Here is a 54,939-nt window from a genome sequence, read left to right as displayed (position 1 = left end):
CGCGCCGATGGCGCTGCCCTTGCCGCCGAACAATGAGACGCCGCCGAGCACCACGGCGGCGATCGAGAACAGCGTATAGGCATTGCCGCTGGCATAGGCCGCCTCGCCCGTATAGGTGAAGAAGGTCAGGAACAGCCCGCCGATCGCGGCCAGCAGGCCGGCCAGCGCATAGGCGGCGAATTTTCCCCGGCGGATCGGCACGCCGGACATGTAGGCTGCCATCTCCGACGATCCGGCCGCGTAAGCGGCGCGGCCGAGCACCGACCGGCTGAACGGCACCCAGACGACGAGCACGATGGCCAGCAGCGCCACCAGGCTCGCCGGCACCACGCCGAACAGCCGCCCGGTCAGCGCGTCGGCAAGATCCTCGTTGACCGAACCGCCCGGGAACGGTCGCAGCAGCAGCGCGATGCCGAAATAGACCGCGCCGGTGGCAATGGTGGTGACGATCGGCTGCAGCCGTCCGTAGATGACGATGGCGCCGTTGATCGCCCCGCACAGCAGTCCGGTGCCGAGCACCGCGACGACGCCGAAGGCGGTCTCGATGCCGGTGCCGATGACCAGCCATGAGGCCAGGCAATTGGTCAGCAGAAAGATCATGCCGACGGAAAGGTCGATGCCGGCGGTGATCACCACCAGCGTCTGCGCCATGGCGACGAAGGCAAGCAGCACGCCTTTGTTGGAAGCCGTCTGCACGACATTGGCGGTAAAGCCGGCCGGATGGTTCGAGGTGTAGATCGTGAACATCACGATGAAGATACCGAACGCCAGCAGCGTTCCGCGTTGTTCGGCAAGCCAGTAGCGCCAATCCTTCACGCGTCTGCTCCTTGGCTGACGGGCATCTCTTCGCCATGGATGTTGAGCGCGCTGGCGATCAGCGCCCGCTCGGTGATTTCGGCGCCGACCAGCTCGCGCTTGACCGCTCCGTCATAGAGCACCAGCACCCGGTCGCAGCAGCCGATCAGCTCGTCATAGTCGGTCGAGTAAAACAGGATCGCCGCGCCCTGGTCGGCAAGCTTGCGCATCAGCTGATACAGTTCCTGCTTGGTGCCGACGTCGATGCCGCGCGTCGGGTCGTTGAGCAGGATGATGCGCGGCTGCCGCATCAGCCATTTGGCGATGACCACCTTCTGCTGGTTGCCGCCGGACAGCGCGCCAACCGGGATGTCGAGGCCGGCCGTCTTGATCGCCAGCAGCGCGACCATGTCGTCGATCAGCCGCTGTTCGGCGGCACGGTCGATGATGCCGGCCCTGGATAACCGGTCGAGTGCGGCAAAGGAGAGGTTTTCGCGCACCGTCATCGGCAGCATCAGGCCTTCGGTCTTGCGGTCCTCCGGGATCAGCGCCATGCCGATCCGGTCACCGCGGGCCTTGGCCGGGCTGGCGATCGCCACCGGCTTGCCGTCGATCAGTATCTGGCCGCTGAGGCCGCGCAGCACGCCGAAGAAGGCGAGCAGCAATTCGCGCTGGCCCTGGCCGTCGAGACCGCCGAGGCCGACGACCTCGCCTGCCCCGACCGTGAGCGAGATATTGTCCAGCCGGTCGGTCCACGACAGTTTTCGCGCCTCAAGCACCGGAGCGGTTATAGCCGGGGGGCGCACCGGCTTCGGTGGAAAAATATGGCTGTATTCGCGGCCGATCATCAGCTCGACGACTTCATTGTCGCTCTTCGAGCCCGCAGCATAGCTGGCGACGTTGCGGCCGTTGCGGTACACCGTGCACTGGTCAGCTAGTTCGGCGATCTCGTTCATCCGATGCGAGATGTAGAGCAGCGCCAACCCTTCCGAGCGCAGCCGCTTCAAGACGCCAAAAATCTTGGCGACGTCGGCCGCGGTCAGCGCCGAGGTCGCCTCGTCGAGGATCAGGATGCGCGGCTTCCTGGCAAGTGCTTTGGCGATCTCGACCATCTGCCGTCTTGAAAGCGGAAGATCCTTGACCAGCGCCAGTGGGTGGATGTCGGCGGCGCCTGCACGCGCCAGGGCTTCCTCCGCGATGCGCCGCTGCGCCTTGCGGTCGATCATGCCGAACCGTTTCGGCGGATCGGAAATGACGATGTTGTCGGCGACGCTGAGTTCGGGGACGAGTGACAATTCCTGGAAGATGCAGACGATGCCGGCCTGGTTGGCCGCGGCCGGCGACGCGAAGCTCACCTCGCTTCCGTCCAGCATCATGCGGCCTTCGTCAGGCGCGACGACGCCGGCCATGACCTTGATCAGCGTCGATTTGCCGGCGCCGTTTTCGCCGAGGATAGCGTGGATGCTGCCTGGCGTGACCGAAAGCTCGGCCTTTTCCAGCGCCCGCACACCGCCATAGCGCTTGGATATGCCCTCCATGCGGAAGAGCGGAACCGCACCGTCCATCGGCCCCTCCCAAGGCGCTTGTTCTTCGGGACCGGCGCCACGGAATACCCGCGGCGCCGAGCGATCAGCCTACTGGTTCTCCTTGCTCTGGCCCATGATTTCCTGCGCGGTGAAATTGATGCCGCAGGTCGGGAAGGAATTGCCGACGAAGAAATTGTCGGACTGGTCGGGGAAATAGTCCTCGCCCTCCTTGAGGTTCGGATCCTCGACGATCGCCAGCGGCAGCTTCACCGCCTGCGGGACGACCTGGCCTTCGAGCGCAGCGATCGCCGTCTTGATGGCGACCGCCACCTGGGCGGGTCCGGTTCCGGCCGACGAGCATTTCAGCCCTTCTGAGGCAAACTTGGCGCAGAATTTGCGAAAGCCATTCTCCGTTTCGCCGCCGAACGGCACGAACGGATGCTTGGCGTCGATCATCGCCTGGACGATGCCGGTGTCGCCGCCCTGCCCGGTGACGCCGTCGAAGGGACCGTTGGTGGCGATCGCGTCGGCCGTAGCCTTTTGCGCGACGCCATCGTCCCATTTGCCGACGACTTCGGTGACCTCCCACTTCTTGCCCGAAGCGTCGAGGGCCTCATGGATGCCGTTGTGGCGGTCGGTGTCGACTGACGTGCCGGCAACGCCGCGCACCTCGAGGAGCTTGCCGCCATTGGGGATATGCTTGATCAGCCAGTTGGCCCACAACTCGCCAAGGCCTTTCTGGTCGACATTGACGTTGATGGCGTCCTTGGTGTCGAGGATGTTGTCGAAGGCGACCAGCACGACGCCGGCTTGCTTGGCACGCTTGATGACCGGACCGAATGCCGTCGGATTCTGCGCGTTGACGACGATCGCGTCATAGCCGGAATCGATGAAATTGTTGATCGCCGAAATCTGCGCCGGCACGTCTTCGCCGGTCGAGACGACCTTGAATTCCTTGAGCTTGGCCGCGACCTCCGGCTGCGCCGCATAGGCTTTTGCCGTCTGCACCATCTGGATGCGCCAGGTGTTGGCGATATAGCCATTGGCGAGCGCGATGCGGTACGGGCCTTCCTTCTTGGGAAACTTGAAGAACTGCGTGTCGGCGGCCCATGGCGCGAAGCATTCCGGCTCGGCGGATGGGCCTGCGACGATTTCGGGTTCGGCGAGCGCCGACGAACTCAGCATGACGAATGCAGTGGCGGCGACGACGCCACCTACGAGTGACTTGATCATCGATTTTCCTCCCAGTTGCAGTTTCTGATTGTTCTACGCGTCTCGCGTGCCTGGCTCGGCACCTCCTGCCTTGCCGTCGCGCTTTCAGGGTGGCCGAATGCCGACCCGATCTCCTCCCTCGTGGCCCAGTAAACCGGAATAAAAACTATCATATTATACATAATAAACAAGCATCATCTGTCGCTTATATATAATAAACAGACTTTCGCTGTTTTCGCGAGCTTTCGCCTGGATTTAACTGGTAGCGCTACCATGACGTAGAGTAAAGCGGCAATTCGCGATGCCTGCAAGCGCTTTCAGCGGCCAGTGCTTTCAGCGGGAAGTGCTCTCACGGCGCTTGAGTTCGAAGCCAAGGTCTACGACCGGTTGTTGCGGCCGCTTGCCTGCAATCCCCGCGAGCGCCATGGCGACCGACAGCCGGCCGATCTCGTAGCGAGGCGTCCGGACGCTGGTGACCGAGGGGAAAGCCACTTCCATCATGTCGAGATCGTTGAAGCCTGTGATGCCGATCGTCTTCGGCACGGCGATCGAGGCGCGGTGGCACTCGAACAGCGCGCCGAGCGCGATGTCGTCATTGTTGCAGAAAATCCCGTCCAGCGTCGGCATCTTGGCCAGCGCGTCGCGAAACAATTCGCGCCCGAGCGTCACGCTGGACGGCACCGGCGTGGTGGTGACAAGCCGCGCGTTGAACAGGCCGGCCGCCTCCATCGCCGCGCGATAGCCGGCCAGACGCCGCTGCGAGCGCGGGTCCATGCGCGCGCCGATGAAGCCGATGCAGCGATAGCCCATTTCGATCATGTGCTCAGTCGCCGCCCTGCCGCCATCGAAATGCGAGAAGCCGACCATCATGTCGACCGGATCGGGGCCGGTCTCCATGACCTGCACCACCGGGCAGCCGGCCGTCTCAAGCAGTCTTCGCGAAACTGGCGTCTGGTCGATGCCCGCCACGATCAGCGCCGCCGGGCGCTGCGGGCCGAACACCTGCAGCAGCCGTTCCTCCTCGAGGCCGGAATAATGGGTGTTGCCGAACTGGATGCGGTAGGAGCTGTCGGACAGGCTGTCATAGATGCCGCGCAGCACTTCGGCAAAGACGCTGTTGGTGAGCGACGGCACCAGCACGCCAAAGACCTCGGCGCGCGCCGAAGCCAATGCTCGCGCATTCGGATCGGGCAGATAGCCGAGCTCATCGACAGCAGCCTGGATCTGGCGGCGCAGATCCTCCGAAACGCGCTCCGGCTCGCGCAAGGCACGGGAGACGGTAATGGCGCCGACGCCGGCCTTGCGCGCGACATCGGCGATCGTCGGACGGCCGCCGCCACGGCGCGAGCGCGGTTTGGTCATAGCCTGGTCCCGAACGCGGCGCCCTCGCCGAAGCGCGACCGCGAAATGCTGTTCAGCGTCTTTGCCACTGTCGCCATGCCAATCCGACTTTGCCGCACCCGACTTGCCACACCCGTCTGGCGTCGCGCAGCCTTACCCCATTGTCAAGCGAACCGGGCAGGACGCTACCCGAACTCGGGTAGCGCCACTGTTTGAATTTCGGCTGTGTGTGGTGAGCGGGCGTCTTGTCGTCCACCGTGCTCAGTCTTCTACGCCGTGCGTCGTCCGCTGCGCCAGTTCGTGGCATAGGGCAACGCGAACAGATAGAGACCGCTGAGCATGAGCAAGCCGAGCGGGATCAGCGGCATGAGATATACCCAATAGGCCGGCTCGACACCTACGCCCAAGGTGATGAAGATGGCAGCGACGACCGCCGTAAAAATGATCGACAGCCAGCGGTGGAATTGCCGGATCCACGTGTTCCAGTTCATTTGGGACCTCCTCTGAAGACGAGCCGCACGACCCGCTTGGCGGCTTTTTTGCTACCTTGTTTCGTTGACAGACTTCTTGTTGGGCATTGCGTTTCGCCCTCAGATGCCTATGGCGCCGGCACGCCTATTCTATTCGCGCCAGGACCTGCTCCAGCTTCGCAAAGAACCGCTGCCATCCGTGTTGGGCGCCCTGATAGTACTGCTGCTGATCCGGCCGGAAGCCCAACTGCTCCATGCGCAGATGGGTCCCCGTGCTCGTAGGGGTGAGCGTCCATGTGACGACACTTCTGAGATCCTTGGTATCCCATGTGTAAGACAGCGTCTTGTTGGGCTCGAGTGCCTGGACCTGACAGTCGACCGTCCCCCAGTCCGCGCTCAGATTGAAACGGTGCCCCTCGTCTGGCTTGAAATCGTTCTTCATCAGCCACTCCTCGATCAAATCTGACTGGGTCAGCGCGCGCCAGATCTTTTCCGGCGGAAAAGCGACCTCCCGTTCGACAACGACGGCGCGCGTTTCGGTCTCGGTATTGGTCATTGGTCCATCCTTTTGAGCAGATCTTCGAGGTTGTCGAACCGGCTTTGCCAGAACCCAGCCATTTGGTTTGTCCAGTCGATCAGCGGCGCCAGGGCGCCGAGCTCCGCGCTATAGTGCGTGTTGCGGCCTTCGTGGCGATCGCGCACCAATCCGGCCTGCTTCAGCACCCCAAGATGCTTTGACACGGCCGGTTGCGAGACCCCGGCCCGAGCGGTCAGGGCCGCGACGGTCTGGTCTCCGTCGCGACACAGCCGCTCGAAGATGGCCCGTCGCGTCGGATCGGCAAGCGTTTTGAAGAGGATCTCGTGCGGCTGTGACATGGTGATCGATAACTCTCTGGCTATTGGAGACCAATAACCGCCGAGATATGTGTAAGTCAAGCACGAACCTGGCCGGGCTCCGCGTCACGGGGCCTACCCCATGTCGCTGCCATCGCTCTGGCCAGCGGGGAAGGTGCTCAGGCCATCGCCGCGGCGCTGCGCCGCGCCTTCCACAACAGCAGCACCATCGCTGCTATGTTCAGCAGGTTCCAGGCGATGCCGTTGAGGAACGCGGCGGCGTAGGAGCTGGTCAGATCGTAGATCCAGCCCGACATCCAGCCGCCGATTGCCATGCCGAAGATCGTTGCCATGATTACGATGCCGACGCGCTGGCCGGCCTCTTTGGCGGGCATGTATTCGCGCACGATGATGGCATAGCAAGGCACGATGCCGCCCTGCGACAGGCCGAAGACCAGCGAGACGACGTAAAGCGACGCGAGCCCGTCGAAGGGGATGTAGAACAACAGCGACAGGGCTTGCAGCACCGAGCCGATCAGCAGGGTTTTCACGCCGCCGATACGATCGGCAAGGAAGCCGGACGCCAGCCGGCTGACGACGCCCGCCGCCATCATGATCGACAGCATGTCGGCGCCTCGCGCCACGCCGTAGCCGAGATCCATGCAATAGGCGACGATATGGACCTGCGGCATCGACATCGCCACGCAGCAGCCAAGGCCGGCGACGACGAGCAACACCTGCAGCGCTGCCGGTGACAGCGTGATCGGCTGGACCGGCCGGCTGCCAGGTGAACCGGGAGCGGCGGCATGTGGTGCGCCGCGCCTGAGCAGCGTGATCAGCGGCAGCATGGTGGCGAGGCAGACGGCGCCGATCGCGGCATAGGTGAAGCGCCAGCCCTCGCTCTGTATCACGTAGGGCATTGCCAACGGCCAGATCACCCCGGCGAGATAGCTGCCGGCGGCGGCAGCCGTCACCGCGACGCCGCGGCGGCGGTTGAACCAGTGCGAGATGTCGGCGATCAGCGGCCCGAAAATCGCCGACGTGCCGACGCCGATCAAAAGTCCCTGGACAAGGGTGAACTGCAGGATCGAAGTGGTCAGCGACGCCAGCAGGAACCCGGTACCGAGCGTCACCGAGGCAATGAGCGCCGGTATCCAGTAGCCGATGCGGTCGATGGCGCGGCCGACCAGCACATTGCCGACGGCGAAACCGGCCATGGTCGCGGTATAGGGCATCGAAGCGGCGGCGCGATCGACGCCGAATTCGGCCTGCATGGCGGGCAGCACCACGACCACCGCCCACATGCCGACACCGCCGATCGTCGCCAGCAGCATCGAGATGCCGAGCCGCAGCCAGGCATAGGCGCTGTCTATGCCGGGGCTGCTCGGCCGGCTGGAGGCGGTTGTGGTCAAGGCGTTTCCTGTCCGCGGTTGTGCGCAAGTCGACGGGTTCGGCACCACTATCGGGACATTGGCGGCGCCGTGCAGCGCCACATCGCGCAATTTCGTGGCTCCAGGGATTTGAGCTGCAGTGGAACGGTGGCCGCCGTCCCGGAGTTTTTCATCAAACTTAGCAATGGAAGGAGCTTGTCATGACCGCGAAAAGGAAATGGTCGGCCGAGGTCACCGAGCACAGCGATGCGCTGGACCTCGAGGACCATATCTTCGAATCCCACGACCCCAAGAAGATCGCAGCCTCGTTGAAGCGATCGGCCGAGCACAGCGACCGGCGCAAGGCCGAGCCGTTCCAGTCCGCCATGTCGATGCTGAATTTTTACATCAACCGCGCCGGCACGAACCTGCCGGCCAAGCAGAAGAAAGTGCTGGAGGACGCCAAGGACGAACTGCGCGCCGCGTTTGGGCGCCCGAGAGAACACTGAGCAAGGAGCGAAGCGACGCGGCGCAGACCCTGGGAGCCATTCCGTGACAGCCGCCGAAGAATGCAACGGCTCAGAATAAAAGCGCTCTGTAGCGATCCTTCGCGCCCCCCTCTGTCATGCCCTCTTTGCCAAGACTCGACATCTCCCCCACTTGGGGGAGATCGGCAGCTTCGCGGACAGCGTCCGCAAGGTTGGTGATTGGCGAAATCAGTGATGAAGCCAATCTCCCTCCTTGTGGGGGAGATGTCCGGCAGGACAGAGGGGGCGCTGTCCCTCCCGCGATCAAAGGTCCTGCACCGCAGCAGTGCTCCAAGGTAACGGCATGGATCCTGGGGTCTGCGCGGCGTCGCTTCGCTCCTTGCTTCGCCCCAGGATGACGAAGGCATGGGACCCTGCGGCTAATCTCAAATCTTGGAGATTGGCGGCTGTGGCCCGGCGGCGATCGCGAACGGGGAGATTGCGAACGGCGAAATTGCGGGCGGTGGAGAAAGAAGATGAAGCGCTGCAGTGGTCCGCCGCGCTTTATCAGCGCGATTTGATGACGCCGTCGGTGTTGGCCAACAGCTTGCGCACCGCGTTGCGTGCCGCATCCGGCCGCTGCAGGCGGATGTTCCTTTCGATCGCCTCGTGCAGTTTCTGCGCGTGCTGCAGATCGTCCAGTTCCCGCGTCGTATAGGCAAACAGATGATCGAACGCCGATTCGATCAGCACGCCGAGCGGCACCAGGAGGTCGTTGCCGGAGGCGCGCAGGATCGCCAGGTGAAACCGCGTGTCGGCGCGAGTGCGCTCCTGCAGCGTCGCCGCCGCGCCCATCTCCCGGCAGGCCCGGCTGATCTCGGCCATCTGCTCGTCTGTGCGCCGCATCGCGGCAAAGGCGGTCGCTTCCGGCTCGATGATGTGGCGGAACTCCTGCACCGTCTTCAGGAACACCTCGCGGTCGGGCGAGGTCGCGTACCAGGCCAGCACGTCGCGGTCGAGCAGGTTCCAGCGCTCTTTCGGCTCGACCCAGCTGCCGATCTTTGGACGCGACGCCAAAAGGCTCTTGGCCATCAGCATTTTGATCGCTTCGCGCACCGCCGAGCGGCTGACGTCGAAAGTCTCGGACCATTTGGCCTCATTGGGCAGGATGGTTCCCGGCGGATAGTCGCCGCGCACGATCCTGAGACCGATTTCGTTGGCCAGCGACGCATGCACGCTCGCCCCAGGCATGCGCGCCGTATCGGCACGGCGAACGACAGCCGGGCGCTCGGCCGAAGCCGCCCTGGCCGGTGTTTTTCCCTTATTCGGCTTGCCGTCCCGCATGCGTTCACAAAGTCCGGATTGCGAAAGCTGTCAAGCACCGGAACAGCCTCGGGCGGCAAAGCCTGCTTCTGTGCACAGATCAGCCGGGATGCATCGGCCTCGTCATGCCGTCCTGACGTATTTCCGCCAGCTGTGTTCCGGGCGGAAGCCGAGCATATCCCGCGCCTTGCGGTTCGAGAGCAGCGTCTCGTATTCGCCGAGTTCAACGTTGACCGGCACGCCGGGATAGAACCGCTTCAAGAGTTCGGCCGTCGGCAGGTCGGAGGAGGTGTCGTCATTGGCGGCGTTGAACACCTGATAGCCGAGCCCGTCCTTCTCGATGGCGCGCAGCGTGATCTGGCCGAGGTCGCGCGCGTCGATATAGCTCCAGGCGATCCGCTTGCGGAAACCTGGATCGGCGAACCATTTCGGGAACAGCGAATATTCATGCGGCTCGATGACGTTACCGATGCGCAAGGCGTAGATGTCGATGCCGCTGCGCAGCGCGAAGGCGCGCGCCGTCTTCTCGTTGACGATCTTCGACAGCGCATAGCTGTCCATTGGATCGACGTCATAGTCCTCGTCGAGCGGGAAATGTGTCGGGTCGCGCGGCTCGTTGGCAAAAACCAGCCCATAGGTCGTCTCGCTGGAGGCGATCACCACCTTGCGGATGCCGAGTTTCACCGCCGCCTCGATGACATTGTAGGTGCCGAGCGCGTTGATGCGGAACACCTCGTTGTCGGGCGTGATCATGATGCGCGGGATCGCCGCGAAGTGCACCACGGCATCGACCGGCTGCGCGCGCAGCGACGGGTCGAATTCATGCAGGCCCATATAGCTCGACAGCGCATTGAACACCTGCCCGCTGTCGGTGATATCGGTGATCAGGGTGCGCACCTTGGGATTGTCGAGCGGCTTGGTGTCGATGTTGAGCACCTGGCAGCCCTGCTCGACCAGATACTGCACGACATGGCGCCCTGCCTTGCCGCTGCCGCCGGTGAACATGATCCGCTTCGTCATTTTGCTCTCCACATTCCCTGGAATTCAGGTGTATTGTCAGACAATATCGAACTCTGCAATCGTCCGCCAACCGCTTTGGGCAAAACCCGCTTCAACAATTCGCCTGCCGAAGTGCGGCGCCGTCATCGAGACCGCAACACAGGATTACACGACATGAACACCACCGCCGCGAGCGAAAAGATCGGCTTCATCGGCCTTGGCCTGATGGGACACGGGATCGCCAAGAACATCGTCGACAAGGGCTATTCCCTGACGTTTCTCGGCCGCAAGAACCGCGCACCGGCGCAAGACCTGCTCGACCGCGGTGCGAAGGAAGCCGCGACCTCGCGCGACGTGGCAGTTGCATCCGATATCGTCTTTATCTGCGTCACCGGCTCGCGCGAGGTCGAGGCCATCATCCGCGGGCCGGGCGGCCTCAAGGAGGGCCTGAACAAGGGTTCGGTGGTCGTTGATTGCTCGACCTCCGACCCGACCTCGACGGTGGCGCTTGCCGCCGAACTCAAGGGGCTCGGCGTCGACTATGTCGATGCCCCGCTCAGCCGCACGCCGAAGGAGGCCTGGGAAGGCACGCTCGACGCCATGGTCGGTGCATCCGACGCGGTCTTTGCCCGGCTGAAGCCAGTGCTCGACACCTGGGCCGGACGCATCGTCCATATCGGTGACACCGGCGACGGCCACCGCATGAAGTTGCTCAACAATTTCATCTCGCTGGGCTATGCGGCGATCTATTCCGAGGCGCTGGCGCTGGCCGAAAAGGTCGGCATCTCGCCGCCGCGCTTCGACAGCGTCATCCGCAACGGCCGCATGGATTGCGGCTTCTACCAGACTTTTATGCGCTGGACGCTTGAAGGCGACCGTGACGCGCACAAATTCACCATCGCCAACGCCTTCAAGGACCTCACCTATCTCGAATCGATGGCCGGTGCCGCCGGCATCGCCAACCCGCTCGGCAATGCCACCAAGAACGCCTTCGCCGGCGCATTCGCCGCTGGGCCCGCCGATCAATATGTGCCGATGCTGGCGACACATATCGGCAAGGTCAACGGCGTCGATTTGACGCCGACGAAGGATGGGAAAAAACAGACGATTTGAGGCGATCGGCTCGCTGTATCTGATCAAAGTTGGCGCTGCCCCTCATCCGGCTGCCGCCACCTTCTCCCCGTGGAAACGGGGAGAAGGGACAAGCTCCAGCGCTGGCGTCCCCCCTCCCCGTTCTTCACGGGGAGAGGGTAAGGGTGAGGGGCAGCGCCGACTCTGCGGTATAAATCACCGCCGCGATCGCCCGACAACCTCGTCAGTACTGGCGAGCAGCCTGTGCACGGCACTCCTTGCAGCCGCCGGACGCCGGAGACGGATGTTCTCGATTGCCTCATGCAGCGCCTGCGCCCGAGGCTGGTCGCTGGTTTCGCGCGTGACGATGGCTGCAACCTGCACCCATATCAGTCGTCGACAATAACGATGCAGACTACCTCTTTTTGAGGAGTTCCCCGAACGCCGTCTCACTGTCATCGTTCGAGGAGAAGATGCGGGAATAAACAAGAATTTTGAGGCGACCCATGACGCGAGAGCGTGAACCTACGCTTGACGATCTCCTGAGCGAGCCGATCATCCTGACGGTCATGGCAATCTACGGTCATACTGCAGATGACATCCGACATCTAATACACCAAGTGGGCGCTCGGAAAACGCCGTCAATGCTTCAGAAGCCCTCTTCGATGGCTCACGCGCCCCAGCGGATTTCCAGTCCCGCCTTGACGGCCACTTGATGGCGGATCGGTTGGTGACAGTGGCTTTTCCACGGGACGTCGTTGAGAACCGCGATCCGTGTCAATCGGCGTTTAGGCGTGACATCCGCCGACAGCAGATCGCCCAGGAAACGCAAACAGGTCAGGTTTCTCTATCCCAGACCCAGTCCGCCGGCAGCGGGCGAAAGCCATCGCCCTCCTTCACGACATGGCCGACGCCCGGGAACGGATAGTGGTAGCCAGTAACGAGAAGCCGATCGTGAGTCGCGCGGTCCAGCAGGGATTTGCGCGTCTTGACGCCGAGTTCGCGATCATGGTCCCAAATCATCTGACAATCCGGGTGATCGAACGCGAAATGGATATTGGCGAGGGCATCGCCTGCGACCAACATCGTAACGCCGCCCGACGCCACTAACACCGACATATGCCCGGGTGTGTGGCCCGCCATGAGTTGCCGTTCGTCCAGGGCGGCGCGAATGAATGGTCATGGCGCAACTGAGCCCATGACGAACAGCGGAACGACAACCGAAATTCGGTTGAAACTTTGCTGGGGTCGGATTGTGCGAGGTTCAGACTTCCCTAGTCTCAAAGAGCATTAGCTCCACTCCGCCATCTGCAAAATTGCCAAGATCAGCCGCCGTGGCCCGACCCTCGGAGGACGCTAAGGCCGCTTGAATATCCGCAACGGAATCGAAGTAGAGCGTAGCAACAAGATAATAGCCTGAGGCCCCACCCGGCGAATGGACGCCGCCATCGCTGATTTCGTATTTCCTCAAGCCGGGAATGGCTTTGGCCAGAGGAATGTGGGTCGAAACATAGTAACGGTCGAAGGCGGCCACGTCTTTCGGAGTCTTGTAGAGTGCGACAAGTCTGGCCATGCTCCCCCTTTCAACCGACACTCACCGCCAGCTTTGCGCAAAAGGATACTCCTCAGCAAGAGTGCTGGCAAATGGGTTCGTTCCTCGCTCTGAGGAGGTCAACGAAGCATATGGGGTTTCAGGCCCGACGTGAGTCTTCCAAGTCGCCGCTCCCTGGCCGTTCAGAGCGATTGCGTTTGACCTTACCGCCGCGACCGCCCGATAACCTCGTCGGTGTTGGCGAGCAGTCGGTGCACCGCGGTGCGGGCTGCCGCCGGCCGCCGGAGGCGGATGTTCTTCTCGATCGCCTCATGCAGCGCCTGCGCCCGAGGCTGGTCGCTGGTTTCGCGCGTGACGAAAACAAAGAGATGATCGAGCGCCGATTCGATCAGCACGCCGAGCGGCACCAGCAGGTCGTTGCCCGAGGCGCGCAGGATAGCCAGGTGAAAACGCGTGTCGGCGCGGGTGCGCTCCGGTAGCGTCGCCGCCTCGCCCATCTCCCGGCAGGCCTGGCTGATCTCGGCCATCTGCTCGTCGCTGCGCCGGATCGCCGCAAAAGCGCTGGCTTCCGGCTCGATGATGTGACGGAATTCCTGGACAGTGCGCAGGAACATTTCGCGATCGGGCGCTGTCGCATACCAAGCGAGCACGTCGCGATCGAGCAGGTTCCAGCGCTCTTTCGGCTCGACCCAGCTGCCGATCTTGGGGCGTGAGGCCAGCAGGCTCTTGGCCATCAGCATTTTTATCGCTTCGCGCACCGCCGAGCGGCTGACGTCGAAAGTCTCGGACCATTTGGCCTCGTTGGGAAGGATGGTTCCCGGCGGATAGTCGCCGCGCACGATCCTGAGGCCGATCTCGTTGGCCAGCGACGCATGCACGCTCGATCCGGGGATCAGCGCCGCGTCGGTCCGGCGGGCGCCGGCCGGGCGGGCGACCGGCGGCTTGACCTTGGCCCGTGCCTTGACCTTGGCCCGTGCCTTGACCGTAGCCCGTCCCTTGACCGTGATAAGTCGCTTTTTCGATCTGGCGTCCGACATCCATGTTCCCCGGCACAGGCTGAACTAAAGGCGCGGCAAAGCAGGAGCGGTTCGCCCCAGCCACGTCACCTCGTAGATTTTCGTGAACCGGCGTGACGGGGCGCCCGTCGAGCGGACGCCCCGAAAATGCGAACCTACTTCTGGATGCAGGTATCGACCGTATCCTTGGTGCACTCGTCGAGACCGGTGAAGACCGGATCGGCAACGGGCTTGCCTTCGACAAGGTCGATCATCACCGAGGGCGCCTTGTAGCCCATCTCGAACGGCCGCTGGCCGACCAATGCGGTCACCAGGCCCTCCTTGGCAATGGCCACTTCCTCGCCGATCGTATCGGCGGCGCCGATGACGAACTCGTTCTTGGCGATCTTGTCGGCCATCGGCTTGAACAGGTCGCGATAGGGCTGCGGCGCACCGAACAGCGGCCAGCCGCCCATGATGCCGAAGGCGTCGAGATCGGGATTTGCGGCGAGGATATCGGTCATTGCCTGCACGCCCTTGGCACCGTCGTCATTGGTGAACACCGGGCAGCCGGCGACCTCGGTCCAGCCGCCCTCGCCGGCGAGCGCCGGGAGATCCTTCTGGCCTGTAAGCGCGTCACGCATGCCCTGGGCGCGGCGCAGGATGTTGTCGGCCGCGGGATTGCCCTGGATGGTGCAGATCTTGCCACCGTCGGGCTTGGCCTTCTTGATGTACTCGCCGATCTTGTAGCCCATCAGGTAGTTGTCGGTGCCGAGATAGGTCTTGCGCAGCGCCGCATCTTCCTTGCTGAGGTCGGCGTCGAGCGTCATGATCGGGATCGACGGATTGGCGCTCTTGATCGTCTGCGCGATCAGCGGTGCGTTGGACGGCGAAATCGCCATCGCCACCGTGTCCGGCTTGCTCAGCATGTCCTGGACGATCTGGGCTTCGCCGGCTTCGTCCGAGGTCGATGCCGGACCGGTGTAGAAGCACTCATACTCCGAGTCGGCGTTTTCCTTGTTCCATTTCTGGCAACCCTGGTTGATGGCCTCGAAGAACGGATTATCGAGCCCCTTGACCACGATGACGAGCTGTTTCTTGGCCAAAGCCGGCCCGGCGCCCAGCGCCAGCATGGCGACGGCAGCGAGCAATAGTGACTTCCTCATTTCAGTCCTCCCTTGAAACAGACGGACACGGCGTGCCCGCCACACAGACCAGCCCGGATGCGCGATGACAGAGGTTCGTTTCGCGAGCGCTCGTGTCGTCAAGCCGGGCCGATAAGAATTTCCAGATGCGGTTGCAGACCAGCGCGATGTGGACGCTGCCAGATCCTCGACCGATAAACCTCCGCCTGCTCAGCCCCGGCGAACCGGGGCAGGAGATCGGCATAATCTCCTCCGACGCCTAGCTAATATCGGCTTGCGACGGACGTCAATTGCTATTTGTCCTACAAAACGGATTTTTCGAAAGAAGCCGCTGTTGACGGCAAGGGGGCATATGCGTAAATGGGCGAAAGCGCGGTTCCCGGGAGGAGCTGGGAAGAGCGAGGCCGCGGCAGGATCGCAGGCCGAAAGCACGGAGGAAGCAGACTGGTGCCGGTTCTCGAACTCGCCAACATCTCAAAACATTTCGGCGCCATCCAGGCCGTCAACGACGTTTCGCTGTCGATCGAGGCCGGACAGGTGGTCGGGCTGATGGGCGACAACGGCGCCGGCAAGTCGACGCTGGTCAAGATGATCGCCGGCAATTTCCGCCCGAGCCATGGCACGATGCAGATGGACGGCAAGGAGCTGATCCTGCACAAGCCGGTGGAGGCGCGCCAGCACGGCATCGAGATCGTCCATCAGGATCTGGCGTTGTGCAACAATCTGACGGCCGCCGCCAATGTCTATCTCGGCCGCGAGCTGCGCCGCGGCGTCGGGCCGTTTCGCATCCTCGACTACGCCGCGATGTACAAGCGCGCCGGCCAGATCTTTGCCGTGCTGAAATCCGAAACCCGCCCGCGCGATCTGGTCAAGCAGATGTCGGGCGGCCAGCGCCAGGCGGTGGCGATCGCCCGCACCATGCTTTCGCAGGCCAAGATCGTGCTGATGGACGAGCCGACGGCGGCGATCTCGGTCCGGCAGGTCGCCGAGGTGCTGAACCTGATCCGCCATCTGCGCGACCAGGGCATTGCCGTCGTGCTGATCAGCCACCGCATGCCCGACGTCTTTGACGTTGCCGACCGCGTCATCGTCATGCGGCGCGGCCGCAAGGTCGCCGACAAGACGATCGCGTCGAGTTCGCCCGAGGAAGTCACCGGGCTCATCACCGGCGCCATCGAACAGGTTTGATGCCAGCCGGTTTCACCACGCAAGCAGATAAAGGTCGACGATGGCAGTAACTCTTGACCAGACAATCGCGCAGAAACAGCACACTTTGCTGACCAGGGTGTTTGCCAGCCAGACCTTCTGGGTGGTGATCGCAGTCATCCTCGCCTGCCTGTTCCTGTCCGTCGCCACCGATTCCTTCGCCACGACGAAGAACCTCTACAACATCACCCGCAACATCACCTTCGTCGCCATCGTCGCGCTCGGCATGACCTTCGTCATCATCACCGGCGGCATCGACCTGTCGGTCGGCTCGGTGCTTTGCCTGTGTTCGATGGTGCTCGCCGTGACCATGCATGCCGGCTACGGCATCGAGGTCGGCATTGCCGCTGCGATCGCGACGGCGCTGATCATCGGCGCCTTCAACGGCGTCCTGATCGCCTATCTCGGGTTTCCGCCCTTCGTGGTGACGCTCGGCATGCTGTCGATCGCGCGCAGCCTCGCCATGGTCGCCTCCAACAACACCGTCGTCTTCCAGTTCGGGCCCGACCACGACAAGCTTCTGGCGCTGGGCGGCGGCGCCTTTGTGTTCGGCATCGCCAATCCGGTGCTCTACATGATCGTGCTGGCGCTGATCACCGGCTTCGTCCTGCGCTGGACGAAATTCGGCCGGCACATCTTCGCCATCGGTGGCAACGAGCATGCGGCGACGCTGACCGGCGTACCGGTGCGCCAGATCAAGGTCGCGGTCTACATGATCTCGGCGCTGGCAGCAGGCCTCGCCGGCATCATCCAGACCGGCTGGCTGGGCGCCGTCACCACCAATCTCGGCAACGGCATGGAGCTTCAGGTCATCGCCGCCACCGTCATCGGCGGCGCCAACCTGGCCGGCGGCATGGGCACGGCCTTTGGCGCCGTCGTCGGCGCGGCGCTGATCGAAGTGATCCGCAACAGCCTTGGCCTGCTCGGCATCAATGCCTTCTGGCAGGGGGTGTTCATCGGCGGCGCCATTCTGATGGCGGTCCTGTTCGACCGGCTCCGCAATTTCCGGCGCAACGAGTAGGCCGCGGTCACGCGCGCAATTCGTTGTCGTTGCTATCGCTCAGTCTGAAAATCGGCCGGCGCGCCGCGTGGCGTGCGCCAGGCGCGCACATGCGCCTTGACGCGGACCCGGACTGAGCAGCACTATCCCGATTGCAGGCGAAGGGAGGCCAGTCGCCTGCGGGAGGATATACCCATGACGGAAGCGATCAGGCTCTACTGGGGCCGGTTCGGACATGTTTCTGTCCTGAACGTCGCCAGCGACTTCGTCACCCATGCCCATGTCGAGGCGCATATCATCATCTGGCTGGAAGGCACGGCCGGCGAGATGACCATCGGCCGCGAGACGGTGCGGCTTGGGCCCGGCACCGCCGCCGGCATCAATTCCTTCCAGCCGCACAGCCACGCTTTGTCCCGCGACGGCCGGCCCGGCCTGTTCCTCGCCTTCTACATCGATCCGGACTGGGCGCGCCGGCGCCGCGACCTGCGGTCGACCGCGCCGCTGTTTTCGGCACCGGCGATCACGCTGGAGCCGTGGCTGCACAAGGCGGCAGCCAATCTTCTCGACCATCTCAGCGACAATGAGAGCATCGACGACATCGCCAATTACGAGATCGAGCGCTTCATCGACAGCGTGCTCGACGCCGCCGACGCCTCGGCGCCACAAGTGGCGCGCGCCCGCGTCCACACCGTGCAGGATTTTCGTGTCCGCAAGGCGATCCAGCTGATGAAGGCCAATGTCTGCGAACGCATCTGCTTCGACGAGGTAGCGCGCAGCGTCGGCCTGTCGCGGCCGCATTTCTTCGCGCTGTTCAAGGAGCAGACCAATCTGACGCCCAATGTCTACTGGAACACGCTGCGCATGGAGGAAGCGGTGCGGCAGTTGCAGTGGTCGCAGGAACCGTTGATCTCGGTCGCCTGCAATCTCGGCTTCACCACGCAGGGCAATTTCTCGCGATTCTTCCGCGACCATGTCGGCGTTCCGCCGACACTCTATCGCGAGGCAGCGCGGGCCATTTCCTGAGCCATTTTCAGACTGCCCCTTTTTTTTCAGGCTGCCGTTTTTTCAGATTGCCGGTTTTTTTCAGACTTATTGATAGGCGCTCAAGACGCATTGATAAGTGCTGCCGGGCTCGCCGCCCTACCCTCGCGACACAGCTATTGCAAGGGAATGATCATATGGCGAAAGTCACCGTCTCCAGCGTCATCGACGCACCGGTCGAAAAGGTCTGGGCGCGCATACGCGATTTCAATGGGCTGCCGAGCTGGCACCCTCGCATGGTCGAGAGCCATATCGAGGACGGCAAGGACACCAGCGCAATCGGCTGCGTGCGCAATTTCCAGCTCGCCAGCGGCGCTCGCATCCGCGAGAAGCTGCTCGACTTCTCCGACGACAATTTCCTCGTCAGCTACTCCATCCTGGAGACGCCGCAACCGCTGACCAACCACAAGGCGACGCTGCAGCTGCGCCGGGTGACCGATGGCAACCGCACCTATGCCGAATGGACCGCAAGCTTCGACGCGGCTCCCGAGGAAGCTGACAAGCTGGCCGAAGGCATGGGCGCCAACGTCTTCCAGGGCGGCTTTAACGCCCTTAAGACCCAGTTCGCCGGCCAGGGTTGAGCTGAATGGGCTCACAAAAAGGAGCGTTCCATGGCGCTTGCACTGCAGACTTTCTCGACGGTCAAGGACGCCAGTGCGGCGCTGAAAGCCGCCGGCACCCGCTATCTCGGCGGCGGCACGCTGGTCGTGCGCGCCGCCAATGAAGGCGACGTTTCGGTCTCCGGCCTCATCAGGTCGACCGAACCGGCGCTGTCGGCCATCACTGTTTCCGGCAGGGAGGTCCGCATCGGCGCTTCGGTGACCATGGCGGCGATCGCCCGTCACCCGGATCTGTCTTCCCTTGCCCGCGCGGCGCGCGCCGTCGGCGGCCCGGCGATCCGCAACATGGCGACCATCGGCGGCAATCTCTTTGCCCCGGCGCCCTATGGCGATTTCATCGTCGCGCTGCTGGCACTGGGCGCAACCGTCGGCACCGATGACGGCGAGGTGCCGATCGAAACCTTCCTGGCAAAACGCGAAGACAATCACGCCATCGTCACTTCGGTCGGCTTCAGCTTGCCACTGGAAGGCGGCTTTCGCTTCCTGAAAATATCGAGGGTCAAGCCGAAGGGCGTCTCGGTGCTGAGCATCGCCGCCGTGCTGGAACGAGCGCCGGACGGAACCGTGTCATCGGCGCACATCGCGCTTGGCTGCATGGCCGACCGGCCGATGCGCGCCAAGGCGGCGGAGAAGGCGCTGCTCGGCAGGAAACTCACGAGCGACGGCATCGCGCCGGCGCTGGCCGTCGCGAACGACGGCACCTCGCCGATTACCGATCCGATCGCCAGTGCCTGGTATCGCAACGAAGTCCTGCCGGTCCATCTCGGCCGGCTTTTGCTCGCCTGAAAGCCGATGGCGCGCATCTCCGCCTGGCTGCGGCGCAAGGAGTAAAAAATGGCAAAGATCCCGGTTCAGTTCACGCTCAACGGTGCGGAGAAGGCCGAATTCATCGACAGCGGCACGACGCTGCTCAATGCGCTGCGCGACAAGATCGGCGACACCTCGCCAAAGGGCGGCTGCCATCAGGGCACATGTGGCGCCTGCTCGGTGATCATCGACGGCGAGTTGCGGCTGTCCTGCCTGACGCTGGCCGAAACCTGCAACGGCGCGGCGATCACCACGACGTCAGGGCTTTCGCAAGGCGGCGTGCTGCATCCCTTGCAGCGCGCCTTCCTCGACGCCTTCGCCACCCAATGCGGCTTCTGCACGCCGGGCATGCTCATGGCCGCCAAGGTGCTGCTCGATCACACGCCGGACCCCAGCCGCGACGAGGTGGTCGAGGCGCTGTCGGGCAATATCTGCCGCTGCACCGGCTACGAGCCGATCATCCAGGCGGTGCTGACCGCCGCGCGGTCCAATTCGCAGAACGCAGCTTGAGGGGAGTCGAAAACATGGAACTCCGCAAGAGCTACTTCGCCGACCAGCGCAAGGACGATCTGCACGAGATCGGCCAGCCACGGCCGCGCTCCGATTCGCCCGGTCATGTCACCGGCAAGACCGCCTATTTCGCCGACCGCAATTTTCCAGGCATGCTGCATCTGAAGATGGTGCGCAGCCCGCATCATCACGCCCGCATCCGCAGCATCGACACTTCAGAGGCGCAGATGCATCCGGGCGTGGTGAAAATCCTGACCGCCAAGGACGTGCCGCACAATGTCTACACCATCCTGATCCTGATCCAGATCGGTCCGGAGGACGAGACGGTGCTGGCCGACGGCAAGGTGCGCTGGAAAGGCGAAGCCGTGGTGGCGGTGCTGGCCGAGACTGAGCGTGCCGCCCAGGAAGCGGCGGCCAAGGTCAAGGTCGACTACGAGGTGCTGCCGGCCGTTTTCGACATGGAAGAAGCGCTGAAGCCCGGCGCGCCTGTTGTCAACGAATATCACGGCCGGAATTATTACCTCTATGACAGCGGCGAATGCCGCAAGGTGCGCTTCGGCGATGTCGAGGCCGGTTTCGCCGGCGCCGATCTCGTGCTCGAGCAAACCTATCAATCGTCGCCGATCGAGCACGCGCCGACCGAGACGACCGGCTGCATCGTCGCGCCGGAGGGCAACGACCGCTTCACCTGCTACACCAACACGCAGGCCATGTTCTTCACCCTCGACAACGCCTCGATCATCCTGCAGATGCCCGGCAACAGACTGCATTTCGTCGGCGGCACCGTCGGCGGCGGCTTTGGCGGCAAGGTCGACGTCATCGTCGAGCCGATCGCCATCCTCGGCGCCAAGCTGACCGCGCGGCCGGTCTCGTTCATCTACAGCCGCGAGGAGGAGATGCAGATTTCCTCGCCGCGCGCCGCCGAAAAAGTCGTCATCAAGGACGGCGTCATGAAGGACGGCCGTATCGTCGCCAGAAAAGTCACCGGTTACACCGATGCCGGCGCCTATTCGCGCCATTCGCCCTATGGCGCGCAGAAGGGCGCCGGCCACTATCCCGGCCCTTACACCATCCCGAATGTCTGGATCGACACCTACTGCGTCTACACCAACCGCACCCCCTCCTCCGCCATGCGCGGCTTCGGCGTCACCATCGGCGATTTCGCGCTTGAGGTGCAGATGGACAAGCTCGCCCGGCTGATCGGCATGGACCCGCTCGAGTTCCGCTTCATCAATGCCTACCGCGACGGCGACATCAAGGCGCACCGCCAGCCGACCGAGGGCGCGGCTCTGATCGAGTGCATGCAGGAAGCCTCGCGCGCCGCCAACTGGCCGGTGGCGGACAAATTCATGGCGATGTCGTCCTACGCGAAGGGAGCTTGAAATGGCGATCAGGCGCGGGCGCGGCGTCGCCGCGATCAACTATCCGACAGGCATGAACCTCGGCGGCGATCCAACCCAGGCGCTGGTCCATTCGACGCCGACCGGCAATTTCATGGTGACGCTGTCGAGCGTCGATCTCGGCCAGGGCATGAAGCAGATCATGGCGCAGATCTGTGCCGAGACGATCGGCGTGCCGACCGACCGCGTCGTCGTCGACACCGCCGACACCGACACCGGCCCGCACTGCATGGGCACCTTCGCCTCGCGCGGCACCCACCGCGCCGGCAACGCCGTCATCCAGGCGGCCGGGGAAGCCCGCCAGGTGATGCTGGAAGTGGCGGCAGAGGAACTGGAAGTGAACGCCTCGGACCTCGAGACCGACGGCCAGGGCAACATCCTGGTAAAGGGCGCGCCGCAAAGATCGATCTCGATCTTCGATGTCGCGCTGTCGGCGCATTTCAAACGCGGCCGCTCGATTTCCGGCCGCGGCATGTTTTTGATCCCGCGCTCATATCCGGAGAAAGAAACCGGCGCGATGAAACCGTCGACCTGCTACGCGCATGCCTGCAGCGTGGCCGAGGTCGAGGTCGACGACGAAACCGGCGAGGTCACCGTGCTGACGGTGAAGAACGTCTTTGAGATCGGCCGCGCGCTGAACCCGAAAATGGTCGAGCAGCAGCTCGTCGGCGGCTCGTGGATGGGCATCAGCCACGCGCTCTACGAGACGACGGAACCCTATTACCCCGACCGCGATCACGGCGGCACCGACTTCAACCAGTATCTGATGCCGGGACCAGGCGATCTTGCGCTAACCGAGATCATCGTGCTGGAGAGGCCCTCGGCCGACGGGCCGTACGGCGCCAAGGGGCCGGGCGAAATGTGCGCCAACCCGCAAATTCCGGCGGTCGCCAATGCGGTCTTCGACGCCGTCGGCGTGCGCATCGACACGCTGCCGATCACGCCGGAACGCATCCTGCGGGCGCTGAAGGCGCAAGCCTCGAACTGAGTGCTGGAAATGCCCAAAAGAAGCGCCCGGACTGGAAGCGCCGACACTGTCGTGATCTCGCCGGAGGCGGTGGCATCGCGCCTCGCCGCCTCGCGCTATCTGGCCGATGAAAGCCTGGCCACCGCCATTTTCCTGGCGATCCGGCTGGGCAAGCCGCTGCTGCTCGAAGGGGCGCCGGGCGTCGGCAAGACCGAAGCGGCCAAGGCGATAGCCGAACTGCTCGGGCGCGACCTGGTGCGGCTGCAATGCTACGAAGGCATCGACGCCGCACACGCGCTATACGAATGGAACTACCAGCGCCAGTTGCTCGCCATCCGCCATGCCGGCGAGCATGAGGTCGACATCTATGACGACCGCTTTTTGATCGCGCGGCCGCTGCTGCAGGTGCTGAAGGCGCCGGAAAAGCGCGTGCTGCTGGTCGACGAGATCGACCGTTCCGACCATGAGTTCGAAGCGCTGCTGCTGGAATTCCTGTCCGACTTCCAGATCAGCATTCCCGAGCGCGGCACCATCCGCGCCAAAGCGCAGCCGATCGTCGTCCTGACCTCGAACCGCACCCGCGAACTGGCGGAGGCGCTGCGGCGGCGCTGCGTCTACCACTGGATCACCTATCCCGACGCCGAGCGCGAGGCCGAAATCATCATGCTGCGCGCCGGCGACGTCGCCAACGCCACGGCGCGCGCCGTGGCATCTGCCGTGCGCGACATCCGCGCCCGCCCGCTGGCCAAGCCGCCGGGCATCGCCGAAGCGGTCGAATGGGCCAACGCCGCGACGATCCTCGAAAAGGGCGGCAGCCCGTGGCCGGAAGCGTTCCGCCGCGCCATCGGCGTGCTGATCAAGGACGAGGAGGACCTGTCCTACATCGCCCCCGAGCTTGGCCGGATCGTCGAGGAGGCATTGGCGTGAGCCCCGCGGCCCTATCCCGGGCGGCTGCACCCTTGCTCGGCTTTGGCCGGCTGCTGCGCCGCTACGGCTTTCCGGTTGCGCCCGAGCAGGTGTCAGGCTTCATGCAGGCGGTGACGCTGCTCGGGCCCCGCTCGATGGCCGACATCCACGAGGCGGCGCTTGCCACGTTGGCGCCGCCGCCCGACCGCCGCGACGAATTCGAGGCGCATTTCCAAAGCCATTTCTACGGCAACACGGCTGCCCTCGTCGAGGGCGAGGCCAACGAGGAAACCCGCATCAAGGACGACGGCGGCGCCAGCGACGAGGACAACGAGGTGGCGCGTCAAGCGGAAGGCGGCGCGCTGTCGTCCGGCGCCGAACAGTTGAGCGCCCGCGACTTCCAGCGCGTCGGCGACGGGCTTGCCGCTTTCCGCCGCAAGCTCGCTACCGCGTTGCCCGCCCGCCGCTCCTTCCGAACCGTGCGCACGCACGCACGCGGCAAGCTCGATCTGCGCCGCTCGCTGCGCGAAATCGTCAGTGCCGACGGCGATATTCCGTCGCCGCTGCTGCGCCGCCGGCAGACCGTGTCGCGCAAGCTTTTGCTGCTGATCGACGTGTCCGGCTCGATGAAGCTCTACACATCGGACTATCTCAAGCTGGCGCATGCGGCGGTGCAAGGCGCGGACCGGGCTGAAATTTTCACCTTCGGCACGCGGCTGACCCGCATCACCACGGCGCTGCGTATTCGCGACCGCGACCAGGCGCTCGCCCGCGTGGCAGCATTGGTCGACGACTGGGATGGCGGCACCCGCATGGGACCGACGCTGCTCGCCTTCCTGTCGGTGCCGCGGTTCTCCTCACTTGCGCGCGGGGCGGCGGTGGTCATCCTGTCGGATGCCCTGGAGCGCGGCGACCATGCCGAGCTTGAAATGGCGATGCGCCGGCTGAGCGCCCGCGCCTTCCGCCTGTCGCTGGCGACGCCGCTGGCCGGCGATCCGCGTTTCCGGCCGGCGACGGCAGCACTTCGCGCCATCCTGCCGGTGCTCGACGATCTGGTCGACGGTTCTTCGATCGCCGGTCTCACCGATTTCATCCTGTCGCTCGCCCGCCCCGCTCCGGCGGCTGCAGCAATCTGGAAAAGGGTTTCATGATGAAAAAGGCGATCGACGCGCATTTCCATATCTGGCGCCAGGAGGATCAGCCCTGGCTGCGCGGGCCGATGGTGCCGCGCATCTTCGGTCCCTACGAGCCGATCCGACGCGACTACCCGATCGAGGAATTCCTCGCCGACCAGCAAGGCTCTGATGTCGAGAAGGCGGTCTATGTCCAGACCAACTGGGCCAAGGAGGATTTCGAGACAGAAGTCGCCTTCCTGCAGACGACGGCTGACGAAACCGGTTGGCCGCACGCCATCGTCGGCTATGCCGACATGACGGTGGACGATGTACGCCATCAGATCGACCGACTGATCAAGTACCCCCTGCTGCGCGGCGTGCGCATGCAATTGCACTGGCACGAAACGCCGGCCTTCCGCTTTGCCGCGTCCGCCGATCAGGTCGTCGACCCGAAGGTGCGGGCCAATGTGGCGCGGCTGAAGGACTATGGCCTGTCCTTCGACCTGCAGCTTTTCCCGGCCCAGATGAAGGACGGGCTGACGCTTGTCGGCGAAAATCCCGAGACCAACTTCATCCTCACCCATGCCGGCATGCTGACCGACATGTCGGAGGAAACCACGCAAGCCTGGAAAGCCGGCCTGCGCTCGCTTTCAGCAGCGCCAAACCTCTACGCCAAGCTGTCCGGCCTCGGCACCTTCGTCCACCGCAACGACCCGGCGCTGATCGCCTACATCGTCGACAACGCAATCGACATCCTCGGCAGCGACCGTCTGATGTTCGGCTCCAACTTCCCGATCGAAAAGCTGTGGACCAGCCACGCCGAACTGATCAAGAAGCACCGGGAGGCGGTGGCCAAGCATGGTGCGGCGGCAGAGGCGGACATTTTTTGGAACACAGCGGAGAAGGTATATCGGCCGGTGTGACGCGCTGCCCCCCTTCCAAACACCCTTGTGGGAGAAGGTCACGCCCGATGGCTCGAAACCTCGGCGCCGGCGGCCCGCGGCAGCGCCAGGAAGCGGAACGAGGCCACGAGCCCGATGGCGCCGATCGCCAGGAAGGCGAGGCGGAAGTCGACGAGGTCGGGCGCCACCCCGGCCCTGGCGATCTGCGACAGGTTGAGCAGCGCCGCGGCGACCGCCACGCCGAACAGCGTCGCCACCTGCTGCAGCATGCTGGACAGCGTCGCCGCCGAACTGCGCTGCGCCGAAGCGATATCGGCGAAGGCCAGCGTGTTGAGCGCGGTGAACTGCATCGACCGCGTCAGTCCGGCAATCAGCATCAGCGCCACCACCAGCGCTTGCGGTGTCTGCGGCGATATCGCCGCGCAGGCCATGATCGACAGCGATGCGATCACGCCGTTGACGACCAGCACCGAACGGAAACCGAAGCGCTTCAGCGTCGGCGTCGTCACCGTCTTCATGCCGAGATTGCCGAGGAAATAAGCCAGGATCAGCATGCCGGCATCGACGGGTCTCAGGCCGAACCCGACCTGGAACAGCAGCGGCAGCAGGAACGGCGTGGCGTTGATGGAGACCCGGAAAATGGTGCCGGCCGACAGCGTCGATATGGCGAAAGTCTGCACCTTGAATGCCGCAAGGTCGAGCAGCGGATTTTTGGCGCGCGCCAGGTGCCGCACGGCCAGCCAGCCGATCGGGACGCCGGCGCCAAGCAGCGCCACGGTCGGCAAGGCGCCGTCTTGCGGATGGGCGATGCGTTCGAGGCCGTAGAGCATTGAGGCGAGCGCGGCCGAGGTCACAAGGAAGCCCGGCCAGTCGAGCGACCTGGTTTCGGAAGCGCGGTCGCCGGGAATGAAGCGGGCGACCAGCGCCAGGCCGGCCGCGCCGAGCGGAATGTTGATGAAGAAATTCCAGTGCCAGGAAAGATAGGTGGTGATGAATCCGCCAAGCACCGGCCCGATCACCGGCGCAAACAGCGCCGGCCATGTGATCAGCGCGGTGGCGTTGAGAAGCTCGGACTTCGAGGCGTTGCGCAGCACCAGGATGCGGCCGACCGGTGTCATCAGCGCACTGCCCAGGCCCTGCACGGCACGCGCGGCGACGAACTGGGTCAGGTTCTGCGAGATGCCGCAGGCGATCGAGGCCAGCGTGAACAGGGCGATCGCCACGAGGAAGATGTTGCGCGCGCCGAAGCGGTCGGCGAGCCAGCCGGACAGCGGCACGAACACCGCCATGGTCAGCATGTAGACGGTGATGCCGATGCTCATCGCCACTGCCGGCACGCCGAAGGATTCTCCCATCTGCGGCAGCGATGTCGAGATGATCGTCGAATCCAGAAGCTGCATGAAGAAGGCGACGGCGACGATCAGCGCCACGCGCCGCGCCTGCCGCGCCGCCGTCGCGGTTTCGGGCAAGGCTTTGTTTTCGGGAATGGCGGTCATGCGCAGAACTGTACGAAAGGTTTCCCGCGCCACTGGGACCAGGCGATTGTCCGGCAAATCGATGACGCACCGGTTTGAACAGCATTTGGGCGGCGACGTCCAGACTTGGCCCAACAAACTTTTGTGTCGTATCGCGACCAGTCACGGCAGAGAAGGTATATCGGCCGGTGTAGCGAGCAGCGCCCTTTCCTTCTCCCCTTGTTGTGGGAGAAGGTCACAGCAGGTCCTGGCCGGAGCGTCTCATCCGGCGTCGATCTTCTCCATGAACTGACCGAGCTGATCCGGGTCCATATGCACCACATGCTTGTCTTCGGGATAGGCCAGGCTGTTGACGTCGGCGACATATTCGGAAAAAGCAGCGATGCGTTCCGCCTGCAGGCGGTCATATTCGGCGGCGAAATTGCGATAGACCTTGGAATGGCGCGGCACGTGGCCACGGTTCTGGCCAAGGATGTCGTCGGCGAACAGATATTGCGCGTCGCAGCCGGTGCCCGCCCCCATCGACAGCATGATCAGCGAGGTTCGCTCCGAAATCGCCTTGGCCACCTCGACCGGCACCACTTCGATCTCGGCGCCGATCGCGCCGGCCGCTTCGTATTGCTTGACTGCCTCGAAAATCTGCATGGCGCTGTCGGCGGTTTTGCCGACAGCCTTGAAGCCGCCGGTCCAGGTGGAGCGCGACGGAATCAGGCCGACATGGCCGATCACCGGGATATTGTCATCGGCCAGCCGTTTGACAGTGGCAAAGCCGGCGCTGCAATAGACCGCGTCGGCGCTCGCCTTGTAGAGCCGGAACGCCCAGCGGACGAAATCGTCGGCTGTGCCGATCTCGTAGAAATTGTCGCCCGGCATGGTGAACAGGCTGGGTGCGGCATCGCGGTATTGCGGATCGAGCACCAGTTCCGGCGGCACCGAGACGATGTCGACCCCGGCTCGTTCAGCGGCCTCGGCCTCGTCCATCGTCAGCACACGCAGCATGGTCAATTGCCGCTTGCCCTTCATGGCGCGCAGGTCTGCCACCGTCGGTCTTTTCCGGCTCATCGATTCTGGTCCCCTATGTTACGTGAATTGTAGGCCGGTCAGGCGATCTGGATCATCACCTTGCCAGCTTCGACCTTCACCGGATAGGTCTGCAGATTGACGCAGACCGGCGCGCCCTTGGCCTGGCCGGTCTTGTAATTGAAGCGGCCATTGTGCTTGGGGCATTCGATGATGTCGTCCATGACAAGCCCATCGGCCAGATGCGCCTTTTCATGTGTGCAAAAGCCGTCGGTGGCGAAGAATTCGTCATCCGGCGAACGGTAGATTGCGAAGCTGCGGCCGCCATGATCGAAGCGGATGACATCCTCTTCGTCGACATCGTCCACAGCGCATGCCTCGACCCAATCGGCCATCTCTATTTTCTCCCGAAATTTCGCCTTGCTGTGCGGCGTAGCGCCTATTCCGCTGCTGCCGACATATCCACTTCGTGGAACTCGCCACGATAGGGCCGTGCCGTCGGCGGCAGCTCGCGCTTGAGGAAATAGTCCTCGTATTTGAGCTGCCTGAGCAGGACCGGCCAAACCTCGCGATAGGCATGCCACATCGACGGGTTCGGCTCCGGCAGATCGTGTCTGATCAATTCGTGCAGCCTGGGCAGCGCGTGATAGGGCACCATCGGAAACATGTGATGCTCGACGTGGTAGTTCATGTTCCAGTAGATGAACCGGCTGATCGGGTTCATATACACGGTCCTGGAGTTGAGCCGGTGATCGACGACATTGTCGGCGAGGCCGATGTGCTGCAGCAGGCCGGTCAGCACCATATGCCAGGTGCCGTAGAGGCGCGGCCCGCCGATCAGCACCAGCGGTATCCACGACTGCATGAAAACCGCGAGCACGATTGTGGCGATGTAGATGGCGACATACCAGCGCGCGGCGATGACGGCCTTGTGCTGTTCCATCTCGGGCACGTAGCTTTTCTCGTCCGGCGCCAGCTTGCCGAACGCCTGGCGTGCCAGTGCCGGAAGCGAATAGCGAAAGTCGAGGATACCGGTGAAGGCGAGCGCCGCACGCAAAAGGTCCGGCGGGCGCATAACGGCGATCTCGGCATCGCGTCCGACGATGATCGTGTCGGTGTGATGCCTGGCATGGCTCCAGCGCCAGGTCACCGGGTTGCGCATCAGCATGAAGCTGGCAATCTGGTAGACGACATCATTCATCCAGCGCGTGCGGAAAGCCGTGCCGTGGCCGCATTCGTGCCAGCGCGAATCACTGGCCGAGGCATAGAGCACGCCATAGACGAAGAAGAACGGCACGCACCACCAGGTGCCCCAGAAGTAAACGCCGCCGGCGGCGGAGACCAGGATGGCGCCCAGCCAGATGGCCGTGTCGCGGATTGCCGGACCGTCGGAGCGTTGCATCAGCTCCTTCATCGTCTTGCGCGGCACATCGGTATGGTACCACTCCGCCGAGGCCAGCCCGGTCTCGATCGCAATCCGCGTGCTTTCGCCGACCAGGCTGTAATCGCGCTTCACCTTGCCAGCCATTGTGACCTCCAATTTCCGAACGGCCGCGAGCCCTCTCCACTCCGGCTAGGGCCAGCCTTCCGATTGGTGTTTCGCATCGCCTTCGCCATTGTCATGACCTGCCTCCGAGAACAGGAAAATGACCCGATGGCCGCGGATATTCCTCCCGCGGCTGCCTGGCAATCGCTGCGATCCGGCTCTCGGCGGCGGCGATCTCGCCGGCGCCGTCGAGAACCCGAAACACCGCTTCGTACGAACGGCTTTCGCCGTGCTGCAGCCAGATCATCTCGCCGCGTTCGCGCGCTGCCAGATTGCCCAGCACATGATGCGTCGACGGCTCGATGCCAAGCGCATAATGCCCGGCCTGGAAATTCTGCCACTCATAGGCGCAAGGTAACTGCTGCTTGCGGGTGACGACTTCGAGACCGAGGCCGAGACGGTCGTTGACCACCGCCACCGGCACGTCGCCGTTGGCGTCGGCGCCGAGTTCGTGCTGCCAGACCTGTTCAATGAAGCCCAGTTGGGGTGCCGGTGCCGTGCGGTAGCCGACCTTCTGCGCCTCATAGCGCTCGCCGGCATGGCCCGCCCAGACGACGTCGCGGATCGGCGCCAGGTAGCGCGAGCCCTCGTCGAGCACCGGATGGCTGACATTGATGTGATAAAAGTACATATGCGGCGTGCGGCTAAAACCGTGATTGACGACGCGGTCCGAAAGCCGGATCTCGTTGCCGCCGACATCGGCCTCGATTCGCCGCAGCAGATGCAGATCCTCGCCGAACACCGTCGACTGCTGGACGATGCCTTCCGCCCACAGCACGCAGCGGTCGCCGTCCCATGTCTCGCCATAGCCGGTCAATCGCGCCGGGATGGTGCTGACGCGGCCATGCAGCGAATGGCGCACCGTCTTCCTCGGCGGATAATTGTAGCTGTCGGCGGGTACCTCGTTCATGAACAATATATGGTCGAGGCCGCAGGTCAGCAGCAGGCCGGAAAACGACCGCGCCCAAGCCAGCCCCTCCTCGCCTTCATATTCGTGCAGACCGGGATGGCGAAAGCCGCTCGGCGAATGCCAGCCGATCGCCTGGCCCCTAAAATCGCAATCGGCGATGTCGAGCGCCCGGTCGACCAGCGCGGTGAAGCGCAGGCCGGAGCCGGTGCGGAATTCGAGCATGCGAACGCCGCGCTCCACCCCGTCGCCGAGCGTCATCAGCCGCACGCCGGCGAATTGCGACAGCATGCCGGACCGCTCCGAGACCTGCCGGCGCGAAAGCGTCTTGCCGTAAAGCTCTACCATGTGACGGCTAGTTCCTTCACTTCGCTCTCGTCTCCTTGAGCAGGGCCGACATGTCGGCGCCGGTGATGATGCTCTCCACCGTCAGCAGATCGGTATCGGCGACTGTCTGCTCGGCGACGATCTCGCCACGGCGCATGACGATGATGCGGTCGGCGACCTGGAAGACATGATGGATATTGTGGGTGATCAAAAGCACCGAATGGCCGGCGGCGCGCATCTCCTTGACGAAACGCAGCACACCGTGCGTTTCCTCGACGCCGAGATTGTTGGTCGGCTCGTCGAGGATGATGACCTTGGCGGCGAACTGCATGGCCCGCGAAATGGCGATCGACTGGCGCTCACCGCCCGACAATGTGCTGACCAGCGCATCGGCGTCGAGTTTTTTCGAGATGCCGACGCGCTTCAAAAGTGCCGCGGCGGCATCACGCAATTTGGCGAGGTCGAGCGGCGCGAACACGCCCAGCCATTTCAGATTGACCGGCTCGCGACCGAGAAAGAGGTTGCGCGCGATGCTCAGGTCCGGCGCCAGCGAGGTATCCTGGTGGATCGTCTCGATGCCGAGATCCATGGCGTCGCGCGTCGAGCGGATCGAGACTTTTTGGCCGCGCACATAGATGTCGCCGCGGTCGACGGGAAAGACGCCGGAGATCGCCTTGATCAGCGTCGATTTGCCGGCGCCATTGTCGCCGAGCAAGGCCACCACTTCGCCCTCGTTGAGGGTGAAGGAGGCGCTCTTCAGCGCGCGAACGCTGCCGAAGGATTTTTGCAGATTGTGCAGCCGAAGCACTTCCATGGTCAGTTCCTGGCGGCGTTCTTCTGCAGCAAAGCGTGCAGGATGAGCATGGCAAGGATGACGACGCCGACGAAGATATTGTAGGCAAGCCCCGGCACACCAACCAGTACGATGCCGTTGCGGATGCTGCGCAGCATCAGCGCGCCGATGATGGTGCCCAGGATGGTGCCGCGCCCGCCGGTCAGCGCCGTGCCGCCAACCACCACCATGGCGATCACTTCGAGCTCGTATCCGGTGCCGGCTACCGGCGAGGCGGCCGAGATGCGGAACGCACTGATCATGCCGGCCAGACCCGCCAGCACTGAGGTCAGGATGAACAGCCAGACCTTGACCGCATCGGCCGGCACGCCGCGCGCAACCGCAGCGTTGCGGTTCGAACCGATGGCGCTGATCCAGTTGCCGAGCTTGGCGTAGTGCAGCACGTAGATCGCCAGCAGCGACAGGCCGATGAACCACCACAGCGAGGTATAGAAACGGAACGTTCCGATATTGAAGCTGCCGGCCAGCAGTGTCACGAAAAAGCCAGGCTGGTCCCAGGATTTCAGCGGAAAGCCTTGCGTGATGTAGAGTGCCGCCCCTCGCACGACGAGCAGCATCGACAGCGTCACCAGGAAGGAGGAGATACCGATCTTGGTGACGATCAGCCCGTTGATGGCGCCGATCGCCACGCACAGCAATAGCCCGGCAAGCAGCGCGATGCCGATATCGAACCCGCCGTTCTGCACCAAAAGCATGACGACGACCGGCGCAAGGCCGAACACGGCGCCGACCGAAAGGTCGAACTCGCCCGCCGTCAGAAGCAGCGTCATGCCGAGCGCGATGATGCCGAGTTCGGGCAGGAACGCCATCATGTTGGAGATGTTGAGCGGCGACAGGAAGTTCCCGTCGGCGATCGCGAACACCGCCAGCAGGACAATCAGGATGACGAGCGAAGAGAATTGCGGCGAGCGGATCAGGCTCGACCTGCGTTTGGAGCGCGGCATTTCCTGTTCTGCGGCGATAGTCATGACTGCTTGGACCATATCTCAGGGCGGCGCCCGCCGCCTGCGCAGCGGGCGTCAGTTTCAATCACTTGTCGTAGAGTTTCAGGATCGGTTCGACGCTCGATGCGTCGTAGAGGCTGAAAGTGTGGATATCGTAGCCGATCGGTTCGCCCGCGGCGGCAAGCCCGAGCAGCGCCACCGGCATGAAGCCCTGCGCCGACGGAAACTGCCAGGCGGCCGCGTTGACGAAGCCGGCCATGACGGCTTCGGCGGTCTCCCGGGAATTGCCCCAACCTACGACCGGGATCGTGCCGGCCGGCACGCCGGCGCCGTCAAACACCCGCTTGATGCTGGCCGCCACGGAATCGCCGAGCGCGATGATCGCAGGCGGATTGTTGGCGACCATGTAGTCGGTCATCTTGGCGATGATGCCGGCCGGATCGGTGCCGCAATCGACCACGTCGTATTTGATGCCGAGCGGATCGAAGACGCTGGCGATGCCTTCGGTCTCGAGCTGCTGATAGCTGGCGCCCGGCACTTCCACCGGCAGGAACACCTTGTCGCCTTGCTTCACCATCTTGTGGTCGACCAGATATTTCGCCCAGATGACGCCGGCTTGCCTGAGGTCGGCGCCGACATAGGCCTGCCGGCCGGTCGCTGGATCGTCGGTGTTGAAGAACACGATCGGGACGCCAGCCGCCTTGGCTGCCTTGACCTCCTCGTTCCATAGGCCGGGCTGCGCCGAGGTGGTGGCGATGCCGTCCGGCTTGGCGGCAAGTGCGGAGTTGAAGGCCTCCTTCTGCGCCGCCATGTCGCCGCCGCTGAACGAGATCTTGCAGGTCACCTTGAGCTGGTCGCAGGCCTTGGTCGCGCCTGCATTCCAGTCGATCCAGAAGGCGTCCGACGGGCCGCCATGCGACAGCAGGTAGAACGTCTTCTGAGCATCCTGCGCCAGCGCCGGTGCAGCCAGTGCAACACCGGCGAAAACGATCGCCGCAGCCGCGATTTTCGATACGAATCTCAACATTCTCTTCCTCCCTTTTTTGTGGCCGTCACAGTCCGTTGGCGCGGAATTTCTCGTCGAGGAATTTCTTGGCGCGCGGCACGTCGTCCTCCGAAAGGTGCTCGATGATGACCGGGATGTTCGGGTGCTTTTCGGCCAAACGCTTAAGATAGAGGTCGTAGTTCAGCGAACCGAGGCCGGGCGCCGGCAGCTCGATCTCGCCGACACCGCGAAAAGTGTGGCTTTCCAGCGCGTCCTCGTCGCCGATATCGGCGTGCTTCTCCGACTTGTCGCCGCCCGAGCGCTTGACGTCCTTGGCGTGGGCTATTTTGATCTTGTCGGTCAGGGTGTCGAATACCTGGTTCAGGATCTGGTCCATCCTGTCGATGTTATGGGTCTCGAAATAGTTGGTCGGATCCATCAACAGGCCGAGGCCGGGATGGTCGACCTGCGCGAACATCTTCACCGTCTCCTCGACCGAGCCGACGACATTGTTGACATAGGTTTCGAGCAGGAACACCGCGCCGTGGTCGTAGGCGGTCTGGGCAAGGTCGGCGATGACCTTGCGGCATTCCTCAAAACCTTCCTCGGTCTTGTTCTTGGGATGGTGCACCCAGTCGGATTCGGTGTTGTAGGTGCCGGTTTCCGAGATCACGTAAGGCGTGCCGAATTCGCGCGCATTGCGGATGATCTCCTTGAGATAGCCGACGCGCCTCTCGCGCTCGCCCATGTCCGGATGAATGATGTTGGTGTAGCCCGACACGCAGCACACCGGCAGGTTATGGTCGCGAAACGTGTCGCGAACTGTCTTGGCCTTTTCCTTGGTGATCTGCCCGACCGACAGGTCGATATCCCTGAAATGCAGGTCGAGCTGCACCGTGTTGAAATCGAGCGCGCGGATCTTCTGCGCGGTTTCCTTAAGGCCGTACGGGAAATAGCCCGTGAAGATACCTGCCTGCATCATGATATGAAATCCTCCCTGTAAGCGATTCAGTTGATTGGGTTTATCGAGATTTCGGACAGCTTGACCGTGCGGCGCTCGTCGATCGAGCGATAGCCGGCTTCGATCAGCGCCATGGTCTTGGTGTTGTCGGCGACGGAAAGTGCCGGCGGCTCACCCGTCTTGACCGCATGCTGGAGTTGCTCCATCACGCCGATGAAGGCATGCGGGAACCACATCGTCTCCCAGCTGGGTGTCACCCATTCGCCGCCGGTGGTCTCGGTCGAGGCATAGGTCAGCGTTGAGGGCGAACCCGTCGGCCAGCCGATCGTGCCCTTGGCGACGCCCTTGGTGCCGTCGACGCGCCAGTTGATGTGCTGGTCGTCCCTGTAGCCGTCCTGGCGCGGGCCGGACCAGACATCCTCCAGCGATACGGCGAGCACGCCGGACGGAAATCGCATCGTCGAGACGGTGATGCCGTCGGAATGGTCGAAACGCGTGCGCGGATCCTTGCGGGTCAGCGTGGTGATCTCGTCGGGATCGCCGAACAGGAAACGCAGCACGTCGAGATGATGGACGCTCATGTTGGCGAGCGTCAGCCGGTCATAGTCCTCGAGAAATGTCTGCCAGTGCGGGATCGCATGCATGTCGATCTGCGCGAAGACGATATCGCCGAGCGCGCCGCTGTCGATGATCTGCTTCAGCACCCGCATCGACTGGTCGTAGCGCATGTTCTGGTTGACCGAGAGGATCTTGCCGGCCCTGGCCGCCTCGTCACGCAGTTTGACCGCTTCATTGAGCGACAGCGCCAGCGGCTTTTGCGCCAGGATCGCCTTGATATGCTGCTGCTTCAGCGCATGGCGGATCAGTGCCGGCTGCTGGTCCGGCGGAAACGCAAGGTCGATGATCTCGACATTTTTGTCCTCGATCAATTGTTCCGGCGTGTCGTGGACGGTCGGTATCTCCCAGCGCCTGGCGACCTTCTCGGCGCTGGCCTTGGTCCTGGAGGCGATTGACACCACGGGAAAACCAGCTTCCTGGTAGGCCGCAAGGTGACATTCGGCCATGATCATGCCGGCGCCGACGCAGCCGATCCTGTATTCCCTGGTGCGGACTTTAACGTCCGGCTCGAAGTCCTTGCCCGCTATTCCTTCGCCAGCCATCTGATCCTCCCGAAGCTCGTTTCTTAGAACCGCTGTCATCGCGCCAGCGCTGCCCCGCTTTGCCCAAAATAATGCACCCTGCCCGGCTCGCAGGATATCGCCACCATCGCGTCCGGCCTGATATTGGGCTGGCCGCGCAGCAGTGCCCGCAGACGCGCCTGCCCGGCGGCGAGTGTCACCACGGTGTAGCCGCCGAGCGGCTCGACCTCGAACACTCGCGCCGGGCGGCCCGCGCGCCCAACCGACATTCCATCATCCGATATTTCCCCATCCTGCCAGGGCCGGACCTTGATGTCTTCCGGCCTGAGCCCAATCTCGACGGCATCGGCCGGCGCGGCCTTGTCCGCGATGCGGATCGTGCCTTCGGCCGCCTCCATGCCTTCCGCGCCGCGCACCGACTTCAAGATGTTCATCATCGGCGAACCGAGCAGCCGCGCGACATAGGTGCTGGCCGGCCGATCATAGATCTCGGCCGGCGCGCCGGTCTGCCTGATCCTGCCGTTTTCCAGAATGGCGATGCGGTCGGCGACAGACATCGCCTCTTCTTGGTCGTGCGTGACATAAATCAGCGTCTTGCCGAGCTCGCGCTGGATGCGCTTCAGCTCGACGCGAGTCTCCTCGCGAAGCCTGGCGTCGAGCGCCGAGATCGGATCGTCCATCAGATAGGCATTGGGGTCGCGCACCAGCGCCCGAGCGATCGCCACGCGCTGCCGCTCGCCGCCCGAAAGCTGCGCCGGCGGCTTATGCAGGATGTGGCCGATATGCAGCTTGGCCGCGACGTCTGCGACACGCTTTTCGATTTCGGCCTCGGCGACCCGGCGTTCGACCAGGGGAAAGCGGACATTGTCGCGCGCGCTCATATGCGGAAACAGCGCCAGGTTCTGGAACACCATGGCGACATTGCGTTCGGCCGGCGACACCGTGTTGACCGGCCTGCCGCCGATCAGGATTTCGCCGGCGTCCGGCGTCTCCAGCCCGAGCACCAGACGCAGCACCGTCGACTTGCCCGATAGCGGCGGGCCGAAGAAGCAGAAGAACTCATTGTCGTTGACAGTGAACGAGGCGTCGTCGACGGCGAGCGTGTCGCCATAGCGTTTCGTCACATTGCGGAAGACGATATCGGCCATGGTCTCAGCCCGCCTTCATGGCAAGGCCGGTGGCGGCGTCGAACACACGCACGGACGCCTGGGCCGGCGCGACAACCGCTGTCTGCCCGATCGCCAGCCCGACGTCATTGTCGAACACCGCCTTCACCGTGCTCTCGCCCTGGCCGAAATGGACGATGGTGCGCGCGCCGATGCGCTCGACGAACGTTACCGGCATCGACAAGCCGCGGTCTGAGAGAATCACCTGCTCAGGCCGAAAGCCGTAGAGCACATCTTTGCGCGCGGCCCTCACCGCCGGGGCGAGATTGTCCGGCAGCGGCGGCGTGACACCGATCGGCCCGAGATCGATGACCAGGCCACGGTCGCTTTCCGCCGGCCTGCCCTTGAGCAGGTTCATGCCCGGCGCACCGATGAAGCGGGCGACAAAGACATTGGCCGGATCGTTGTAGACCTCGAGCGGCGTGCCGACCTGCTGCAGCACGCCATGGTCCATCACCGCGATGCGATCAGCCATGGTCATCGCTTCGAGCTGGTCGTGGGTGACATAGACCATGGTCTGCCGGAACTGACGCTGCAGCTGTTTCAATTCGGTCCGCATGACAGCCCGGAAGGCGGCGTCGACATTGGACAGCGGCTCGTCCAGCAGGAAAATCGCCGGCTCCATGATCGCCGAACGGCCGATCGCCACGCGCTGCAATATGTTGACCGACAGCCTGTCGGCCTTGCGGTCGAGCAGCGGAGTCAGTTGCAGCATCTCGGCGATCGCGCCCACGCGGCGGTCGATCTCTGCCCTCGGCGCGCCGCGCATTTTTGGGCCGTAGGCGAGGTTCTGCCGCACGCTCATATGGGTGAAGATCGCATAGTTCTGGAAGACGAAGCCGACGCCGCGCCGCCCCATCGGCACGCCGGCCATGTCGCGCTCGCCGAACACGATCTTGCCGCTGGTCGGCACTTCCATGCCGGCGATCATGTTCATCGTCGTCGACTTGCCGCAGCCCGACGGCCCAAGCAGCGCCATGAACTCGCCGTCGGCGATGGCAAGATCCATCGTCTTCAAGGCGGTAAAGTCGCCGAACTTCTTGACCAGGTTCTGCAGGTGGATGGCGCTCATGCCGTCACCTCGCGTGCCCGGGCCATGCGCTTCATGGCAAACACCGCGGCGATGGACAGCACGATCAGGATGGCCAGCGCGATCGCCGCGACATAGCCCCAGATCAGGTCCTGGGTGGTGAGCTTGTAGATATAGACCGAGATGGTTTCGGTAGCGACGCCGGGACCGCCGCCGGTCATGATGTAGAGCGTGTCGAAGATCTTGAAGTTCTCGATCACCCGGATCGCCAGCGCGATGATGATGATCGTCTTCATCTTCGGCAGCACGATGGTGACGAAGCGCTGCCAGGGATTGGCGCCGAGCAGCGTCGCCGCCTTGATCTGGTCTTCGGGCACGCCGACCAGGCCGGCAAGCAGGATGAGGAACATCAGCGGAGTCCACTGCCAAATATCGGCGACCATGACGGCGATGAGCGCCAGCGTCGGGTCCGACAGCCAGGCGATGGTGACGGGAAAGCCTGATAGCGCCGACAGGATGTCGTTGACCGGGCCGCCCGACTGGAACAGCATGAAGAACATGTAGCCGGCCACCGCCGGCACCACCATCATCGGCATCAGCAGGATCGAATAAAAGATCCGCTTGCCTGGAAACTCGTCGGCAAACAGCGTGGCGAGCGCCAGGCCGAGCAGGAATTCCGCCGGCACGCAGACGATCATCACGATGACGGTGCGCTTGAGCGCGCTCCAGAAGCGAGCGTCGGCGGCAAGGTCGGTGTAGTTGGCAAAATTGTTCCACAGCGACCAGGCGCTCCACCCGCCGAGGCCCGACAGCGGCGACCAGTCGGTCAGGCTGATATAGAGCTGCATCAAGAGCGGGAAGACCGCGATGAACAGCACCAGTATCTGCGCCGGCAAGGTCAGCCGGAAACCGAGCTTAGCCCCTTCATCACGCAAAGCCGGGTTTGCCTGGGCCGCGTGGCTGTTGTCCTCCGGGATGGGGGCCTGCTCCGAAATTGCGGCAGTCGCGGCGCTCATTGCTTGAGCGCCCCGAAGGTCAACCCGCGCACCAGATGGCGCTGGATGGCGATACCCATGATGACAGGCGGCACCGCCGCGATCAGGCCGAGAGCTGCCTTGGCGCCATAGAGCTGCCCGGTCATCGAGGAGGACAGCGAGGCCATGTAGACGGGTACCGTCACCCATTCGCGCGTCGTCAGAAGCAGCGCGATCAGATAGTCCGACCAGTTGAGGATGAAGACGAACAGCGCTGCACTGGCCAGTGGCGCGCGCATCATCGGCAGCGTGATGCGGGTGAAGACGCGCAGCCGCGAGCAGCCCTCGACCAGTGCCGCTTCCTCGATCTCGCGCGGCATGTCGTCGAAGAAGGTCTTCATCAGCCAAAACGCAAAGGGCAGCGTGACGATGCCGTAGATCAGCGACAGCCCCCACCAGCTGTCGGTGAAGTTGAGAAAGGCCCACATGATCATCACCGGGGTCATCACCGCCATTGGCGGAAACAAGCGGAGCTGGATCAGCGCCAGCGGCAGGTTCTGGCCCGAGCCAAAGCGCGACAGCCCGTAGGCCGCCGCGGTGCCCGCCGACATGGCGATCGCCGTTCCGAAGGTGGCCGACAGCAGCGACGACAGGATCGGCTTCAGGGCGGTGCGATCGAGCGCGACGATGAGGTTGTTGGTCGATTCACCGAAGACGAAGCGGAAATTGCTGAGCGTCGGATCCTTCGGCCACCAGGTCAGTTCGGCGCCGGTCGCCGACCATTCGGCGATCGGCTTGAAGGCCATCGACACCATCCACAGGATCGGCACCAGCGTCACCGCGATGGCGGCAAGGATTACTGCATAGCGGAATATTTCGAAGGGAACGGAACGCTTCATCTTGCCGCTTTGCTGGTAACCATCGTTTGCGGGGGCGAAGCGCAAACTCCTCGCCTCCATTCGGATCCTGGGAGGAGGATCAGCTGACCGGATCGAGAACGGTGGGCCAGGCCTCCTTGTTGGTCTTGATGGCTTCGAGAAGCTTCTCCTCGCCGGTGCGGCGGGCGATCTTCTTCCATTCGACCTCGGTGTCGGCCATCGCCTGCTCGGCGGTCTTGGCCTTGGTCAGCGCGGCGACGAGGTTCTCGTCCAGCGCGTTGTGGAAGGCGGTGGCGCCGGGATAGTTGATGGTCGGGACGGTACGGGCGACCGTCTCGCGCACCACATCCATGTGGTAGGAGTGATAGGTCTGGCGGACCAGCGGGTCGGAGAAATCCGACAGCCGGAACGGATCGAAATAGCCGCCCGGATTGGCGGTCATCCAGGCATAGATGCGGCTCGAACCGAGCCACTGCAGGAACAGGTAGCAGGCCTCCGGATTCTTGGCCTGCGACGAGACCGAGGCCGACAAATTGAGCCACAGCACCGAGCGGCTGATCAGCTTGCCGTCGATCTCGCGGCCGGGCGGCAGCATCGAGCCGATCTTGCCGGTGACGGCTGAATCCTTGTTGCCGGCATTGTCCAAAAATTTCGGCAGGTTGGAGAAGGCGCAGGTCATCGCGGCGCCGCCCTTGGCAAAATTTCCGTACTGCTCCGGCCAGCCCCAAGAGATCGCATCCGGCGAATGGTGGGCCAGCGAGGCGATGTACTCGTTAACAGCGGCAATGCCTTGCTGCGAATTGATCAGCGGCTTGCCTGTATCGTCGAACAGGAACTGATTTGGCGAAGCCATTGAAACATAACGCTGATACCAGTTGGTGTAGCCCCAGCCCTGGTTGCGCAGATCGGTCGAACCGAACAGACCCTTGTCCGGGCGATGGAAGAAGGCGGCGATCTCGTCATGCTGCTTCCAGGTCTTCGGCGGCGCCAGTTCATAGCCATGCTTGTCGGAGAAGGCTTTCTTCTCGGCCGCGTCGCCGAACAGATCGGTGCGATAGACCCAAGTCTGGAAATCGCCGTCCAGCGACACGCCATAGGTCGAGCCGCGATACTGGTTGAGCAGCGAGACGCCCTTGGCGCCGTCGACATAGCCGCGCTCGGGGTCGTCCCATTCCGGCTTGTACTGGGCGACGAAGTCGTCGAGCTTCAGGATGCCGCCGGTTTCGGCGAGATCGCCGAGACGGTTCCATTCCACCGCGTAGATGTCATAGGCCCCACCCTTGGTGGAGATGTCCTGCATCGTCTTGGTGAATTCCTGGCCGTTCGGCACGCCGACGATCTCGAGCGGAATGCCGGTTTCTTTCTCCCACAAATCCTTGATCGAGGGCGCGCCGGCGGGAAATGGCTGCGTCAGCTGGCCGATCGAGCCGTCGGACAGGCCAAGCACGATCTTGGCCGGTGCCTTGCCAGCCCCCTTTATCGCTTTGGCCGCCTCGATGGCGCGGCCTTCCGGCGTGTCGGGACCATACTGATAGCGCTCCGAGCCGTCGAAGCCGGTCGGGCCGCCGATCATGCCCGGCGCCAGCGCATCGGCCGCGTAGGCGCGGCTGGGGCGGATGAATTTCGGCGCGATACCTGCGGCGGCAACAAGCACGGCCGCCTTTCCACCGGACGCCAGCAGACGGCGCCGCGACATGCGGATTATATCAGACATTGGAACTCCTCCCTCGGGGCCTTGTTCCTCCACGGCCCTCGTGATGGATATTGACGGCACCCGGGGAAGGCTGTCAACATCATAAATAATCAAAACAAATCACAACATCGCAAATGGAGGAAAAAATGCAGTCGACCGAGATCATCACACCGCAATCGCTGCTTGAATTTGAGGGGCCTGAATTTGAGGGCATCGTGCGCAGCACCGACCGTTTCGGCGCGGCTCGACGATTTGGCGTAGCGCCGGCTTGCGCATCGGCTAAGGCCGGATACATCATTTCCCATCAGAATCGCGGATGGCATGAAGCGGTCGTCCGGCATTCGAACCGTTGAACGCGCGATTTTGATGCGCGGTAGCGCGCAAGCAGTGAGGTGATCGACTGTGCGGTCCACCCTGACGGACATAGCCCGGGAAGCCGGCGTTTCAGCCGCGACGGTCGATCGTGTGCTCAACAACCGCGCCGGGGTCAGGGCGCGCACCCGCGAGGTCGTGCTGGAGACGGCGCAGCGGCTGGGCTACATCGCTGAGAATTCGAACAGCCCGACCACGCGCAACGCGCTGTCCAGTAATGTGATACGGCTCGACTTCGCCCTGCCCGCCGGCACCAATTCCTTCATCAAGATGCTGCACCGGCACATCGAGGCGCAGGCGCAATCGCGGCCAGACCTCGATGTTCGCGTCGCCACGATCGAAGGCTTCAATCCCGACCGGCTTGCCCGCCTGCTGCAGGAATTGCGCGGCCAGACGCAGGGCGTCGGCGTCATCGCGCTCGATCACCCGACGGTCCGCGAGGCGATCCGTTCGCTGTCGGCCAGCGGCGTCAAGGTCGTCACCATAGCGTCCGACATCCTGCACGTGCCGAGGGTCGCCTATATCGGCATCGACAACCGCGCCGCCGGCCGGCTCGCCGGCTATCTGCTCAACCGCTTCATGGGCGCTGAGCGTCCGGGCAAGGTCGCGCTGTTCGCCGGCTCGCTCTCCTATCGCGGCCATGAGGAACGTGAGATGGGGTTCCGCCACATATTGACGGAAGAATCGCCCAATCTGCAGATCGTCGAGATGCGCGAGATGCTCGACGACCGGGAAAAGGCCTATGCGGAGGCCTCCGCCCTGCTGGACCGGCATCCGGACCTGGCCGCGATCTACAATGTCGGCGCCGGCAACACCGGCATCGCCCGCGCGCTCAAGGAGCGAGGGCGGGCGCTGGCGACCGTGTTTCTCGGCCATGAAGTGACCGAAGGCACCAAGGAGCTTTTGCTCGACGGCACGCTCGATGCGGTCATCGACCAGAACCCGCGCGTCGAGGCCCGCGAAGCGCTCAACACCTTGACCCACGCGATCAGGGGCTTGCCCTACGAGTTGCACCAGCCGAGGCTGCAAGTGATCTTCAGAGAGAGCATCCCGGAGATCTGAACGGAAGGGTCCCGGGATTACCCGGGAAAGAGAGGCAGCGCCAGCAGGTGCAGGCTGTGGCGCTGCGGCGATCAAGGTAATCTTGAGCTCAATGCGTGCGGACTGTTGTCTTCGGGATGACGACGACCGGGATCGCCTCCCGCATGGCCGACCGGCTCGGCGTTCGGCTGGTTTCGCGGCGGAAGCAGCTGCCGCCAGGATCGTTCGCGAACACTGGCGCGGCACGCTCGGGCTTGGCCGCGACGAGACGCTGGCGGCGGCCTACTGGCGACGTGGCACGGCAGGACTGATGGCCGGCTGAAAAAGACTTTTTGATGGCGAATGCAACGCAGGCGATCCCCCTCTCCCCGTTCTTCACGGGGAGAGGGTAAGGGTGAGGGGCAGCGCGAACGTTGAGTGGAAACTCCGACGCTGGTGCTGCCCCTCATCTGCCTGCCGGCATCTTCTCCCGGTGGAAAACGGGGAGAAGGGGCTAGCCGCGACCCGACGCGACAATTCCCAATTACTCACTTTAGATCATTGCCCAATATTGACGATCGCCCGGTCACCCTCGCCGAGGCCGATCGCGATCCGGTCGCCGGAGATAATGCCCGATATGTCGCACACGACCAGCGGCATGCTGATTTCGTAGAGGAACTCGGCGACGATGGCGCCGACGGCCAGGATCGGATCGAACCGCTGCAGGATGATGCCGGCCGGCGCCGTGCCCCGGCGGATCGCCTCGGCGAGGACCGAAGATGAGGACGACGATCCCCGCCCGGATGCCATCACCAGGATCTTGCCGGCGACGTTGCCGCCCGGGTGCGATCGGTCGATGATGTCGCCCGTTTCGGCATCGACGCCACCCCAGAAGCTGAGCGCATCCAACAATACCAGCGCCGATCCCTGCGCCTCGCCGGCATGCTGGAACGTGCCAACTCTGTTCAGGGCTCGACTGTCCTGTTGGCTCATCGCGCGCCTCGCACGACGCGGCCGGCAGCGGCCGAGCGAACGCAGTCTGCCAGGTCGCCGAAGGCCACTGTCACGCCGATATTGCCGGGCGCATAGTGCGCAAATTTGCCGGAATTGGTCATCACCACGCCGTCGAGACGCTCGAGCACAGAGGTGACATAAGTGCAGGTATCGGTAACCGGAATGAGGTTGAACTTTTGCGCATCGTCCAGTTCGCCCTCGTCCTGCAATCTCTTGAAAGTGGCGCGCCCGGTGTTGACGTAGATCGGGATGCCCCTGCCCGGCGCCACCTCGCGCAGCATCGGCAACAGGCGCATCCATTCCTCGTGCGAAAAATGCGGCGTGCCGAGCGATACGGCCGCAAGCGGCGCTCCGTCGGGGACGCTCGACAGTTTTGCCAGCGCCTGGTCGATGTCGGCGCGACAGATCCGGATCGTCGCCTCCGGCGCCATGCCGCGAAATGCCTCGTCGAGCGTCCTTGCTTCCGGCGTGATGCCGACCGCATGAAACAGCGCCACCGCACCCGTCGTTGCCGCCGCCGCGCCAAGCGCCTTCAACTGATCCTCGTCGCGCGGCTGCGGCAGGCCCGATATGACCGGAATGCGGTCGCCGCTCGCTTGCCCGACAATAAGCCCGACGCCGACGAACAGGGCATCGGCAGGCTCGAAAGAACCGGTCAGCTCGAACAGGATTTGGCCGCGCCGGTTTTCGCTGAGATGCAGTCCCCAGGCCGGCGCGCGCCCGGTCATCGCGCAGCACAGATCGATGAAATCGCCATAGCGGTTGGTCCGCGCGCCGATCACCGAATTGGCAAAGACGATGGCGTTGGACTCGCCCCAGGCGATCTGCTCGCCAAAGCCCGGCCGGAACCGCGTCTGATAGGGCGCGCAGGTGAAGGTCGCCTGGCAGCCGAGTTTTAGATGCGCCTTCATCAGCCGCCGCGCCGGCACTTCTTGCGCCGGCGGCATCTTCACCAGCCCGGGATGGATGAGGTCGAAAGAACCGACATTGAGTGTCGTCGGCACCCGAACGCGGCCGCCGCCCTCGACCAGCCTTTCGACGAAATCGAGGCTGGCCTGGCCGTGATAGAGGCAGCCGTCGATATGCGCCCCGGCAATGTCCAACAATTTGCGCGCGCCGACGGCGTTGGAAAAGGCGACCAGTATCTTCATCGCTGCGGCCACGGCCCGGCCGTGCTCGCCGTCGAGCATCGACTGGTCGCCCGCACTGAGTTCAAGCGTCATCGGCATGCTCCGGCGCCCCATTTTGCTCGACAGACAGCGGGACAGGTGGGACGGATCGCCAGCTTTTACTAGCCAGCAGCGATCAGCACCGTGCTCTCCGGCGACCAGCGCAGCACCACTTTTTGCCCCTCCGCCAATCTTTCAACGCCGGTGTTCTGCACGATGACCTTGAGCGTTTGCCCGTCGCGATCGACGAAATAGGTGCTGTTGTTGCCGGCGAAGATGCGCTTGGATACCTGGCCGCGGAGCATATTGGCGTTCGGATCGGACGTCCCTGAATCGGTGGCGATGCGGATGCGTTCGGGCCGCACCGCGCAGCTGGCCTTGGCGCCGGCGGCAAGCGTCGCGCCTGCCGCGGCGGCAATCGCCGTGCCGTCCGGCAGCCGGATGCCGGCGCCGGTGGTCTCGCCGCGAAAAATATTGGCGTCGCCGAGGAAGGTGGCGGCGAACTCGCTCTTCGGCCTGTCGTAGATCTCCTCGGGCGGCCCCTCCTGCACCAGCCTGCCGTCACGCAGGATGCCGATGCGGTCGCTCATCGTCAGCGCTTCTTCCTGGTCGTGGGTGACGAAGATGGTGGTGATGCCGATCTCGCGCTGGATGCGCTTCAGCTCGATCTGCATGTCGACGCGCAGCGCCTTGTCGAGCGCGCCGAGCGGCTCGTCGAGCAAAAGCACGCGCGGCTTGGTGACGATGGCGCGGGCGAGCGCGACGCGCTGGCGCTGGCCGCCCGACAGCTGGTGCGGGCGGCGGGCGCCGAGCTTGCCGAGCTGCACCAGGTCGAGCGCGCGCTGCACCTCGCTGGCTATCGTTGGCTTGGCTTGCCCGCGCACCGACAGGCCGAAGCCGACATTGTCGGCGACGCTCATATTGGGAAACAGCGCATAGTTCTGGAACACCATGCCGATGCGCCGCTTCTCGACCGGCACCCGCTCGACGCTCTCGCCGCCGATGGCGATGCGGCCGGAGTCGGGGAAATCGAAGCCGGCGATCTGGCGCAGGAGCGTGGTCTTGCCGCTGCCCGACGGCCCGAGCAGCGCGTAGAAACCGCCGTCGGCGAAATCGATCGAGACATCGTCCAGCGCCTTGTGCGCGCCAAAACTGCGCGACAAATTCGCTACCTGCACGCCGGCCATTATTTCTCTCCGCCGAATTTGAAGAATTTTGCCGTGAGCAGCATCAGCGCCATCGAGACGACGATGATGATCGTCGAGACGGCATTGATCTCCGGCGTGAAGCCCTTGCGGATCGCGGCGTAGATCTCGACCGGCAAGGTCGTCTGGCCCGGCGTCGACAGGAAGTACGAGACCACGAACTGGTCGAACGACACGGCGAAGGCGAACAGCCCGCCGGCGATGACGCCCGGCATGATCCAGGGCAGCGTGACCCGCGAAGTCACCTGCCACTGGTTGGCGCCGAGCGATCGCGCCGCCTCTTCCAGCTCCGGCGCAAAGGTCTGCAGCCGGGCTGAGACGACGACGATGACATAGGGCAGCGCCAGCGCCACATGGCCGAGCAGGATCGCGAACAGCCCACGGCCGATGCCGACGCCGAAGAAGAAGATCAGCATCGCCGTGCCGGTGATCAGCCACGGAATGGCGATCGGTGGAAACAGCAGCGCTTGCAGGACTTTCTTGCCGCGAAATTCATGGCGATAGAGCGCCAGCGATGCCGCCGAGCCGAGCACCGTGGAGATGATGGTGGTGATGATGGCGATCTCCACGCTGTTCCAGGTGGCCGAGATCAGCTGGTCGTTCTGCCACAACGACGCGTACCACTCGGTCGTCCATTCGAACGGCAACTGGTAGAAGGGCGACACGTTGAACGACATCAGCGCCATGATGATGATCGGGAGGTAGAGAAAGGCGAGCAGCAGCCAGATGTAGAGGCGCCCACACCATTCCAGGATACGCGTCGTCGCCATCACGCGGCCCTCTTCAACACCGGCGACGCCAATGCCAGGATGACCAGCACGACGGCCAGCAGGATAAAGGACAGCGCCGCACCCAGCGGCCAGTTGAACACGGCGACGAACTGGTCCTCGATGACCGTGCCGTAGAAAGTGCCGGTGCGGCCACCGAGAATACGCGGTTCCATGAAGGAGCCGACGACGGGAACGAAGATCAGCGCCGCACCGGCGACCAGCCCCGGCATCGACAGCGGAATGATCACCCGTTTCAGCATTTGCAGCCGCGAGGCGCCGAGCGAGCGCCCTGCCTCGATCAGCGAATCGTCGATGGCCTGCAGCGTCAGGTAACAGGTCAGCACTATGTAGGGCACGTAGGAGTGGACCAGGCCGATGATGACGGCCGGATAGGAATACATCAGGTCGATGTTGATCTTGAACGGCAGCACGGCGTTGAGTGCGGTGTCGAGAATGCCGCCCTCGCGCAGCACCATCGCCCAGGAGAAGATGCGCACCAGGCCGTTCGACCAGAACGGCAGGATGACGAGCAGGAAGATCGCCTCGCGGCTGCGTCCCCTAAACACCTTGGCCAGCACATAGGCCGCGGGATAGCCGATGACGACGCACCACAGCGTCACCTCGAGCCCGAGCCTGAGCGAGGCCAGCAGCAGCGTCCGGTAGAGGCCTTGCGCAAAGAAGGTGGCGTAATTGTCCAGCGTGAACGACCACGCCTTTCCCGACAGCGGCAGCTCGGTCATGAAGGAGAAAAACACCATGGCCGACAGCGGCAAGAAGATCGCCACCGTCAGCCAGAGATAGGCCGGCACAAGCAGCGGCAAAGCCGATCGCAATCCGCTCCTCGAACCGGTTGCGACCTGTCCAGCCATATGTTCCTCCCGAATGCTTGCCGTTACTTTCACCCCGCCCGTTACTTCACATTGACCTTCAGCTCCTGCCACAGCGCCAGATAAGCCTCGCGCTGCGCGTCGCTGATCGGCGCCTGGAACTGGATGCGCTTGGCGACGTCGGGGTCGCCCATCACCTTGCGGTTGAAGGCGTCTTCGGGAAGGGTGGCGACCGCCTTGGCGTTGGCCGACACCGGCGCGCCGACCTTGGTGACCCATTCGACGTAGAATTTCGGTTCGATCATGTAGTTGATGAAGGCCTCGGCGCCGGCGACGTTTTTGGAACCGACCGGGATGGAGAAGGCGTCGAGCCAGGCGACGGCGCCTTCCCTGGGGATGACCAGCGAGACCGGCAGCTTGAAATGCGTCTTGGCGCGGTCGGCCGAGCCGCTCCAATAAGTGCCGATGTCGATCTGATTGGAGGCGACCATCTGGTTCCAGTCGTTTTCCGAGCTCCAGAACGTCTTGATCTGCGGCATCAGCGAGGCCAGCTTCGCCTTGACCGCCTCCATATCCTTGATGTCATTGATGTTCTGGCCGGTGGCGATGGCGCCGAACTGGACCGCCTCGACCGCGTCGTCGCGGATGGTGACGCGGCCCTTATGCGCCTCGTTCCACATCTCGGCGATGCTGGTCGGCGGCGTCTCGAAGGCTTTCTCGTTGATGGCGAGCGCGGTCAAGCCCCACACCCATGGCACGCCATAGACCTTGCCATCGCGGGCGAGCATGGGCGAGCCTGCCTTGTCCGCGCTGATGTCGGCATAGTTGGGGATTTTCGAGACGTCGATCGGCTGGATCAGCTTTTCCGCCATCGCCTGGTCGTTGAAGGCGGCGTTGATCATGACGACGTCGTAGAGGCCGGGATTGGTCCTCAGCTTGGTCAGCATTTCCTGTTCGGAATTGAAAAAATCGTTGACGACCTTGTTGCCGGTCGCCTTCTCGAAAGCGGCGATGGCCCAGGGCTCGTCGGCGCCGTAGCCCTTCCAGTTGAGCACATGCACCTCGTCGGCGCTGGCGACCAGTGCGGAAGCGAAGACGGCGGTTGCCGTCAGAAAAGCAGTCAGTTTGGGCATGCGCATGTTCGTTCCTCTCATTGTTTGCCCGGTTGGCGAGCTTGTTTAAGTCATTTTTGCTGTCGGAAATGGGCCTCTTGCCTGCCGCCATGCACGGATTGATCGTCATGGCTGAGGAAAGTCTGGATCTCGTGGGCGGTCGGCGCCGACGACCCGCCACGGCGCGTGACCGAGAGCGCTGCCGCCGCATTGGCGTAGCCCGCCGCTTCGAAGGGCGGCACGCCGCGCGACAGCGCGCTAACGAAGGCGCCGATATGGGTGTCGCCGGCGCCGTTGGTATCGACGGCGGCGACGTTGAAACCGGGTATGGCCTTGGCGCCGCCATCCGCCAGCCGCACGAAACAACCTTTTGCTCCGGCGCGGATGACGACCGCCTCGGCGCTCGGGCAGTGATTGGAAAGAAGCCGGGCGGCGATGGCCTCGACAGCGCCGGGGCCGGCGATCTCGCCCGCTTCCGTTGTGTTGCAGCTCAGCCAGTTCGTGCGCGCCAGCACCCGGTCGAGAATGGCGCGCGGAATCTCCGATATGACAGGCGTCGGATCGAAGACGAAGGGAATTTCCGCCGGCAGCGCCTCGATCCAGTCGGCCAGCGCGTCGCGGCTCCCGACATAGCTCAGCGTATAGCCGGAGGCGAACACCCAATCCCCCGGCGCAACCCGGACGGCCGCCATCATGCCGAGGCTGAGCACGCTCTCGGCGCCAGGCCATGACACGAAGGTGCGCTCGGCGTCGCCGCTGATCATGGCGACGCAATTGCCGCTGTCCATCAAAGGCGATGGGTGCGTCAGCGTTGCGATGCCCTCGGCGGCAAAAGCGGCACGCAGGAAATCGCCATTCGGTCCGCTGCCGAGCTGGCCGCCGAAGACGACCTTCATGCCGGTGCGACTGGCCGCAACCATCATGTTGAAGCCGCCGCCGGCGACCTGGGCAAAGCTCGATGCGGTCTTTTCGGTGCCGGGCGCCGGCAAGGCGTCGATGCGGTAGACATAGTCGACCACCGCGCTGCCGATATGGACGAGACGCCGGCTCATGTCAGGCTGAGCTCCGCTCATGCCGCTGCATCCTTGCCGGAACTGCTTTTCGTCGTCCGCGCCGCGACCAGATCGGCGGCGAGCGCGCGCACCTGCGCCATGTCGAGGCCCTTGAGCCGGGCGATGTGTTCCTGCGGCAATCGGCAAAAGCCGGCGCAGGCGCCTGCCATGCCGGCGGCGATGGCGCCGATCGTGTCGGTGTCGCCGCCGAGATTGGCGCTGATGACGGCCGCCCGCCAGGGATCGCCGCCGGCGATTTCCAGCACGGCGAAGGCCGCCGGAACCGATTCCTGGCTGGCGACGCCGGTGCCGACCAGGTCGACGATCAGCCGGATGCCGTCGGTGACGGCCTTGCCGCGAACCAGGCCCCTCGCCCAGTCGATGCGCGCGGCGATATCGCCGCCGCTGGTCCAGTGACCGTGTTCTGCGCCCTGCCTGGCCGCCACGACCGCGCGATCCAAGGCGGCGCGCCAATCGCCGCCGGCAACGCCACAGCTGACGGCGGCGGCAACGGCAGCCGCCGCGGCAATGGCGATCGAGGTGTTGTGCGTGGCGCGGCAGGTTTCCGCAACCTTGGCGACCAGCGCGCCGAGCGGCTCCGGCGGCATCATGATGCCGACCGGCGCGATGCGCATCGCCGCGCCATTGGTGTCGCCGCTGCGCCCAGCCTCCTCGGCCGGCACGCCGTCATTGATGGCGTCGATGGCGCGCTTGGTCGAAGGTCCGAGCAGATCGTAGCTGCCGCGCGCCTTGACCTCGCGCTCCCAGTCGAGCAGCGCCTTGACCCAGCGCGTGTGGTCGAAGCCGTCGCCTGAAGCGACCAGGATGCGGCCGAGCAGCAGCGCCTGTTCGGTGTCGTCGGTGACAGTGCCGGCGGACAGGCCCTTCGACACCGGATGGTCGGCGGCGGGCGCGACGAAACCCTCGACAGGACCGTAGAGCTCGACGATGCGGGCCGGCGACAAAAGCTGTGTCGGCATGCCGAGCGCATCGCCCAGCGCCCCGCCGACAAGCGCACCCATCGCCCGGTCGATCGCCGCGGCCATCTCCATGCTCAGAACTCCAGGTGAAGCGCGAAATGCGCCGGATTGAGCAGGCTGGTGACATATTCGATGGCGCGGCCGTCGGCGGCGCGCGTCAGGCGCCGCGTGCGCAGGAACGGCGCGTCCGGCGCGCAGTCGAGAATGGCCGCGTCCTCGGCGCTCAGCATCTCGATATCGACCCACTCCTCGCCGTGATCGGGGACAAGCCCCGCCGCGCGCAGCGTCTGGTGCAGCGAGCCCTCGCGCAGGCCGCGCAGCGGCACGTCCTCCAGTTCGGGCGACAGCGGCAGGCGGCTGCGCTCGATCGAGATGGCGTGGCCGTCATCGGCGTTTGAGCGCACCCGGTCGACGGCGATGAAGAACGGGCTTTCGACGCCGAGTGTGGCGGCGAGCTCGGCATCCTGCATGACTTCGAGCCTGAGCGTGCGCGTCTCGGCATTGGCGCCGGCATTGGCCAGTGCCCGCGACCAGCCGACGGCGTCGTCGACCGGCATGCCGTCGAAGGTGACGAACGAGCCGATGCCGACCTTGGTGGTGATCAGCCCGCGGCTCGACAGTTCCTCGAGACCCTTGCGGATGGTGTTGCGGCTGACGGAGAAGCGCTGGACAAGCTCGTTCTCGCTCTGCAGGCGGTCGCCGAAGCCGAGCACGCCGGAGCGGATCTCGCGCTCGAGGACGGTGGCGATCCGTTCGGGCTTGCCGGTTCCGGGAGACGACAGGGTCGTGCGACGCGCCATGCAATACCTGTTCAGTAAACCTGTATAATCCTGTTCAATAACGCGACAGGGCGAGTCATGTCAACGGCTCGCGGCCGGCACGCTTTGGGTTCCCGGCATCCCGGGCAAGATTGCCCTGCTGATCACGACGGCCCCTCCCGATCACGACGGCCCCTGCTGATCACGACGGTTCGTCGCAGGCTGCAATTTTACGGGAACCTTCACCACCCCCGAGCGGTTTTTTCTGTAGTCGCGATGCGGCGACGACCAAAAAAATGGAGACAAATGGAGGCAAACCATGCTTACGAAGTTACTCGCGGCGTCCGTGCTCTCCGCTGGTCTGGCCACTTCTGCGATGGCCCAGAGCACAGCCGACACAGAGGCTGGCATGGCTCCCGGCAGCGGCAGAAGCGTCGTCATCGACCCGGCCCCGACCGATCCGAACCTGGCCGAGCCGGATGCTGTCGATACCGGGATTACCGGTAGCATCATTGCGGGCCCCGACGGCACGAATTCCAATGCCGATCGGAACTGCCCGCCAAGCCCGCAGGGCGCGATGCCTGATGCCACGCACAAGGCTCCCGGCACGGTTTCACCGACCGTCAACGACAGGCACTGCGGCATGTAGCCGAGATCGATTTCGGGACCAGCGCTTCGGCCGCGGGACAGTGCTTCGTCCCGCGGCCGAAGGGTTATGTGCGAAACCTTTGATGGCAGAGCGAGGCGCCCCCTCTGTCCTGCCGGATATCTCCCCCCTTGGGGGAGATCACTGATTTCGCCAATCACAAAAGTCGCAAGAAGAGTGCCGTCGTCGAAGCTGCCAATCTCCCCCCTCGTGGGGGAGATGTCCGGCAGGACAGAGGGGGGGCGCCGTAGAGCACTACCTCAGATGGCGGCTAGCCCTTGCGCGGCCGGGCAGTCTTTGAACTGGTCACCTTGCCGGCCGCCGGCTCCTTCGGCCGAGCCGGAGCCTTCGGCCGAGCCGGCGCCTTTGGCCGAGCAGTCTTGGCTTTGGTTCCGCTTTCCCCACCGTCGATCTCGGCCGCGGCCTGGTCCCAGTGCTGCTGATGCGCGCCGTCGGGCCGGCCGGCCTGCTCCCAGATCGCGTGAGCCCGCCGGCGAATGCGTTCCTGCCTGTTATCAGTCACTGTTGCCTCCTCGGCTCAAATCGGTGAGCGACAACTTCTAGCTGAATTTTCGACCGGCGTCTTGGGGGCTTCGGCCCAGATTGGGTCGGCCAGGGTCGGGTCGGCCCGGGTCTGGCCCGCCTAAATCGGACAGGACCGCGACCCCGAGGAGTGCCGCCTTTTTGGTGATCAGCCCCGCCAGATCCGCTTCCGAGCGCTCCGTTCCGGTTTGCTCACGCACGGCTGCAATCAACGCCTTCATCGACAACAGGGCAGAGCCCCGTTCGGCAAGCAGCTTGTCGACGGATGCGGCCACATCGCGTGATTCGACATGCGGCAACATGGAAATGGCTCCTTCCGTCCCGCCACGAAGACGATCGACAGCCGGCTGCCTGCCGGCGAGCCGCCGCTCTTCCCGCGTCTTCCCGGGAGAGCGGCGGGTGAAGGTCAGTCGATGACCTGCACGATCCTGCGGGTGCCGGGATCGACCAGTACGGTGCGACCGTCGACGACTACGTATCTGTATTCGACGTCGGGAACCTCGTGAAGTTCAACCGTGTCGGGCAACGTGGAACCGACGTTGAGTTCCACGCCCAAGAGGCTGATCGACGCCAGCGGGTGCCTCTCCACATATTGGCGGACGACCGTCTGCTGCTCGGGCGTGATAATCACCTGGTCTGCGGTGGCGACGCCGACACCGGCCAGCAAAGCCAGCCCGGCGGCGGCAGGAACAAGGTGGATTTTCATCGTCTTCTCCTGTCTGGTTTGCGGGCTCTGCTGTCCTCAGTCGGGACGACTCAGCCCAAAAGCCAACGTTTGACGAAACCGTCTTGTTCCGTGAGCGCCGACTAATTGATCGCCGCGTTGGCTGGCAGTGGCCCGCGATCTTGGTCGCCCAAGCGCGCGGGCCGATCGGTTTTGCCCGATCAGCAGCGATACCGGAGGGGGGTGATATCGACTGCTTCGAAAACAACATTTAGTCATAACTAATGTTCCGCCCCCCAGCAAAAAAGCTGCCGGCGCAGGCACCGTCAGGCGCGAGACCGGCAAATGCTCTCAATCTATGGTTTCGGCGGCTGCGCCGGGACCTCGCCGGGCTTGAGCACCGGTGTCCTGCCTTGGTCTGGCGGCGGTGCGGCCATGCCCTGATCGCCGGTCGGCGGCGGCAGCAGCACGCCGTTGCAGGGTTCAAGCGTGTCGGTCAGGTTGTTGTTGTCACCGTTGTTGACGGGCGGCGGCGGCTGCTGCTGGCCGTTCTGCGGCTGCGCCTGGCAATGGCCGGCACGCGCCCGGTCTTGTGTCTGGTTATCCGTCTGGGCGGCAACCGGCGCCGCCAACACCAGTGCGCCGAGCAGCGTGATTGGCAGGAATGCGAAAGGTTTCATGTCGAACGCCTCCGCGCGAACGATCGCCTCCTTGCCAAAGCCGGTTGGCGGCGATTGGTTCCCGCCTGCAGCAAGCCGCCCGGCTCAATCGCGCCGGCGCGGCATGTTGGGGAATCGTTAATCAGCGATTGCTACTATAGCGGAATGACCAAGAACCTCGGAAACGCCGAAAGAAGTTCCCCAAGGGAGCCGGCAAGGAGCTCCGCCCTGAGCCGGCTGGCGCCAGCCTTGTTTCCCCTGGCAGTCGTCGCGCTTGGCTACCTGGTCGGCTGGCAGTTCTTCGGCTTCTAGAGCGGGGCCTCTGGCTGCAACCGCCAATCGCCAACGCTGGCGATTAGCCAAATCCCACCACGCCTTCGTCATCCCAGGGCAAGCAAGGAGCGAAGCGACGCGGCGCAGACCCTGGGATGACGAAGTGGAGGGGTGGTTTGGCTAATCCTAGAGGCCGTGGGACCTTAGCTGCCGGCCGGTGGCCGGCCAATCGCCAACGCTGGCGATTGGCCAAATCCCACCATGCCTTCGTCATCCTAGGGCAAGCAAGGAGCGAGGCGGCGCAGACCCTGGGATCCATGCCGTTACGCCAGCCGAAGAATGCAGCGGCCCAGAACGGCGCTTGCATCCGCAACCCTGCTCGTTACGCTTCCGCGCCGCGTCG

At 63.9% G+C, this 54,939-nt stretch carries 59 protein-coding genes and 1 pseudogene (1 of these 60 cut by a window edge); 17 read left to right on the top strand and 43 right to left on the bottom strand.

Annotated elements, in window-relative coordinates; all coding sequences use genetic code 11:
- From AC0L2C_RS12045 to AC0L2C_RS12010, 8 genes are all read right to left on the bottom strand, one after another.
- A protein-coding gene (locus AC0L2C_RS12045) for an ABC transporter permease (protein WP_023798662.1) crosses the window boundary here: on the bottom strand, positions 1–816 show its 5' portion. It extends 165 nt beyond the left edge of the window; only the first 816 of its 981 coding nucleotides appear in the window; the start codon lies at positions 814–816; the stop codon falls past the left edge of the window.
- A complete protein-coding gene (locus AC0L2C_RS12040; protein ID WP_287241018.1) occupies positions 813–2,360 on the bottom strand; it encodes a sugar ABC transporter ATP-binding protein in 1,548 nt (515 codons plus the stop codon). Before AC0L2C_RS12040 ends, AC0L2C_RS12045 begins: the two co-directional genes overlap by 4 nt.
- 69 nt (positions 2,361–2,429) lie before the next feature.
- Positions 2,430–3,554: a sugar ABC transporter substrate-binding protein gene (locus tag AC0L2C_RS12035; RefSeq protein ID WP_023798660.1), complete on the bottom strand. Its 1,125-nt coding sequence runs from the start codon at positions 3,552–3,554 to the stop codon at positions 2,430–2,432.
- A gap of 312 nt (positions 3,555–3,866) precedes the next feature.
- Entirely contained in the window at positions 3,867–4,895 is a 1,029-nt protein-coding gene (gene gntR / locus AC0L2C_RS12030) for an HTH-type transcriptional regulator GntR (protein WP_473523438.1), read from the bottom strand.
- 248 nt (positions 4,896–5,143) lie between these two features.
- Complete coding sequence (locus AC0L2C_RS12025) at positions 5,144–5,365, bottom strand: hypothetical protein (RefSeq protein WP_023798658.1); 222 nt, start codon at positions 5,363–5,365, stop codon at positions 5,144–5,146.
- A gap of 124 nt (positions 5,366–5,489) precedes the next feature.
- Positions 5,490–5,900, bottom strand: a complete 411-nt coding sequence (locus AC0L2C_RS12020; protein WP_473523437.1) for an SRPBCC family protein — start codon at positions 5,898–5,900, stop codon at positions 5,490–5,492.
- Entirely contained in the window at positions 5,897–6,220 is a 324-nt protein-coding gene (locus tag AC0L2C_RS12015; protein WP_023798656.1) for an ArsR/SmtB family transcription factor, read from the bottom strand. Before AC0L2C_RS12015 ends, AC0L2C_RS12020 begins: the two co-directional genes overlap by 4 nt.
- Before the next feature lie 137 nt (positions 6,221–6,357).
- Positions 6,358–7,590 (bottom strand): MFS transporter, encoded by a 1,233-nt coding sequence (locus AC0L2C_RS12010; protein ID WP_473523436.1) that lies wholly within the window; start codon positions 7,588–7,590, stop codon positions 6,358–6,360.
- 179 nt (positions 7,591–7,769) lie between these two features.
- Here AC0L2C_RS12010 and AC0L2C_RS12005 point away from each other — a divergent pair, with 179 nt between their 5' ends.
- Positions 7,770–8,057, top strand: a complete 288-nt coding sequence (locus AC0L2C_RS12005; RefSeq protein WP_023798654.1) for a DUF3175 domain-containing protein — start codon at positions 7,770–7,772, stop codon at positions 8,055–8,057.
- Between the two features lie 525 nt (positions 8,058–8,582).
- Here the strand turns inward: AC0L2C_RS12005 and AC0L2C_RS12000 are convergent.
- Both AC0L2C_RS12000 and AC0L2C_RS11995 read right to left on the bottom strand, forming a co-directional pair.
- Positions 8,583–9,359 (bottom strand): FadR/GntR family transcriptional regulator, encoded by a 777-nt coding sequence (locus tag AC0L2C_RS12000; protein WP_473523435.1) that lies wholly within the window; start codon positions 9,357–9,359, stop codon positions 8,583–8,585.
- A gap of 102 nt (positions 9,360–9,461) precedes the next feature.
- Positions 9,462–10,358: an NAD-dependent epimerase/dehydratase family protein gene (locus AC0L2C_RS11995; RefSeq protein WP_128247721.1), complete on the bottom strand. Its 897-nt coding sequence runs from the start codon at positions 10,356–10,358 to the stop codon at positions 9,462–9,464.
- 153 nt (positions 10,359–10,511) lie between these two features.
- Here AC0L2C_RS11995 and AC0L2C_RS11990 point away from each other — a divergent pair, with 153 nt between their 5' ends.
- Positions 10,512–11,450: an NAD(P)-dependent oxidoreductase gene (locus tag AC0L2C_RS11990; protein WP_473523434.1), complete on the top strand. Its 939-nt coding sequence runs from the start codon at positions 10,512–10,514 to the stop codon at positions 11,448–11,450.
- A 174-nt stretch (positions 11,451–11,624) separates the two neighbouring features.
- On the opposite strand, the pseudogene AC0L2C_RS11985 reads toward AC0L2C_RS11990, so the two are convergent.
- The 5 genes and pseudogenes from AC0L2C_RS11985 to AC0L2C_RS11965 all read right to left on the bottom strand — a co-directional run.
- Positions 11,625–11,774 (bottom strand): annotated as a pseudogene (locus tag AC0L2C_RS11985) (FadR/GntR family transcriptional regulator); the annotation flags it as partial.
- 471 nt (positions 11,775–12,245) lie between these two features.
- Entirely contained in the window at positions 12,246–12,551 is a 306-nt protein-coding gene (locus AC0L2C_RS11980) for a hypothetical protein (protein ID WP_473523433.1), read from the bottom strand.
- 121 nt (positions 12,552–12,672) lie between these two features.
- A complete protein-coding gene (locus AC0L2C_RS11975; RefSeq protein WP_473523432.1) occupies positions 12,673–12,981 on the bottom strand; it encodes an EthD family reductase in 309 nt (102 codons plus the stop codon).
- Positions 12,982–13,163: 182 nt separating this feature from the next.
- Positions 13,164–13,997, bottom strand: coding sequence for a FadR/GntR family transcriptional regulator (locus tag AC0L2C_RS11970; RefSeq protein ID WP_473493724.1), 834 nt, complete (start codon positions 13,995–13,997; stop codon positions 13,164–13,166).
- Positions 13,998–14,131: 134 nt separating this feature from the next.
- Positions 14,132–15,121 (bottom strand): sugar-binding protein, encoded by a 990-nt coding sequence (locus AC0L2C_RS11965; RefSeq protein ID WP_473493725.1) that lies wholly within the window; start codon positions 15,119–15,121, stop codon positions 14,132–14,134.
- Between the two features lie 426 nt (positions 15,122–15,547).
- Between AC0L2C_RS11965 and AC0L2C_RS11960 the strand changes: the two genes are divergently transcribed.
- The 11 genes from AC0L2C_RS11960 to AC0L2C_RS11910 all read left to right on the top strand — a co-directional run bounded on the left by AC0L2C_RS11960 (position 15,548) and on the right by AC0L2C_RS11910 (position 25,595).
- Positions 15,548–16,288, top strand: coding sequence for an ATP-binding cassette domain-containing protein (locus tag AC0L2C_RS11960; RefSeq protein WP_027154335.1), 741 nt, complete (start codon positions 15,548–15,550; stop codon positions 16,286–16,288).
- Positions 16,289–16,328: 40 nt separating this feature from the next.
- The gene (locus AC0L2C_RS11955; protein WP_287241007.1) at positions 16,329–17,327 is read left to right on the top strand and encodes an ABC transporter permease; all 999 of its coding nucleotides are present in this window, start codon (positions 16,329–16,331) and stop codon (positions 17,325–17,327) included.
- Between the two features lie 174 nt (positions 17,328–17,501).
- Positions 17,502–18,329 (top strand): AraC family transcriptional regulator, encoded by an 828-nt coding sequence (locus AC0L2C_RS11950; RefSeq protein ID WP_287326326.1) that lies wholly within the window; start codon positions 17,502–17,504, stop codon positions 18,327–18,329.
- A 155-nt stretch (positions 18,330–18,484) separates the two neighbouring features.
- The gene (locus AC0L2C_RS11945) at positions 18,485–18,928 is read left to right on the top strand and encodes an SRPBCC family protein (protein WP_473523431.1); all 444 of its coding nucleotides are present in this window, start codon (positions 18,485–18,487) and stop codon (positions 18,926–18,928) included.
- A 30-nt stretch (positions 18,929–18,958) separates the two neighbouring features.
- On the top strand, positions 18,959–19,753 hold the full coding sequence (locus AC0L2C_RS11940) for an FAD binding domain-containing protein (protein WP_473523430.1): 795 nt from the start codon (positions 18,959–18,961) through the stop codon (positions 19,751–19,753).
- Positions 19,754–19,801: 48 nt separating this feature from the next.
- Entirely contained in the window at positions 19,802–20,284 is a 483-nt protein-coding gene (locus AC0L2C_RS11935) for a (2Fe-2S)-binding protein (RefSeq protein WP_027154340.1), read from the top strand.
- A gap of 14 nt (positions 20,285–20,298) precedes the next feature.
- Entirely contained in the window at positions 20,299–21,666 is a 1,368-nt protein-coding gene (locus tag AC0L2C_RS11930) for a xanthine dehydrogenase family protein molybdopterin-binding subunit (RefSeq protein WP_473523429.1), read from the top strand.
- 1 nt (position 21,667) lies between these two features.
- Entirely contained in the window at positions 21,668–22,672 is a 1,005-nt protein-coding gene (locus AC0L2C_RS11925; protein ID WP_473523428.1) for a xanthine dehydrogenase family protein molybdopterin-binding subunit, read from the top strand.
- A 9-nt stretch (positions 22,673–22,681) separates the two neighbouring features.
- Positions 22,682–23,578: an AAA family ATPase gene (locus AC0L2C_RS11920; protein ID WP_473523427.1), complete on the top strand. Its 897-nt coding sequence runs from the start codon at positions 22,682–22,684 to the stop codon at positions 23,576–23,578.
- A gap of 53 nt (positions 23,579–23,631) precedes the next feature.
- Positions 23,632–24,708 carry a vWA domain-containing protein gene (locus AC0L2C_RS11915; RefSeq protein ID WP_473523488.1) on the top strand — a complete coding sequence of 359 codons (1,077 nt, stop codon included), beginning with the start codon at positions 23,632–23,634 and terminating at the stop codon, positions 24,706–24,708.
- Positions 24,708–25,595, top strand: coding sequence for an amidohydrolase family protein (locus AC0L2C_RS11910; RefSeq protein ID WP_473523487.1), 888 nt, complete (start codon positions 24,708–24,710; stop codon positions 25,593–25,595). Before AC0L2C_RS11915 ends, AC0L2C_RS11910 begins: the two co-directional genes overlap by 1 nt.
- A 38-nt stretch (positions 25,596–25,633) precedes the next feature.
- Here the strand turns inward: AC0L2C_RS11910 and AC0L2C_RS11905 are convergent, their stop codons facing one another.
- The 15 genes from AC0L2C_RS11905 to AC0L2C_RS11835 form a co-directional block, all read right to left on the bottom strand.
- A complete protein-coding gene (locus tag AC0L2C_RS11905) occupies positions 25,634–27,070 on the bottom strand; it encodes a DHA2 family efflux MFS transporter permease subunit (protein ID WP_473523426.1) in 1,437 nt (478 codons plus the stop codon).
- Positions 27,071–27,310: 240 nt separating this feature from the next.
- The gene (locus AC0L2C_RS11900) at positions 27,311–28,111 is read right to left on the bottom strand and encodes a 3-methyl-2-oxobutanoate hydroxymethyltransferase (protein ID WP_473523425.1); all 801 of its coding nucleotides are present in this window, start codon (positions 28,109–28,111) and stop codon (positions 27,311–27,313) included.
- A 38-nt stretch (positions 28,112–28,149) separates the two neighbouring features.
- Entirely contained in the window at positions 28,150–28,464 is a 315-nt protein-coding gene (locus AC0L2C_RS11895) for a MocE family 2Fe-2S type ferredoxin (RefSeq protein ID WP_023798633.1), read from the bottom strand.
- 44 nt (positions 28,465–28,508) lie between these two features.
- A complete protein-coding gene (locus tag AC0L2C_RS11890) occupies positions 28,509–29,597 on the bottom strand; it encodes a fatty acid desaturase family protein (protein WP_473523424.1) in 1,089 nt (362 codons plus the stop codon).
- Positions 29,598–29,688: 91 nt separating this feature from the next.
- Positions 29,689–30,870, bottom strand: a complete 1,182-nt coding sequence (locus AC0L2C_RS11885) for an aldose 1-epimerase family protein (protein ID WP_473523423.1) — start codon at positions 30,868–30,870, stop codon at positions 29,689–29,691.
- A 16-nt stretch (positions 30,871–30,886) separates the two neighbouring features.
- The gene (locus AC0L2C_RS11880; protein ID WP_473480040.1) at positions 30,887–31,669 is read right to left on the bottom strand and encodes an ATP-binding cassette domain-containing protein; all 783 of its coding nucleotides are present in this window, start codon (positions 31,667–31,669) and stop codon (positions 30,887–30,889) included.
- Positions 31,666–32,670, bottom strand: coding sequence for an ABC transporter permease (locus tag AC0L2C_RS11875; protein ID WP_473523422.1), 1,005 nt, complete (start codon positions 32,668–32,670; stop codon positions 31,666–31,668). The genes AC0L2C_RS11880 and AC0L2C_RS11875 overlap by 4 nt, the downstream gene beginning before the upstream one ends.
- Before the next feature lie 61 nt (positions 32,671–32,731).
- Positions 32,732–33,673, bottom strand: a complete 942-nt coding sequence (locus AC0L2C_RS11870) for a sugar ABC transporter substrate-binding protein (protein ID WP_473523421.1) — start codon at positions 33,671–33,673, stop codon at positions 32,732–32,734.
- Positions 33,674–33,698: 25 nt separating this feature from the next.
- Positions 33,699–34,613, bottom strand: coding sequence for a sugar phosphate isomerase/epimerase family protein (locus tag AC0L2C_RS11865; protein ID WP_287065542.1), 915 nt, complete (start codon positions 34,611–34,613; stop codon positions 33,699–33,701).
- 26 nt (positions 34,614–34,639) lie between these two features.
- The gene (locus tag AC0L2C_RS11860) at positions 34,640–35,752 is read right to left on the bottom strand and encodes a Gfo/Idh/MocA family protein (protein ID WP_287065544.1); all 1,113 of its coding nucleotides are present in this window, start codon (positions 35,750–35,752) and stop codon (positions 34,640–34,642) included.
- Positions 35,753–35,787: 35 nt separating this feature from the next.
- The gene (locus tag AC0L2C_RS11855; RefSeq protein WP_287290805.1) at positions 35,788–36,879 is read right to left on the bottom strand and encodes an ABC transporter ATP-binding protein; all 1,092 of its coding nucleotides are present in this window, start codon (positions 36,877–36,879) and stop codon (positions 35,788–35,790) included.
- A gap of 4 nt (positions 36,880–36,883) precedes the next feature.
- Complete coding sequence (locus AC0L2C_RS11850) at positions 36,884–37,969, bottom strand: ABC transporter ATP-binding protein (RefSeq protein WP_473523420.1); 1,086 nt, start codon at positions 37,967–37,969, stop codon at positions 36,884–36,886.
- Positions 37,966–38,943 (bottom strand): carbohydrate ABC transporter permease, encoded by a 978-nt coding sequence (locus tag AC0L2C_RS11845; protein ID WP_473523419.1) that lies wholly within the window; start codon positions 38,941–38,943, stop codon positions 37,966–37,968. The genes AC0L2C_RS11850 and AC0L2C_RS11845 overlap by 4 nt, the downstream gene beginning before the upstream one ends.
- Complete coding sequence (locus AC0L2C_RS11840) at positions 38,940–39,800, bottom strand: carbohydrate ABC transporter permease (protein WP_287360174.1); 861 nt, start codon at positions 39,798–39,800, stop codon at positions 38,940–38,942. The genes AC0L2C_RS11845 and AC0L2C_RS11840 overlap by 4 nt, the downstream gene beginning before the upstream one ends.
- Before the next feature lie 79 nt (positions 39,801–39,879).
- A complete protein-coding gene (locus AC0L2C_RS11835) occupies positions 39,880–41,493 on the bottom strand; it encodes an extracellular solute-binding protein (protein ID WP_287321003.1) in 1,614 nt (537 codons plus the stop codon).
- Between the two features lie 125 nt (positions 41,494–41,618).
- On the opposite strand from AC0L2C_RS11835, the gene AC0L2C_RS11830 reads away from it, so the two are divergent.
- From AC0L2C_RS11830 to AC0L2C_RS11820, 3 genes are all read left to right on the top strand, one after another.
- Complete coding sequence (locus tag AC0L2C_RS11830) at positions 41,619–41,825, top strand: hypothetical protein (RefSeq protein ID WP_027154361.1); 207 nt, start codon at positions 41,619–41,621, stop codon at positions 41,823–41,825.
- Between the two features lie 49 nt (positions 41,826–41,874).
- A complete protein-coding gene (locus AC0L2C_RS11825; protein ID WP_287321005.1) occupies positions 41,875–42,906 on the top strand; it encodes a LacI family DNA-binding transcriptional regulator in 1,032 nt (343 codons plus the stop codon).
- 91 nt (positions 42,907–42,997) lie between these two features.
- Positions 42,998–43,207 (top strand): hypothetical protein, encoded by a 210-nt coding sequence (locus tag AC0L2C_RS11820; protein WP_473523418.1) that lies wholly within the window; start codon positions 42,998–43,000, stop codon positions 43,205–43,207.
- A 215-nt stretch (positions 43,208–43,422) separates the two neighbouring features.
- Here the strand turns inward: AC0L2C_RS11820 and AC0L2C_RS11815 are convergent, their stop codons facing one another.
- From AC0L2C_RS11815 to AC0L2C_RS11775, 9 genes are all read right to left on the bottom strand, one after another.
- Positions 43,423–43,857, bottom strand: a complete 435-nt coding sequence (locus tag AC0L2C_RS11815) for an aconitase X swivel domain-containing protein (RefSeq protein WP_473523417.1) — start codon at positions 43,855–43,857, stop codon at positions 43,423–43,425.
- Positions 43,854–45,101, bottom strand: coding sequence for an aconitase X (locus AC0L2C_RS11810; protein ID WP_287065555.1), 1,248 nt, complete (start codon positions 45,099–45,101; stop codon positions 43,854–43,856). The genes AC0L2C_RS11815 and AC0L2C_RS11810 overlap by 4 nt, the downstream gene beginning before the upstream one ends.
- Positions 45,102–45,169: 68 nt before the next feature.
- Positions 45,170–46,234, bottom strand: coding sequence for an ABC transporter ATP-binding protein (locus tag AC0L2C_RS11805; protein WP_287321011.1), 1,065 nt, complete (start codon positions 46,232–46,234; stop codon positions 45,170–45,172).
- Positions 46,234–47,022, bottom strand: a complete 789-nt coding sequence (locus AC0L2C_RS11800; RefSeq protein WP_023798617.1) for an ABC transporter permease — start codon at positions 47,020–47,022, stop codon at positions 46,234–46,236. Before AC0L2C_RS11800 ends, AC0L2C_RS11805 begins: the two co-directional genes overlap by 1 nt.
- Complete coding sequence (locus AC0L2C_RS11795; RefSeq protein ID WP_023798616.1) at positions 47,022–47,891, bottom strand: ABC transporter permease; 870 nt, start codon at positions 47,889–47,891, stop codon at positions 47,022–47,024. Before AC0L2C_RS11795 ends, AC0L2C_RS11800 begins: the two co-directional genes overlap by 1 nt.
- A gap of 41 nt (positions 47,892–47,932) precedes the next feature.
- Entirely contained in the window at positions 47,933–48,988 is a 1,056-nt protein-coding gene (locus AC0L2C_RS11790) for an ABC transporter substrate-binding protein (protein ID WP_287395351.1), read from the bottom strand.
- A gap of 44 nt (positions 48,989–49,032) precedes the next feature.
- Positions 49,033–50,013 carry a PfkB family carbohydrate kinase gene (locus AC0L2C_RS11785; protein WP_287395370.1) on the bottom strand — a complete coding sequence of 327 codons (981 nt, stop codon included), beginning with the start codon at positions 50,011–50,013 and terminating at the stop codon, positions 49,033–49,035.
- 17 nt (positions 50,014–50,030) lie between these two features.
- Entirely contained in the window at positions 50,031–51,065 is a 1,035-nt protein-coding gene (locus AC0L2C_RS11780; protein ID WP_287065562.1) for an ADP-ribosylglycohydrolase family protein, read from the bottom strand.
- A gap of 2 nt (positions 51,066–51,067) precedes the next feature.
- Complete coding sequence (locus AC0L2C_RS11775; protein ID WP_287175821.1) at positions 51,068–51,793, bottom strand: GntR family transcriptional regulator; 726 nt, start codon at positions 51,791–51,793, stop codon at positions 51,068–51,070.
- Between the two features lie 277 nt (positions 51,794–52,070).
- Here AC0L2C_RS11775 and AC0L2C_RS11770 point away from each other — a divergent pair, with 277 nt between their 5' ends.
- A complete protein-coding gene (locus AC0L2C_RS11770) occupies positions 52,071–52,400 on the top strand; it encodes a hypothetical protein (protein WP_473523416.1) in 330 nt (109 codons plus the stop codon).
- A gap of 268 nt (positions 52,401–52,668) precedes the next feature.
- Here the strand turns inward: AC0L2C_RS11770 and AC0L2C_RS11765 are convergent, their stop codons facing one another.
- The 4 genes from AC0L2C_RS11765 to AC0L2C_RS11750 all read right to left on the bottom strand — a co-directional run bounded on the left by AC0L2C_RS11765 (position 52,669) and on the right by AC0L2C_RS11750 (position 54,284).
- Positions 52,669–52,920, bottom strand: a complete 252-nt coding sequence (locus AC0L2C_RS11765) for a DUF2934 domain-containing protein (protein ID WP_287175823.1) — start codon at positions 52,918–52,920, stop codon at positions 52,669–52,671.
- A 37-nt stretch (positions 52,921–52,957) separates the two neighbouring features.
- The gene (locus tag AC0L2C_RS11760; RefSeq protein WP_287175826.1) at positions 52,958–53,242 is read right to left on the bottom strand and encodes a hypothetical protein; all 285 of its coding nucleotides are present in this window, start codon (positions 53,240–53,242) and stop codon (positions 52,958–52,960) included.
- A gap of 104 nt (positions 53,243–53,346) precedes the next feature.
- On the bottom strand, positions 53,347–53,646 hold the full coding sequence (locus AC0L2C_RS11755) for a DUF1236 domain-containing protein (RefSeq protein WP_287175828.1): 300 nt from the start codon (positions 53,644–53,646) through the stop codon (positions 53,347–53,349).
- 314 nt (positions 53,647–53,960) lie between these two features.
- Positions 53,961–54,284 carry a hypothetical protein gene (locus tag AC0L2C_RS11750; protein WP_128247689.1) on the bottom strand — a complete coding sequence of 108 codons (324 nt, stop codon included), beginning with the start codon at positions 54,282–54,284 and terminating at the stop codon, positions 53,961–53,963.
- Between the last annotated feature and the right edge of the window lie 655 nt (positions 54,285–54,939).

It is taken from the genome of Mesorhizobium sp. WSM4845, from assembly GCF_055811455.1.
Note: the sequence above shows the minus strand (reverse complement) of the source record. Positions and strands in the feature narration are given on the sequence as shown.

What these genes read in the sequence shown, in the direction of transcription:
- AC0L2C_RS12040 (WP_287241018.1), bottom strand. Translation starts at nt 2,360, where the DNA reads ATGGACGGTGCGGTTCCGCTCTTCCGCATGGAGGGCATATCCAAGCGC.
- AC0L2C_RS12035 (WP_023798660.1), bottom strand. Translation starts at nt 3,554, where the DNA reads ATGATCAAGTCACTCGTAGGTGGCGTCGTCGCCGCCACTGCATTCGTC.
- gntR (WP_473523438.1), bottom strand. Translation starts at nt 4,895, where the DNA reads ATGACCAAACCGCGCTCGCGCCGTGGCGGCGGCCGTCCGACGATCGCC.
- AC0L2C_RS12025 (WP_023798658.1), bottom strand. Translation starts at nt 5,365, where the DNA reads ATGAACTGGAACACGTGGATCCGGCAATTCCACCGCTGGCTGTCGATC.
- AC0L2C_RS12020 (WP_473523437.1), bottom strand. Translation starts at nt 5,900, where the DNA reads ATGACCAATACCGAGACCGAAACGCGCGCCGTCGTTGTCGAACGGGAG.
- AC0L2C_RS12015 (WP_023798656.1), bottom strand. Translation starts at nt 6,220, where the DNA reads ATGTCACAGCCGCACGAGATCCTCTTCAAAACGCTTGCCGATCCGACG.
- AC0L2C_RS12005 (WP_023798654.1), top strand. Translation starts at nt 7,770, where the DNA reads ATGACCGCGAAAAGGAAATGGTCGGCCGAGGTCACCGAGCACAGCGAT.
- AC0L2C_RS12000 (WP_473523435.1), bottom strand. Translation starts at nt 9,359, where the DNA reads ATGCGGGACGGCAAGCCGAATAAGGGAAAAACACCGGCCAGGGCGGCT.
- AC0L2C_RS11995 (WP_128247721.1), bottom strand. Translation starts at nt 10,358, where the DNA reads ATGACGAAGCGGATCATGTTCACCGGCGGCAGCGGCAAGGCAGGGCGC.
- AC0L2C_RS11990 (WP_473523434.1), top strand. Translation starts at nt 10,512, where the DNA reads ATGAACACCACCGCCGCGAGCGAAAAGATCGGCTTCATCGGCCTTGGC.
- AC0L2C_RS11980 (WP_473523433.1), bottom strand. Translation starts at nt 12,551, where the DNA reads ATGGCGGGCCACACACCCGGGCATATGTCGGTGTTAGTGGCGTCGGGC.
- AC0L2C_RS11975 (WP_473523432.1), bottom strand. Translation starts at nt 12,981, where the DNA reads ATGGCCAGACTTGTCGCACTCTACAAGACTCCGAAAGACGTGGCCGCC.
- AC0L2C_RS11970 (WP_473493724.1), bottom strand. Translation starts at nt 13,997, where the DNA reads ATGTCGGACGCCAGATCGAAAAAGCGACTTATCACGGTCAAGGGACGG.
- AC0L2C_RS11965 (WP_473493725.1), bottom strand. Translation starts at nt 15,121, where the DNA reads ATGAGGAAGTCACTATTGCTCGCTGCCGTCGCCATGCTGGCGCTGGGC.
- AC0L2C_RS11955 (WP_287241007.1), top strand. Translation starts at nt 16,329, where the DNA reads ATGGCAGTAACTCTTGACCAGACAATCGCGCAGAAACAGCACACTTTG.
- AC0L2C_RS11950 (WP_287326326.1), top strand. Translation starts at nt 17,502, where the DNA reads ATGACGGAAGCGATCAGGCTCTACTGGGGCCGGTTCGGACATGTTTCT.
- AC0L2C_RS11945 (WP_473523431.1), top strand. Translation starts at nt 18,485, where the DNA reads ATGGCGAAAGTCACCGTCTCCAGCGTCATCGACGCACCGGTCGAAAAG.
- AC0L2C_RS11940 (WP_473523430.1), top strand. Translation starts at nt 18,959, where the DNA reads ATGGCGCTTGCACTGCAGACTTTCTCGACGGTCAAGGACGCCAGTGCG.
- AC0L2C_RS11935 (WP_027154340.1), top strand. Translation starts at nt 19,802, where the DNA reads ATGGCAAAGATCCCGGTTCAGTTCACGCTCAACGGTGCGGAGAAGGCC.
- AC0L2C_RS11930 (WP_473523429.1), top strand. Translation starts at nt 20,299, where the DNA reads ATGGAACTCCGCAAGAGCTACTTCGCCGACCAGCGCAAGGACGATCTG.
- AC0L2C_RS11925 (WP_473523428.1), top strand. Translation starts at nt 21,668, where the DNA reads ATGGCGATCAGGCGCGGGCGCGGCGTCGCCGCGATCAACTATCCGACA.
- AC0L2C_RS11920 (WP_473523427.1), top strand. Translation starts at nt 22,682, where the DNA reads ATGCCCAAAAGAAGCGCCCGGACTGGAAGCGCCGACACTGTCGTGATC.
- AC0L2C_RS11910 (WP_473523487.1), top strand. Translation starts at nt 24,708, where the DNA reads ATGAAAAAGGCGATCGACGCGCATTTCCATATCTGGCGCCAGGAGGAT.
- AC0L2C_RS11905 (WP_473523426.1), bottom strand. Translation starts at nt 27,070, where the DNA reads ATGACCGCCATTCCCGAAAACAAAGCCTTGCCCGAAACCGCGACGGCG.
- AC0L2C_RS11900 (WP_473523425.1), bottom strand. Translation starts at nt 28,111, where the DNA reads ATGAGCCGGAAAAGACCGACGGTGGCAGACCTGCGCGCCATGAAGGGC.
- AC0L2C_RS11895 (WP_023798633.1), bottom strand. Translation starts at nt 28,464, where the DNA reads ATGGCCGATTGGGTCGAGGCATGCGCTGTGGACGATGTCGACGAAGAG.
- AC0L2C_RS11890 (WP_473523424.1), bottom strand. Translation starts at nt 29,597, where the DNA reads ATGGCTGGCAAGGTGAAGCGCGATTACAGCCTGGTCGGCGAAAGCACG.
- AC0L2C_RS11885 (WP_473523423.1), bottom strand. Translation starts at nt 30,870, where the DNA reads ATGGTAGAGCTTTACGGCAAGACGCTTTCGCGCCGGCAGGTCTCGGAG.
- AC0L2C_RS11875 (WP_473523422.1), bottom strand. Translation starts at nt 32,670, where the DNA reads ATGACTATCGCCGCAGAACAGGAAATGCCGCGCTCCAAACGCAGGTCG.
- AC0L2C_RS11870 (WP_473523421.1), bottom strand. Translation starts at nt 33,673, where the DNA reads ATGTTGAGATTCGTATCGAAAATCGCGGCTGCGGCGATCGTTTTCGCC.
- AC0L2C_RS11865 (WP_287065542.1), bottom strand. Translation starts at nt 34,613, where the DNA reads ATGATGCAGGCAGGTATCTTCACGGGCTATTTCCCGTACGGCCTTAAG.
- AC0L2C_RS11860 (WP_287065544.1), bottom strand. Translation starts at nt 35,752, where the DNA reads ATGGCTGGCGAAGGAATAGCGGGCAAGGACTTCGAGCCGGACGTTAAA.
- AC0L2C_RS11855 (WP_287290805.1), bottom strand. Translation starts at nt 36,879, where the DNA reads ATGGCCGATATCGTCTTCCGCAATGTGACGAAACGCTATGGCGACACG.
- AC0L2C_RS11850 (WP_473523420.1), bottom strand. Translation starts at nt 37,969, where the DNA reads ATGAGCGCCATCCACCTGCAGAACCTGGTCAAGAAGTTCGGCGACTTT.
- AC0L2C_RS11845 (WP_473523419.1), bottom strand. Translation starts at nt 38,943, where the DNA reads ATGAGCGCCGCGACTGCCGCAATTTCGGAGCAGGCCCCCATCCCGGAG.
- AC0L2C_RS11840 (WP_287360174.1), bottom strand. Translation starts at nt 39,800, where the DNA reads ATGAAGCGTTCCGTTCCCTTCGAAATATTCCGCTATGCAGTAATCCTT.
- AC0L2C_RS11835 (WP_287321003.1), bottom strand. Translation starts at nt 41,493, where the DNA reads ATGTCTGATATAATCCGCATGTCGCGGCGCCGTCTGCTGGCGTCCGGT.
- AC0L2C_RS11830 (WP_027154361.1), top strand. Translation starts at nt 41,619, where the DNA reads ATGCAGTCGACCGAGATCATCACACCGCAATCGCTGCTTGAATTTGAG.
- AC0L2C_RS11820 (WP_473523418.1), top strand. Translation starts at nt 42,998, where the DNA reads ATGCGTGCGGACTGTTGTCTTCGGGATGACGACGACCGGGATCGCCTC.
- AC0L2C_RS11815 (WP_473523417.1), bottom strand. Translation starts at nt 43,857, where the DNA reads ATGAGCCAACAGGACAGTCGAGCCCTGAACAGAGTTGGCACGTTCCAG.
- AC0L2C_RS11810 (WP_287065555.1), bottom strand. Translation starts at nt 45,101, where the DNA reads ATGACGCTTGAACTCAGTGCGGGCGACCAGTCGATGCTCGACGGCGAG.
- AC0L2C_RS11805 (WP_287321011.1), bottom strand. Translation starts at nt 46,234, where the DNA reads ATGGCCGGCGTGCAGGTAGCGAATTTGTCGCGCAGTTTTGGCGCGCAC.
- AC0L2C_RS11800 (WP_023798617.1), bottom strand. Translation starts at nt 47,022, where the DNA reads ATGGCGACGACGCGTATCCTGGAATGGTGTGGGCGCCTCTACATCTGG.
- AC0L2C_RS11795 (WP_023798616.1), bottom strand. Translation starts at nt 47,891, where the DNA reads ATGGCTGGACAGGTCGCAACCGGTTCGAGGAGCGGATTGCGATCGGCT.
- AC0L2C_RS11790 (WP_287395351.1), bottom strand. Translation starts at nt 48,988, where the DNA reads ATGCGCATGCCCAAACTGACTGCTTTTCTGACGGCAACCGCCGTCTTC.
- AC0L2C_RS11785 (WP_287395370.1), bottom strand. Translation starts at nt 50,013, where the DNA reads ATGAGCCGGCGTCTCGTCCATATCGGCAGCGCGGTGGTCGACTATGTC.
- AC0L2C_RS11780 (WP_287065562.1), bottom strand. Translation starts at nt 51,065, where the DNA reads ATGGAGATGGCCGCGGCGATCGACCGGGCGATGGGTGCGCTTGTCGGC.
- AC0L2C_RS11775 (WP_287175821.1), bottom strand. Translation starts at nt 51,793, where the DNA reads ATGGCGCGTCGCACGACCCTGTCGTCTCCCGGAACCGGCAAGCCCGAA.
- AC0L2C_RS11770 (WP_473523416.1), top strand. Translation starts at nt 52,071, where the DNA reads ATGCTTACGAAGTTACTCGCGGCGTCCGTGCTCTCCGCTGGTCTGGCC.
- AC0L2C_RS11760 (WP_287175826.1), bottom strand. Translation starts at nt 53,242, where the DNA reads ATGTTGCCGCATGTCGAATCACGCGATGTGGCCGCATCCGTCGACAAG.
- AC0L2C_RS11755 (WP_287175828.1), bottom strand. Translation starts at nt 53,646, where the DNA reads ATGAAAATCCACCTTGTTCCTGCCGCCGCCGGGCTGGCTTTGCTGGCC.
- AC0L2C_RS11750 (WP_128247689.1), bottom strand. Translation starts at nt 54,284, where the DNA reads ATGAAACCTTTCGCATTCCTGCCAATCACGCTGCTCGGCGCACTGGTG.